General features: G+C 41.5%; 48 protein-coding genes, 2 pseudogenes and 1 riboswitch (1 of these 51 running past the window's edge). Of the genes and pseudogenes, 23 read left to right on the top strand and 27 right to left on the bottom strand.

The genetic code is table 11. The features are described 5' to 3' along the window. The 20 genes from ABHC48_RS16715 to dnaA all read right to left on the bottom strand — a co-directional run. On the bottom strand, window positions 1-659 hold the 5' portion of the coding sequence (locus ABHC48_RS16715) for a tRNA1(Val) (adenine(37)-N6)-methyltransferase (protein ID WP_173716662.1). 82 nt of this gene lie to the left of the window's left edge; 659 of the gene's 741 nt are visible here — the first part of the coding sequence; it begins with the start codon at window positions 657-659; its stop codon lies off the left edge, out of view. Next, on the bottom strand, window positions 652-1,551 hold the full coding sequence (locus ABHC48_RS16710) for a stage 0 sporulation family protein (RefSeq protein WP_118580868.1): 900 nt from the start codon (window positions 1,549-1,551) through the stop codon (window positions 652-654). The genes ABHC48_RS16715 and ABHC48_RS16710 overlap by 8 nt, the downstream gene beginning before the upstream one ends. Before the next feature lies 1 nt (window position 1,552). Continuing rightward, window positions 1,553-2,542, bottom strand: coding sequence for a DNA polymerase III subunit delta' (gene holB / locus ABHC48_RS16705; protein ID WP_118580865.1), 990 nt, complete (start codon window positions 2,540-2,542; stop codon window positions 1,553-1,555). Between the two features lie 217 nt (window positions 2,543-2,759). After that, entirely contained in the window at window positions 2,760-3,323 is a 564-nt protein-coding gene (locus tag ABHC48_RS16700) for a hypothetical protein (RefSeq protein WP_330386369.1), read from the bottom strand. Window positions 3,324-3,361: 38 nt separating this feature from the next. Continuing rightward, window positions 3,362-4,960, bottom strand: a complete 1,599-nt coding sequence (locus tag ABHC48_RS16695) for an aminotransferase class I/II-fold pyridoxal phosphate-dependent enzyme (protein ID WP_243284570.1) — start codon at window positions 4,958-4,960, stop codon at window positions 3,362-3,364. A gap of 27 nt (window positions 4,961-4,987) precedes the next feature. Beyond that, window positions 4,988-5,677, bottom strand: a complete 690-nt coding sequence (locus tag ABHC48_RS16690) for a response regulator transcription factor (protein ID WP_118580859.1) — start codon at window positions 5,675-5,677, stop codon at window positions 4,988-4,990. Beyond that, a complete protein-coding gene (locus tag ABHC48_RS16685) occupies window positions 5,674-6,822 on the bottom strand; it encodes a HAMP domain-containing sensor histidine kinase (RefSeq protein WP_187565413.1) in 1,149 nt (382 codons plus the stop codon). The genes ABHC48_RS16690 and ABHC48_RS16685 overlap by 4 nt, the downstream gene beginning before the upstream one ends. A gap of 272 nt (window positions 6,823-7,094) precedes the next feature. Next, complete coding sequence (gene metK / locus ABHC48_RS16680; RefSeq protein WP_173718499.1) at window positions 7,095-8,294, bottom strand: methionine adenosyltransferase; 1,200 nt, start codon at window positions 8,292-8,294, stop codon at window positions 7,095-7,097. Between the two features lie 141 nt (window positions 8,295-8,435). Next, window positions 8,436-8,537, bottom strand: a riboswitch (SAM riboswitch). Between the two features lie 152 nt (window positions 8,538-8,689). Continuing rightward, window positions 8,690-9,982 carry a UDP-N-acetylglucosamine 1-carboxyvinyltransferase gene (locus ABHC48_RS16675; protein WP_118580853.1) on the bottom strand — a complete coding sequence of 431 codons (1,293 nt, stop codon included), beginning with the start codon at window positions 9,980-9,982 and terminating at the stop codon, window positions 8,690-8,692. Window positions 9,983-10,125: 143 nt separating this feature from the next. Beyond that, window positions 10,126-10,641 carry a shikimate kinase gene (locus tag ABHC48_RS16670; RefSeq protein ID WP_330659856.1) on the bottom strand — a complete coding sequence of 172 codons (516 nt, stop codon included), beginning with the start codon at window positions 10,639-10,641 and terminating at the stop codon, window positions 10,126-10,128. Window positions 10,642-10,701: 60 nt separating this feature from the next. Then, window positions 10,702-11,316 carry a flavin reductase family protein gene (locus ABHC48_RS16665; protein WP_173718498.1) on the bottom strand — a complete coding sequence of 205 codons (615 nt, stop codon included), beginning with the start codon at window positions 11,314-11,316 and terminating at the stop codon, window positions 10,702-10,704. 112 nt (window positions 11,317-11,428) lie between these two features. Next, window positions 11,429-13,096: a putative manganese-dependent inorganic diphosphatase gene (locus ABHC48_RS16660; protein WP_148463040.1), complete on the bottom strand. Its 1,668-nt coding sequence runs from the start codon at window positions 13,094-13,096 to the stop codon at window positions 11,429-11,431. 149 nt (window positions 13,097-13,245) lie between these two features. After that, the gene (locus ABHC48_RS16655; RefSeq protein WP_173771296.1) at window positions 13,246-14,151 is read right to left on the bottom strand and encodes a S1 RNA-binding domain-containing protein; all 906 of its coding nucleotides are present in this window, start codon (window positions 14,149-14,151) and stop codon (window positions 13,246-13,248) included. Between the two features lie 527 nt (window positions 14,152-14,678). Beyond that, on the bottom strand, window positions 14,679-15,128 hold the full coding sequence (locus ABHC48_RS16650) for a DUF1002 domain-containing protein (protein ID WP_118580844.1): 450 nt from the start codon (window positions 15,126-15,128) through the stop codon (window positions 14,679-14,681). A 686-nt stretch (window positions 15,129-15,814) separates the two neighbouring features. Beyond that, window positions 15,815-16,690 carry a 16S rRNA (adenine(1518)-N(6)/adenine(1519)-N(6))-dimethyltransferase RsmA gene (gene rsmA, locus ABHC48_RS16645; protein ID WP_173718496.1) on the bottom strand — a complete coding sequence of 292 codons (876 nt, stop codon included), beginning with the start codon at window positions 16,688-16,690 and terminating at the stop codon, window positions 15,815-15,817. A gap of 84 nt (window positions 16,691-16,774) precedes the next feature. Continuing rightward, window positions 16,775-19,435: a hypothetical protein gene (locus ABHC48_RS16640; RefSeq protein ID WP_272067046.1), complete on the bottom strand. Its 2,661-nt coding sequence runs from the start codon at window positions 19,433-19,435 to the stop codon at window positions 16,775-16,777. Between the two features lie 52 nt (window positions 19,436-19,487). Continuing rightward, window positions 19,488-20,594 (bottom strand): DNA replication/repair protein RecF, encoded by a 1,107-nt coding sequence (recF, locus tag ABHC48_RS16635; RefSeq protein WP_118580835.1) that lies wholly within the window; start codon window positions 20,592-20,594, stop codon window positions 19,488-19,490. Between the two features lies 1 nt (window position 20,595). Further along, complete coding sequence (locus tag ABHC48_RS16630) at window positions 20,596-20,811, bottom strand: RNA-binding S4 domain-containing protein (RefSeq protein ID WP_021924414.1); 216 nt, start codon at window positions 20,809-20,811, stop codon at window positions 20,596-20,598. A 133-nt stretch (window positions 20,812-20,944) separates the two neighbouring features. Further along, window positions 20,945-22,060 (bottom strand): DNA polymerase III subunit beta, encoded by a 1,116-nt coding sequence (gene dnaN, locus ABHC48_RS16625; protein WP_173771302.1) that lies wholly within the window; start codon window positions 22,058-22,060, stop codon window positions 20,945-20,947. A gap of 278 nt (window positions 22,061-22,338) precedes the next feature. Continuing rightward, window positions 22,339-23,703 carry a chromosomal replication initiator protein DnaA gene (gene dnaA / locus ABHC48_RS16620; RefSeq protein WP_173716653.1) on the bottom strand — a complete coding sequence of 455 codons (1,365 nt, stop codon included), beginning with the start codon at window positions 23,701-23,703 and terminating at the stop codon, window positions 22,339-22,341. A gap of 878 nt (window positions 23,704-24,581) precedes the next feature. Between dnaA and rpmH the strand changes: the two genes are divergently transcribed. From rpmH to mnmG, 7 genes are all read left to right on the top strand, one after another. After that, on the top strand, window positions 24,582-24,716 hold the full coding sequence (rpmH, locus tag ABHC48_RS16615; RefSeq protein ID WP_005423866.1) for a 50S ribosomal protein L34: 135 nt from the start codon (window positions 24,582-24,584) through the stop codon (window positions 24,714-24,716). A 79-nt stretch (window positions 24,717-24,795) separates the two neighbouring features. Then, the gene (rnpA, locus tag ABHC48_RS16610; protein WP_148463049.1) at window positions 24,796-25,161 is read left to right on the top strand and encodes a ribonuclease P protein component; all 366 of its coding nucleotides are present in this window, start codon (window positions 24,796-24,798) and stop codon (window positions 25,159-25,161) included. Window positions 25,162-25,234: 73 nt separating this feature from the next. After that, on the top strand, window positions 25,235-25,459 hold the full coding sequence (gene yidD, locus ABHC48_RS16605; protein WP_118580820.1) for a membrane protein insertion efficiency factor YidD: 225 nt from the start codon (window positions 25,235-25,237) through the stop codon (window positions 25,457-25,459). A gap of 121 nt (window positions 25,460-25,580) precedes the next feature. Then, complete coding sequence (gene yidC, locus ABHC48_RS16600) at window positions 25,581-26,867, top strand: membrane protein insertase YidC (RefSeq protein WP_195700067.1); 1,287 nt, start codon at window positions 25,581-25,583, stop codon at window positions 26,865-26,867. 28 nt (window positions 26,868-26,895) lie between these two features. After that, a complete protein-coding gene (gene jag, locus ABHC48_RS16595; protein ID WP_118580817.1) occupies window positions 26,896-27,873 on the top strand; it encodes an RNA-binding cell elongation regulator Jag/EloR in 978 nt (325 codons plus the stop codon). Window positions 27,874-28,081: 208 nt separating this feature from the next. After that, window positions 28,082-29,455, top strand: a complete 1,374-nt coding sequence (gene mnmE, locus ABHC48_RS16590) for a tRNA uridine-5-carboxymethylaminomethyl(34) synthesis GTPase MnmE (RefSeq protein ID WP_195700061.1) — start codon at window positions 28,082-28,084, stop codon at window positions 29,453-29,455. 52 nt (window positions 29,456-29,507) lie between these two features. Next, window positions 29,508-31,394 carry a tRNA uridine-5-carboxymethylaminomethyl(34) synthesis enzyme MnmG gene (gene mnmG, locus ABHC48_RS16585; protein ID WP_195700060.1) on the top strand — a complete coding sequence of 629 codons (1,887 nt, stop codon included), beginning with the start codon at window positions 29,508-29,510 and terminating at the stop codon, window positions 31,392-31,394. On the opposite strand, the pseudogene ABHC48_RS16580 reads toward mnmG, so the two are convergent. Continuing rightward, a pseudogene (locus ABHC48_RS16580) lies at window positions 31,332-31,535 on the bottom strand (DUF6783 domain-containing protein); the annotation flags it as partial. The gene mnmG and the pseudogene ABHC48_RS16580 sit on opposite strands and share 63 nt — an antisense overlap. Between ABHC48_RS16580 and ABHC48_RS16575 the strand changes: the two are divergent. Then, window positions 31,473-31,616: a DUF6783 domain-containing protein gene (locus tag ABHC48_RS16575; RefSeq protein ID WP_306797078.1), complete on the top strand. Its 144-nt coding sequence runs from the start codon at window positions 31,473-31,475 to the stop codon at window positions 31,614-31,616. The pseudogene ABHC48_RS16580 and the gene ABHC48_RS16575 sit on opposite strands and share 63 nt — an antisense overlap. Window positions 31,617-31,798: 182 nt before the next feature. Further along, window positions 31,799-32,533, top strand: coding sequence for a 16S rRNA (guanine(527)-N(7))-methyltransferase RsmG (gene rsmG / locus ABHC48_RS16570; protein WP_195700059.1), 735 nt, complete (start codon window positions 31,799-31,801; stop codon window positions 32,531-32,533). Between the two features lie 25 nt (window positions 32,534-32,558). Here the strand turns inward: rsmG and ABHC48_RS16565 are convergent, their stop codons facing one another. Beyond that, the gene (locus tag ABHC48_RS16565) at window positions 32,559-32,792 is read right to left on the bottom strand and encodes a hypothetical protein (protein WP_195700058.1); all 234 of its coding nucleotides are present in this window, start codon (window positions 32,790-32,792) and stop codon (window positions 32,559-32,561) included. 264 nt (window positions 32,793-33,056) lie between these two features. Between ABHC48_RS16565 and ABHC48_RS16560 the strand changes: the two genes are divergently transcribed. The 4 genes from ABHC48_RS16560 to ABHC48_RS16545 are packed head-to-tail and all read left to right on the top strand — an operon-like array spanning window position 33,057 to window position 38,765. Next, on the top strand, window positions 33,057-34,223 hold the full coding sequence (locus tag ABHC48_RS16560; protein ID WP_195700057.1) for an ABC transporter ATP-binding protein: 1,167 nt from the start codon (window positions 33,057-33,059) through the stop codon (window positions 34,221-34,223). Between the two features lie 3 nt (window positions 34,224-34,226). Continuing rightward, window positions 34,227-35,090: an ABC transporter permease gene (locus ABHC48_RS16555; RefSeq protein WP_195700056.1), complete on the top strand. Its 864-nt coding sequence runs from the start codon at window positions 34,227-34,229 to the stop codon at window positions 35,088-35,090. A gap of 13 nt (window positions 35,091-35,103) precedes the next feature. Further along, on the top strand, window positions 35,104-36,642 hold the full coding sequence (locus ABHC48_RS16550) for a GldG family protein (protein ID WP_195700055.1): 1,539 nt from the start codon (window positions 35,104-35,106) through the stop codon (window positions 36,640-36,642). Beyond that, window positions 36,642-38,765, top strand: coding sequence for a DUF4340 domain-containing protein (locus ABHC48_RS16545; protein WP_195700054.1), 2,124 nt, complete (start codon window positions 36,642-36,644; stop codon window positions 38,763-38,765). The genes ABHC48_RS16550 and ABHC48_RS16545 overlap by 1 nt, the downstream gene beginning before the upstream one ends. 312 nt (window positions 38,766-39,077) lie before the next feature. Here the strand turns inward: ABHC48_RS16545 and ABHC48_RS16540 are convergent. Continuing rightward, window positions 39,078-39,194 (bottom strand): annotated as a pseudogene (locus ABHC48_RS16540) (DUF6783 domain-containing protein); the annotation flags it as partial. On the opposite strand from ABHC48_RS16540, the gene ABHC48_RS16535 reads away from it, so the two are divergent. Beyond that, a complete protein-coding gene (locus ABHC48_RS16535) occupies window positions 39,153-39,290 on the top strand; it encodes a DUF6783 domain-containing protein (RefSeq protein WP_334285711.1) in 138 nt (45 codons plus the stop codon). The pseudogene ABHC48_RS16540 and the gene ABHC48_RS16535 sit on opposite strands and share 42 nt — an antisense overlap. A 919-nt stretch (window positions 39,291-40,209) precedes the next feature. Here ABHC48_RS16535 and ABHC48_RS16530 read toward each other — a convergent pair. After that, complete coding sequence (locus ABHC48_RS16530) at window positions 40,210-41,163, bottom strand: alpha/beta fold hydrolase (RefSeq protein WP_195700053.1); 954 nt, start codon at window positions 41,161-41,163, stop codon at window positions 40,210-40,212. Window positions 41,164-42,685: 1,522 nt separating this feature from the next. On the opposite strand from ABHC48_RS16530, the gene ABHC48_RS16525 reads away from it, so the two are divergent. The 9 genes from ABHC48_RS16525 to ABHC48_RS16485 all read left to right on the top strand — a co-directional run bounded on the left by ABHC48_RS16525 (window position 42,686) and on the right by ABHC48_RS16485 (window position 53,503). Then, on the top strand, window positions 42,686-43,453 hold the full coding sequence (locus ABHC48_RS16525) for an AAA family ATPase (RefSeq protein WP_148463060.1): 768 nt from the start codon (window positions 42,686-42,688) through the stop codon (window positions 43,451-43,453). Next, window positions 43,453-44,454 (top strand): ParB/RepB/Spo0J family partition protein, encoded by a 1,002-nt coding sequence (locus ABHC48_RS16520; RefSeq protein ID WP_187565402.1) that lies wholly within the window; start codon window positions 43,453-43,455, stop codon window positions 44,452-44,454. The genes ABHC48_RS16525 and ABHC48_RS16520 overlap by 1 nt, the downstream gene beginning before the upstream one ends. 9 nt (window positions 44,455-44,463) lie before the next feature. Beyond that, window positions 44,464-44,988 carry a DUF4446 family protein gene (locus ABHC48_RS16515; protein ID WP_118580781.1) on the top strand — a complete coding sequence of 175 codons (525 nt, stop codon included), beginning with the start codon at window positions 44,464-44,466 and terminating at the stop codon, window positions 44,986-44,988. Between the two features lie 243 nt (window positions 44,989-45,231). Beyond that, window positions 45,232-46,524 carry a serine--tRNA ligase gene (gene serS / locus ABHC48_RS16510; protein WP_148463062.1) on the top strand — a complete coding sequence of 431 codons (1,293 nt, stop codon included), beginning with the start codon at window positions 45,232-45,234 and terminating at the stop codon, window positions 46,522-46,524. 160 nt (window positions 46,525-46,684) lie between these two features. Beyond that, window positions 46,685-47,557, top strand: coding sequence for a DUF3881 family protein (locus ABHC48_RS16505; RefSeq protein WP_195478199.1), 873 nt, complete (start codon window positions 46,685-46,687; stop codon window positions 47,555-47,557). A 281-nt stretch (window positions 47,558-47,838) separates the two neighbouring features. Then, window positions 47,839-49,026, top strand: a complete 1,188-nt coding sequence (locus ABHC48_RS16500; RefSeq protein WP_195700052.1) for a YgeY family selenium metabolism-linked hydrolase — start codon at window positions 47,839-47,841, stop codon at window positions 49,024-49,026. A 184-nt stretch (window positions 49,027-49,210) separates the two neighbouring features. Continuing rightward, window positions 49,211-50,827, top strand: coding sequence for an FMN-binding protein (locus ABHC48_RS16495; RefSeq protein WP_195700051.1), 1,617 nt, complete (start codon window positions 49,211-49,213; stop codon window positions 50,825-50,827). A gap of 190 nt (window positions 50,828-51,017) precedes the next feature. Continuing rightward, window positions 51,018-52,052 carry an ABC transporter substrate-binding protein gene (locus ABHC48_RS16490; RefSeq protein ID WP_195700050.1) on the top strand — a complete coding sequence of 345 codons (1,035 nt, stop codon included), beginning with the start codon at window positions 51,018-51,020 and terminating at the stop codon, window positions 52,050-52,052. Beyond that, on the top strand, window positions 52,049-53,503 hold the full coding sequence (locus ABHC48_RS16485) for a GGDEF domain-containing protein (protein ID WP_195700049.1): 1,455 nt from the start codon (window positions 52,049-52,051) through the stop codon (window positions 53,501-53,503). The genes ABHC48_RS16490 and ABHC48_RS16485 overlap by 4 nt, the downstream gene beginning before the upstream one ends. 89 nt (window positions 53,504-53,592) lie before the next feature. On the opposite strand, the gene ABHC48_RS16480 is transcribed toward ABHC48_RS16485, so the two are convergent. The 3 genes from ABHC48_RS16480 to ABHC48_RS16470 all read right to left on the bottom strand — a co-directional run bounded on the left by ABHC48_RS16480 (window position 53,593) and on the right by ABHC48_RS16470 (window position 56,819). Beyond that, window positions 53,593-53,916 (bottom strand): DUF1254 domain-containing protein, encoded by a 324-nt coding sequence (locus tag ABHC48_RS16480; protein WP_243284569.1) that lies wholly within the window; start codon window positions 53,914-53,916, stop codon window positions 53,593-53,595. Then, window positions 53,864-55,822 (bottom strand): alkyl sulfatase dimerization domain-containing protein, encoded by a 1,959-nt coding sequence (locus tag ABHC48_RS16475; RefSeq protein WP_243284568.1) that lies wholly within the window; start codon window positions 55,820-55,822, stop codon window positions 53,864-53,866. Before ABHC48_RS16475 ends, ABHC48_RS16480 begins: the two co-directional genes overlap by 53 nt. Window positions 55,823-56,027: 205 nt before the next feature. After that, window positions 56,028-56,819 carry a LytTR family DNA-binding domain-containing protein gene (locus ABHC48_RS16470; RefSeq protein ID WP_195700048.1) on the bottom strand — a complete coding sequence of 264 codons (792 nt, stop codon included), beginning with the start codon at window positions 56,817-56,819 and terminating at the stop codon, window positions 56,028-56,030. Window positions 56,820-57,671: the final 852 nt, after the last annotated feature.

Genomic DNA, 57,671 nt, shown 5'->3' with positions numbered 1-57,671 from the left:
ATCCGGGAATTGCCGCCTTTCAGGGCTTCTATGAGCACCATATTAGGCTCCCTGTCAATGTATGGATAAACAAGCTGCATACGCTTAGGCTCCAGCTTATATTTCGTCAAAACCTGCATAATTTCTGTCAGTCTGAACGGTCTGTGTACCATGTAAAAACGTCCTCTGTCTCCAAGAAGCTTCGAAGCCTGGCTTACCACATCCTCAAGAGTACAAAGGATCTCATGTCGGGCGATTGCCTTTGGCATATGCGGATTGGTCAGTCCATGCTGCCCGATCATATAGGGCGGATTGCAGGTGACAACATGAAAAGAAGCTGCCCCGAAAATACTGACAGCCTCCTTAATATCACCTTGTCTGATACTGACCCTGTCCTCCAGGTTATTGTATTTCACACTTCTTGCTGCCATTTCAGCACACTCTTCCTGGATTTCCAGACCTGTGAAATGCTCTCCCACAGTCTTGGAAGCAAGGAGTACCGGAATAATACCAGTTCCCGTTCCCATATCGAGAACCTTCTCTCCCTTCTTCACTCTGGCAAACCCAGATAAAAGAACAGCGTCCATACCGAAGCAGAATTTCCGGGGATCCTGAATGATATAATAGCCATTCTGCAGATCATCTACCCGCTCATTCTCCTTCACAAGATCATTAATCATCTAATTTGGAATCTCCCTTTTTATCTTCAAGATCCTTCAGTTCCTTTAATTCCTGTTCAGAGACTTTTACTTTCTTTTTTCTGGAACGGAATTTCAGTTCGCCTACAGGGAATTCCTGAATTTCTTTCTCATCACCAATTTCTACTACTACCTTTACAAGCTGGCGGAGTACATTTACACTCTGTACATTGCCCTGGATTCCGTCTGGAGTAGTTACCGTATCTCCGATTCCCGGAAGTCTGCGATTCAGCTCCTCATAGGTCTCCTGCTCATTCTTCAGACAGCACATCAGTCTTCCGCATACACCTGAAATCTTCGTCTGGTTCAGAGAGAGATTCTGTTCCTTGGCCATTCGGATGGATACAGGTGCAAACTCGGAAAGATAAGTATGACAGCAGAGACATCTGCCGCAGATACCGATTCCTCCAAGAATTTTTGTTTCATCTCTTACACCAATCTGGCGAAGTTCAATTCTTGTCTTAAAAATAGATGCAAGATCCTTTACCAGCTGGCGAAAATCAATTCTGCCGTCTGCTGTAAAGTAAAACAACACTTTATTGTTATCAAAAGTATACTCTGCGTCAATCAGCTTCATCTCAAGTCCATGCTCGCGAATCTTCTTCTGGCAGATCTTGAAAGCGTCCCTCTCACGCTCCCTGTTATACTTCTCTCTTTCATCATCGTCTTTGGTAGCCACACGAAGCACTTCCTTCAAAGGATGTACCACCTGGTCATCCACCACATCCTTAGGTGCAAGCACCACCTTTCCATACTCAACACCGCGGGCAGTCTCCACAATTACATGATCGCCCGGTTTCACTTTATAGTTCTTCGGATTGAAGTAATAGATCTTACCTACATTCCGAAATCTTACGCCTACTACTTTTGCCATTCTATTTCTCCCTGATTGTAAGGAACAGAAGCTCAAGAGCAAGTTCTGTATTTACATTGGCACGAAGACGTACTTTTGTTTTCTCCAGTGCATCCAGAATCTTCTCCAGGTTCTCATAGGAACGCTGGCTTGCCTGTTCCCTTATATAATTTATTTCCTGCTTAAATACAAGATTATCAACTTCCCGTGTAGCCTTAAACATCAGTACATCACGGAACCAGAACTGGAAAAGATCCAGATAGTCACTGATGTTCTGCTTGTCATTGGAAAGCTCCTTGATTGCTTCTGTAAGCTCATATACTTCCATTCCGTCTGCATTCTTCAGGATGCGGAGTGCATTCTGGGTCATATCTGCAAACTCCTGGGAAGTAGCTACCTGTTTCGCTCTGCCAATACTGCCATGAGCATAGGAAGCATCGATCTCAGCCTGATAATCCGGTATATGGAGATGCTCCATCAGGTACTTCTTTACCAGACCGTCATCTACAACCTTCAGATCCAGACGTACACATCTGGAACGAATGGTCGGCAGCAGAGCATCAATATTGCTTGTGAGAAGCATGATAACTGCATATTCCGGCGGCTCTTCAATGGTCTTCAGAAGAGCATTCTGTGCCTGGGGATTCATCAGCTCTGCATTTGCCACAATATAAATCTTGTATGGGCTGCAGTATGGCTTAATATCCACATCATTGATAATCTGTTCCCTGATTTCGTCAATTGTAATCACATTTGGCTTCTCATGGGTCACCATAATGATATCCGGGTGATTCTTACCGATTGCCTTCTTGCAGGAATCACAATGTCCGCAAGGCTCCGTACCGCCCTCTTCACACTGCAATGTCATCGCATAGGTTCCTGCCAGCAATTTCTTTCCAGAACCAGGGTCACCTGTAAAAATATACGAATGGGACACTTTCTCTGTCTGTATGGCATTCTTCAAATGTCTGATTATCTCTTCATGTCCTATAATGTCGTTAAACCCTAACATCGGAATCACCTCACCCTATCATTTTCGCTATTGTCAAAGGCTGCGGTCAGCACCCCTGCATAGCTTATTTTGTACAAATACACTCTAAATGTATTTACCCTTTAATTCTATCATGTACGACAAAATCATGCTATAGTTTTTTGTGAATTTATTCACTTATCAACAAAAAATGTGTTACTGTTCACTCCGTGACCAGTAACGCGCTTCGCGATGCACATTATGCCTGTCTAATATATTCAGCAATTTCTTCTACACATTCCTCCAGATCAACATTCTGGAATTTTCTCGTAATCCCGGCAGCAGCAATTTTTTCTTCGGAAAAATCCTCCTGATCTGCAAGAAATCTTCTGCACATTTCCTCATAGCGGGGTATCTCCTGACCACGCTCTCTTTTCAATGCTCTTGCAAGACGCTCTCCGTCCTCCACTTCGATATAAACAGGACAAACATTCTCTTTTCCATAGTATTCTCTCATTTTCACATAAGATTCAAGTGTACCGATTCCCAGATAGTCAGCATTTTCCAAATCCACCTGACCGTCATCTGCTGTAAAATAGTTCCAGATTCCATGTACTGTATGATAAGCTCTGGCCTCGATCAGATTTCCGCTGCTTCGAAATTCTTCCAGCTTTTTATCATCCACGAAATAGTACTGTTTACCATTCTCTTCCTCTGCACGGATTGGGCGGGTCGTATAAAGAACCAGCTTCTTAAGTCCCAATCCCTCATGTGCTGCCAGCCTGGCATATATATGATCCTTACCAGATGCGCTTTTTCCCATAATGTAAAATATTTTTCCCATAATGTATCAGGCAGGGGTTACACCTCTGCCTGCTCCTTTACTACGCTTATTGTTTCGTTATTTTCTCCGCAAAGACCGTGAAGATTCAGTCCCTGTTCCATATATCTTCTCACATTCCTTGTAAAAAGTCCAGTAATCTGTTCGCCTGGAACAATAATGGGAATCCCCGGCGGATAAAGATATACAAATTCTGCGGCAATTTTCCCTGCACTTTCTTCCAGAAGACAAAGCTGGGATGGGGCATCCATTGCCCTGGAAATGGACATAAGCTGCTTCATAGGACCACACTTGCAGGCATATTTTTCATTTCGCAAGCCATCGCTGCGGGTATCCTTTTTTTCACATCTTTCACAATCTTCAGAATTACATTTAACACACTTCTGCCTTTCCACTTCCGGTACATAATCTGAATTTCCAACAGCTATTTTCTCTGTTATATTCCTGCTCTTCTCTGCCAGTTCAGCTTCCTGTCTGTCGATTTCTTCTATAGCTTTGCAAAGTCTCCGGAATCCTTCCCTGGTGTCTCCAACTGCTGCCAGCGCAAGCACATAATTCTCTGTAGTCATCTCAACTTCCAAATGATATTTTCTTCGAAGGATTCCCGCAAGTTCCGGACCATTTAAACTGCTGTGCAATGTGGACAGAATCAGCTTAGAGCGGTCATAATCAAATATTTCTGTTGTGCCCTGTTCGTCCTTTTCTTCCCCAGTCTCTTCCGGTGTCTGTAACAGACGTATATACCTGCGCTGACCAAGCTGTCTGCGGGCGGCTTCCAGATTTTCCGTAAATTCATCAAATAATCGTCCGCTGTCTTTTTCCAGCTTCGCTACACAGGCATCCAGACTGGACATAAGTATATAAGACGGACTGCTGGTCTCATAAATTCCAAGAAATCTGCGGATCAGCTTCTCACTTACACGTTCACTGCACAGATGAAGCACTGCAGTCTGGGTCATGGCCGGCAATGTTTTGTGAAAGCTCTGGACCACCACATCTGCTCCCAGATCTGCTGCTGAAACAGGAAAATAGTCAGAGAATCTGAAATGAGCGCCGTGGGCTTCATCCACGATCAGCGGAATTCCATGTTTGTGGGCAGTTTCCGCAATCTTGCGCACATCTGAAACCACACCATCATAAGTAGGCGATGTAATAAGGACTGCTTCAATTTTCGGATTTTCCTCAAGATATCTTTCCACACGGGATACGGAAATTGAACCATTTATCCCCAAATCGTTGTCAGATTGTGGATAAATATATGTGGGAACCAGTTCCCGAAGGTAAATTGCGTGGTAAACAGCCTTGTGACAGTTTCTGGCCACCAGAATCTGTCCACCCTTTTTCACAGATGCGGAAATGGCAGTAAGAATTCCTGCCGTACTTCCGTTGACACTGAAAAAACTTTTCCTGGTGCCGTACATTCTGGATAAGGCATTCTGCGCTTCAAGTAAAATTCCCTCAGAATGATGCAGATCGTCGAATCCGTCTATTTCCGTAATATCACGTTCAATAGGAAAATCCCCCTCTATGCACGCCTTATTCCGCTTGTGACCTGGCATGTGGAAAGGATAGAAGTCGGATTTGCCGTAGTTCTCCAATTCTTTATATAGTCTTCTCATTTTACCTCTCAATTTTCTCAGAAATTATCACACTTTAAATCTGTATCCCACGCCCCAGATGGTCTCGATATACTGCGGCTTGGCATTATTATACTCAATTTTCTCACGGATTTTCTTGATATGAACTGTAACTGTGGCAATATCGCCTACCGATTCCATATCCCAGATTTCCCTGAAAAGCTCTTCCTTTGTAAAAACTCTGTTTGGATTCTGGGCCAGGAATGTGAGCAGATCAAATTCCTTGGTGGTAAAAGTTTTCTCCTCGCCATTTACCCAGACGCGGCGGGCAGTCTTGTCGATCTTGATTCCACGAATCTCAATAATATCGTTCTTTTGCGTGGTGGAGCCGATCAGACGATTATAGCGATCCATATGTGCCTTTACTCTGGCAACAAGCTCGCTTGGGCTAAATGGCTTGGTCATGTAATCGTCAGCCCCAAGTCCAAGACCGCGGATCTTGTCAATATCATCTTTCTTCGCGGAAACCATAATGATCGGAGTATTCTTAGCTTCTCTTACCTGGCGGCAGATTTCAAACCCGTCTATCTCCGGCAGCATCAGATCCAGAATAATCAGGTCAAAATCTTCTTTCAGTGCCATATTAAGCCCCAGATCGCCTCTGTTGCAGATTATAACTTCAAATCCTGAGAGCTCCAGATAGTCTTTCTCAAGCTCTGCAATTGCTTCTTCATCTTCAATGATCAGAATTCTGCTCATTTCATTGGTACCTCCTGGTATTTTCTAAGTACAAAATACATGATCGTGCCGATTCCAAGACGGCTTGTGGCCCATACCTTTCCCCCATGGTCCTCCAGAATTTTCTTTACAATGGAAAGACCGATTCCGCTTCCGCCTTTGGAAGAATTTCGTGAAACATCTGTACGGTAAAAACGGTCGAAAATATAAGGCAGATCCTTCGGGCCAATACCTTTTCCATTGTCCTCAATCTCAATCTGGATAAAATCACCCACATCCTTGATTCGGATCTGAATGATTCCTTTAGGCTTGTCCATATATTTGATAGCGTTGCTGATAATGTTATGGATAACACGGCGGATCTGCTCCCCATCGGCAATTACCATAACATCTTTTTCCACATAGTTGGCATAAACCAGCTCAATTCCCCTGGTCTCAAGTTCCAGACCAACTTCTTCTGAACAATCTTCAAAATAATCTTCCACATTTAGTTTGCTGAAGGTGTAAGGAATGCGGTTGGTATCGATTTTGGAATAAAAAGTCAGCTCGTTGATCAGATGATCCATCTCATTTGTCTTGTTGTAGATGGTGCGGACATAGCGATCCATTTTCTCAGGGGTATCTGCCACTCCATCCATGATTCCCTCTACATATCCTTTCACTGCTGTGATCGGAGTTTTCAGATCATGGGAAATGTTGCTGATCAGCTCTCTGTTCTCTTTTTCTATAAGGCTTTTTTCTTCTGTAGATTCTTTCAGACGGCGGCGCATTTCCTCGAAATCCTGACAGAGCTCAGAAAATTCGTCTTTTCCTTCTACATCCAGAACGAAATCCAGGTTGCCCTCTTTTATATTCTGCGTCGCTTTTTTTAATTTAACCAATGGAACGGCAATGCTGCGATATACCCAAAGACCAACTACCAAAGCAACGGAGATCAGGATTACAAACGCACTGATAAACAAATCCTTGGCCATTACATGTACCCTGCCCTGACTGTCGGCTGAGTCTGTTATGGAAATATCATATACTGTTCCATCGCTCTCAGTCACTGCCTGTGCTTTCTGCGCCTGTGACTGGCTGAATCCATACAAAGTGGCGGCAAACAGAAGCAGAGGCATAAGAATGATCATGGTGAATCCCAGAATGATTCTTGTTTTTAGCTTCATAACAGTTCTATCCTTTTTCTTCTTTTTACGGAAATTTTCAACAGCTTCCCTGTCGTATGAAGCTGCTTCACCGGATTTATATAGATTATAGCATAAAGCTCTGATTTCATCTCTTAATTTTCTATAAAAAATAGCTCTATAATATTCAGTTTTTCAACATAAAAAACCTGGAAAAGACTTCTTCTGCTATATACCAGTCTCTTCCAGGCTCTAACTTTAATATGGAATTTTCAAGCAGGCTTCAATACAAGCCATTTTCTTTTACCCAAATTTTACGCAAGATATTTCTTCAGATCATCAACCTTGTCCAGATGCTCCCACGGAAGATCTACATCTGTACGGCCGAAATGTCCGTATGCAGAAGTCTGTTTGTAGATCGGGCGGCGGAGATCAAGCATTTTGATGATTCCAGCCGGGCGAAGGTCAAAGTTCTCACGGATAATCTCTACCAGTTTCGCATCAGATACTTTACCTGTGCCAAATGTTTCTACATGAATAGAAGTCGGATGTGCAACACCAATTGCATAGGAAAGCTGGATCTCGCACTTGTCAGCAAGACCTGCTGCAACAATGTTCTTTGCAACATAACGTGCTGCATAAGCTGCAGAACGGTCAACCTTTGTGCAGTCTTTTCCGGAGAAGGCACCGCCGCCGTGACGTCCTGTTCCGCCATAAGTATCAACAATGATCTTACGTCCTGTAAGACCGCTGTCGCCGTTTGGTCCACCGATAACGAAACGTCCGGTCGGGTTGATAAAGTATTTCGTATCCTCATCTACCATGTCTGCCGGGATGATCTCATCAAATACATATTTCTTGATGTCCGCATGGATCTGCTCCTGTGTAACATCCGGGTCATGCTGAGTGGAGCAAACTACTGCATCAATACGGCTTGGTTTTCCATTCTTATCATACTCAACTGTTACCTGAGTTTTTCCATCTGGTCTTAAATATTTCAGAGTGCCATCTTTACGGACTTTTGTCAGCTGACGGGAAAGTTTGTGTGCCATGTTGATTGCGTATGGCATGTATTCTTCTGTCTCGTTGGAAGCATAACCAAACTGGATTCCCTGGTCACCAGCTCCAATAGAGTCAAGCTCGTCCTCATCCATCTGATTCTCTTTCTGCTCAAGTGCTTTATCAACACCCATTGCAATATCAGCAGACTGTTTATCAAGTGCTGTGATTACCGCACATGTATCAGCATCGAATCCGAATTTTCCACGAGTATAACCAATCTCGCGGATTGTCTCTCTTACGATTGACTGGATATCAATATTTGCCTTGGAAGTGATCTCACCCATAACCAGAACAAGACCTGTTGTAGTTGCAGTCTCGCAGGCTACACGGCTCATCGGATCCTGTGCGATCAGAGCATCCAGGATGGCATCAGAAATGGCATCACAGATTTTATCCGGATGACCTTCAGTTACAGATTCGGAAGTAAATAAGATTTTTTCTTTGTTTTCCATTCTTTTGTTTTTCCCTTTCTTCGATGGAGCGAAAATTTCCAAAACAGCTAATATCTATCGCTGCATTGTATGTTTTCCGCGAAAAAAAGAACAGCCCGGACAAGCGGACTGTCTTATAAATGACTTTTTATATAAACAATCCTCTTATTGTTCGATCACTCGCTCAGGTTGGCACCTTCCTCTCTTTCGAGGGGTTGCCGTGGCTTCATAGATCCTATGTATCTCCACCACTCTGAATAAAAGGCTATTCTTCAGTTTTCCTGTTGCAAGCAATACAATATACTGATTGCTTATAATTGTCAATAGACATTTAACGTCTTATGACTATTTTTCACCAGATTAAATCTGATACTCAACAGATCAAGGCTGTCAGGCTGCGATCTGAAATTAACAATTCACCCTACACGCAGGCGGAATTTCTGGATATCCTTCTCACTGGAAACTCTCTCGATCTCTGCGCCAAGGCTGCGAAGCTTCTCTTCGAAGTTCTCATAGCCACGCTGGATGTAAACAATATCATCCACAATGGTGATTCCCTCTGCTGCCAGTCCTGCAATAACAAGAGCTGCCCCAGCACGAAGATCCGGTGCACTTACTCTTGCACCAGTAAGCTTATTCACGCCATCAATAATTGCGGAATTGCCTTCAACCTTAATACAGGCTCCCATTCTGGAAAGCTCATCGGCATATTTGAAGCGATTCTCAAAAATACTCTCAGTTACGATGCTGGTTCCTTCTGCAAGTGCAAGGGTAACCGCAATCTGCGGCTGCATATCAGTCGGATATCCCGGATATGGAAGGGTCTTCACATGAGTGCGATGAAGTCTGCCCACTGCACGTACACGTACGGCATCATCAAACTCCTGAACTTCACATCCGATTTCCTCAAGCTTAGCTGTAGTAGCTTCGAGATGCTTTGGAATTACATTCTTAACTGTGACATCCCCACCGGTAGCTGCTGCAGCGAACATAAAGGTTCCTGCCTCGATCTGGTCCGGAATGATGGAATACTCTGTGCGGTGAAGCTTCTCAACACCCTTGATACGGATCACATCTGTACCAGCACCTTTGATATTGGCTCCCATGCTGTTCAGGAAGTTGGCAACATCTACTACATGTGGCTCTCTGGCAGCATTCTCAATAATCGTACGTCCTGGTGCAAGAGATGCTGCCATCATAATATTGATGGTTGCTCCTACAGAAACTACATCCAGGAAAATATGGCTTCCATGAAGATTAGATGCCTCGGCAACAATGGCTCCATGAAGAATATCAACTTTCGCACCAAGGGCTCTGAAACCTTTCAGATGCTGGTCAATCGGACGGCTTCCGATATTGCAGCCACCTGGAAGAGGAACTTCTGCTCTTTTATATTTGCCAAGTAATGCGCCAAGAAGATAGTAAGATGCACGGATCTTCTTAATATACTCATAATCTACACTTACATCACCAATGGTAGAACCATTGATCTTAACAGTTGATTTATTGATTCTGTCAACCTGTGCTCCGATGCCAGCTATTGCCTCCAGTAAAACGTTGATGTCTCTGACGTCAGGCAGATTCTCGATGAGAATTGTCTCATCCGTCATAATGGCTGCGGACAAAATAGCCAACGCTGCATTTTTTGCACCTGCTATTTCTACTTCACCAACAAGCGGATTTCCACCTTTAATCACATACTGTTCCATAATACACCTCTATTATTCTTACTCCGCGAGCCAAAAAGGCTATTGTCAATTTCTCTACAATAACCTGACAGCCCTCCTCTGATTTACAGTTACTTTTCACTTCGTTCATCGTAACGCATTCCGCGAATAGTAACGATCTACAGTTACTTAATAACCCCTGTCTGTAGTGTTTCCAAAAGTGCCTGCAGACTTGCTTCCAAATCTTTCCCTTCTTCATCTACCACAATGTCTGCATATTTCTCGTATAAGGGAACTCGCTCCTCATATAAACTCTTCAAGGTCTGTCCTTCTTTCAGAAGAACTCCCCGCTTCTTAAGATTTCCAAGCCGTTTCTCAAGAGACTCCAGAGAAAGGCTGAGGTAAACTACCTTCCCAATTGATTTCAAGTGTTCCATGGCTTCACTGCAATATACCACACTTCCCCCAGTAGCAATTACAGTATTCTCTGTATCAATCGACGCATTTACGCGATTCTCAATGGCCTTGAAACCTTCTTCTCCTTCTTCATCAATGATCTGATAAAGACGTCTTTTTTCTTCTTTTTGTATTAAAAGGTCTGAATCTAAAAATTCGTATCCAAGTATTTTCGCAAGAACAACGCCCAGTGTGCTTTTACCTGCACCGGGCATTCCAATTAATGTTATATTATTCATTTTCATTCGATACTCCTTTAAATAATAACACATAAGAGCCATTATTGCAATCATATTAAAAAATTGTTACTGGGTTCGGTTTTTTAATGGATGATTTTTAAGTTTCTGATTATGCTTTTTTCCTTTTTTTACGCTATATCCAAAGGTGCCCAGTTTCTTTCCAAGTCCCAGATATTCTCCATGGGAATACACCATCAGTTTTGACTGATTCAGCTGAAATTTATTATTTTTATCCATATAGGCTTCGTCCGCATGCACTGCAACTACTTCCGCAAGGAACATGTGATGAGAACCAAGCTTCTCAATTTTCTTAACTTTACATTCAATATTTACAGGAGCTTCACCGATCATTGGTGCCTTCACATGATCCGCCTTTTCTTTGGTAAGATGAAGCTCCTGAAATTTATCAACCTCTCTGCCGGACCGCACGCCACAATAATCGGTGGCGTATGCAAGCTCTTCTGTGGTAAGGTTCAGAACAAATTCCTTTGTCTTGCAGATCATATCGTAAGAAAATCTGGTGGGACGAACGGAGATGCTTACCATTGGCGGGTTGGTACACACGGTGCCAGCCCACGCTACTGTTATTATATTATCATTACCCTCGCCATCTGTAACGCTGACCATCACAGCAGGAAGCGGGTAAAGCATATTGCCTGGTTTCCAGGTCTGTTTTGCCATATTTTTGCTCCTCTTTTATGTGAAAATTTCCCGTGCAAAGAACCTTCTGCGTTACTTTTCACTTTGTGAGCAGTAGCTTTTAACAGCCTCTTTGCCGGGAAAATCTTTATTATCAGTTAAAGTCATTTGCCATGATCTGTGCGGCTTCCATCATAGCCGGGATCATCTGTTTCTTACGGGAAACCACGCCTTTCAGGTGGAAGCACTTATCCTCCGGTTCCTGCTGAAATGCGATTTTTCCCATTTCCTCGCTGCCCTCGCCGTAATAAATTACATCTGAGGACTCGTCCATAATATTGGTTAACATAAAGTAAACACGGGTAATTCCATGGCGTCCGCACTCGCTTACCATAAATGGTTTCAGGCGAACTTTGATCTCCTGAAGTTCTTCCTCGTCCATGGAACTGATCTGTCCAACACCAAAAGCCACATTTCCTTCTGCAATAAATTTCTTGTAATCCTGATAGAAAATTTCTTCAGGTGCTTTATCCTTCAGATTGCTTCCAGCCTTGAACATTTCTCTTGCGAAATCTTCAATCTTAATGTCCGCGATCAGTGCAAGCGCACTTGCTGCGATCTTGTCCTGCTGGGTGCAGGTTGGGGAACGGAACATTAAGGTATCGGAAATAATGGCTGCACAGAGAAGTCCTGCAATCTTAGGCGGAATCTCCAGTCGCTGCTCGTCATAAATCCGGTAAAGGATTGTCGCAGTACATCCAACTGGCTCATTTCTGAAATTAATCGGCTTCATAGTTTCCAGAGAACCAAGCTTATGATGGTCAATGATCTCCAGAATCTCTGCTTTCTCAATGTTATCAACAGCCTGGTCTTTCTCATTATGATCTACCAGAATTACCTGTTTCTTGTGCATGTCAAGGAAATTTCGTCTGGAAATGGTTCCCACACATTTTCCCCGCTTATTGATAACAGGGAATGCACGATGGCGGTGCTTGATCATAACATCCTGAATATCATCTGTGAAATCTTCAGTATTAAAAGTTACCAGATTATCTTTTTTCATCACATAATTTACCGGAATACTCTGGTTGATCATGCGGGCAATTGTGTAGGTATCATATGGAGAAGAGATAATGATGATCTGTCTCTCCTGAGCTTTCTTTATTACCTTCTCACTTACCTGAATACTCATTCCTACAATAATGCAGCTTACATTCAACTCTATTGCCTTTAACTGATCTTCCTCACGGTTTCCAAGAATAACCATATCATTTTCTTCGATATAGTTCTTCATTACCTCCGGATCAGCAGTTCCAATAAGGATTTTCCCTTTGGTAAAATAGCCGTGACCGTTTCCTTCTACGATTTCACCGTCAAGAGTATCCCTGATCTTGTTATACTGAGTTCTGGCATTTGAAAGAAGATAGCTGTCCTTGGTATCCATGTAAACATCAGCAATATCGCCGATTGTTACAATTCCCTCCAGCTCATCCTCGCTGTTACAGATGGGAAGGGTCACAATGCCTTTATTCTGCATCATATCCCAGGCATTTTTCAGGGACATGGTACGGTCTGCATCCGGTTTTGGACGGATATCCATATCTTTTACCTGCGTTCCGATATTTCCCAGATAAGCCGGTGGCTGTACGCCAAAACGATTCAGTACATACTGGGTCTCTTCATTGATCTGACCGGCACGTCTTGGAATATAACGCTTGGTCTGGGTGGTTCTGTTTTTGATATCTGCGTAAGCAATTGCCGAACAAATAGAATCCGTATCCGGATTCTTATGTCCCATTACAAATACTTTCTGATTCTTCATTCACATTCTTCCTTCCAAAATTCAGCTGACCTCTGCACACTTTTCATCTGTAAATAGAGTTTTTTATTTCGGGTCTACTTTTCAAACACGCTCTACAGAAGATTTTCATTTTGGGCGATTGTCTTAATCGTCCAAATCTGCACTTTATATTAATTCAGTTTAATATTTGCAAATAAAGCTCCCAGAGATGTGGTTGCCTCTTCTCCGGACTGTGGGATTTCAATTTTCTCTTCTTCCACTTCTTTTGCCATCATATCAGTTGCTTCTTTGATACTCAGGCTCAGTTTTCCATCTTTCACTGCAGTTACTTTTACTTTCACCTTATCTCCAACTGCAAGAACTTCTGATGGTTTACGGATTCTCTTTTCGCAAATCTGGGAAATATGTACCAGTCCGGATACGCCGTTTCCAAGATCTACAAATGCGCCGTATGGCTGAAGGCTCTCTACAGTTCCTTCTGTTACAAAGCCTGGCTGGATATTGGAAATTTTATTCTTTCTTTCCTCTTCTGCTTTTTCCCTTAAAATTTCTTTCGCAGAAAGAATCAGTTTTTTGTCCTCTTTATTGACATCGATTACCTGAACCTGGATGTGTCTGTTCAGATATTCGTTGGTGTCTTCTACGTAATTCAAGGCCAGCTTGGAGGCCGGGATAAAGCCGCGCACACCTTCTACATAAGCAACTGCACCGCCGTTTACTACACCTTTTACCACTACATCAAGAACCTCTCCGGAGGCTTTCAGCTCTTTTAATTTGTCCCAAGCCAGGACGTCAGTAGCCTCAACTTTGGATAAAAGGATGTTACCATTTCCATCGTCTTTTCTTACGACTGTGGCGGAAACTTCATCTCCAGGGTGTACTTCTTCTTTAACGTTAAAGCCCGGCTCTCTGCTGTAATCTTCTACCGGGATAATACCTTCTGCATAATATTTTAAATCTACAATAATTTCTTTATCATCTACACTCACAACTGTTCCTGTGAGAATGTCGCCTTCTTCAATTTTCTTAAAAGAAGCTTCAAGTTCTGCTTCGTAATCCTTCATTGTCTCTGCCATGACCTAGACTCCTTTGCCCCTGTTTTTGCTTCATTATAGCACACCGCTTATTCGTTGCAAATAAATTTTGGAATGTACATTCGAAAAAACACCGCTCTTTAAGCGTCAGAGTGTAATATCTGGCGTTTAAAGAGCGGCATATTCAGACAAATTTTCCCAAAAATTGTGACGCACATCTTGCAAAAAACCTTTTTCAAACACGCTCCAGAGCGTGCAGATTGCAGGAATACTTTTTCAAATACGCTCTAAAACGAGGAGTGCCCCGGCAGTAGCTGCCGGGGCGATTATTATGAAAAAATTTTATGTGTAATGGTGTCATTACAACGTCTTCTGTGTATGTTCTTTCGAACTGATTATATAGTATCAGATACTTATGAACAAAATACATGCAAATTGTTAACGAATAATGAACATTTGTTTTATTTGCACAATTTCTTCTTTCATTTTCCTCTTTTTTTATAAATTTACCACATTTGCATCTTTACTTTAATTTGGTAAAGTTATACATTTTGCACATTTTACGTTTCTCATTCGAATAATCCTTTTACAAATTCGATTAACTTCGACACAAGACCTTTGGCATCATCCTTTGTAACACCCATATCCTGCAGCTTACTGTATACAGAATTTACATCGCTTCTAAGAGCATCTTCGTCAATTTTTGCATCCAGAACCTTGCGTACTACAGAAACAAGGGAATCTACCTCTGAATCAGAAAGAGATACCCCAAAATGGTCTGCTGCCTGAGTTACAGCACTTCGTACCTGGTCATCTGTGATGTTCTGCTGGTCTACAAGATCCTTGGCATACATAATAATGTCTACTGCTTTTCCAGGGTCAGAAGCAAGAAAATCAATTCCACTGTCCAGAAGACTTTCTACTACTTCTGTATCACTGGATGCCATAACCGGCATCGGCATGGAACATGCAAGAACTCCTGCAAGGATAAGTGCTGCTGATTTTTTCATTTTTATCATGATAATTACCTCCTGATTGAATGTTGCTGTTCAAGACTTGCCCAGTAACGATTAAATGTCATCTGTTCAAATCTCTCCAGTAACAATTAAATAGCTGCTGTTCATGGTCTGACCAGCAATAGTTAATATTCTGTTCACAAACTGCTGGAATCTGGTCATATTTATGATCTGATTTCCTCATATCAAGTAATTTTCTTCTGAAATTTAATCAATACCGGAAATAAATCTTCCTCCAGATTCCAGCCCATTATACTACACCTTTTCCTTTTATTTGTAAAATGTATCTAAAAACTTTATAATCTTTTTATAACTAATCTCCAAAAATAGCCCATTTTTCCAGGAAGTTACAAATCTTTTCAAATTCGTTCACTAATTTTTCATAAGATAAACACGATTCTTTCAAACTTTCCCGATATACTAACATCATAAAAATAATAACAGCCAACATTATTTTTATAAAATTTCTTTTTCATATGTCAGTCACCCAAAAGTGATTGACTCTCCTTCCTTTTAAAAAATATATTTGAGACAAAATAAAAATCACCCGTCTAGCCACCGGGTGATTTTTATTTGTATAAGATTTATGCAGTAAATCATTTCCGAACATGTGAAGGATCACGGGAGCCGCAACGCTGCGAAGCAATCCGAAGATATCAAGAACGGGGCGTAAGCCCCGTTCTTGATATCTATCTCAATTTATTAAATGCGTTTGCAAGATCAGCAAATTCTGCTAAAGTAAGCGCTTCGCCTCTCACATTTACCGGAATTCCGGTCTCTGCCATAGCTTTCTCAATTTCCTCTTTTGAAAAATCAAGCTCCTGGGAGTTCTTCAGTCCATTTACCAATGTTTTTCTTCTCTGATTAAAAGATGCCCGGATCAGCCTGAACATCAGCTTCTCATTGTCCACCTGCACTGGCGGCTCTTCATATCTCACAAGCTGGATAACAGCACTTCCCACCTTCGGTCTTGGCATAAAACAGTTTGGCGGAACATTCGCAATGATCTGCGGTCTGGCATAATACTGAACAGCCAGGGACAAAGCACCGTAATCCTTTGTTCCAGGACCAACCTGCATTCTGTCTGCCACTTCCTTCTGTACCATAATGGTGATGGAAGAAATGGGAACATGGTTTTCAAAAAGTCCCATGATGATTGGTGTGGTAATATAATAAGGCAGATTGGCAACCACCTTGATAGGCTTGCCCCCATTTTTCTCCTGTGCCAGCGCCGCAATATCAACTTTCAGGATATCCTCGTTGATCACAGTCACATTATCCCAGTCTTTCAAAGTATCATTTTCCAGAATCGGGATCAATGTCTTATCAATCTCTACAGCCACCACTTCTCTGGCTGCCTCAGCCAGATACTGGGTCATGGTTCCAATACCCGGTCCGATTTCCAGAACAAAATCATCCTTGGTGATCTTGGAAGCCTCGATTATTTTTTCCAGAACATGGGTATCGATAAGAAAATTCTGACCAAACCTTTTCTGGAAAGCAAAATTATACTTTTGAAGAACTTCAATGGTATATTTCGGATTTCCTAAATAAGGTCTGGTCATATTAATTTCCTCTTTCTTTTAAATTATTTAATCATTATCTACAAATCACACAATCTGGGCAGCTGTCTGCAATTCCCCTATTACTTATTTTGCAAAATCTTTCTCATAAAGAACCGTAAATCCATCACGGTCTACTCTCTTTTTCTTATTAAACTTCAGAAGTCCGCCCTGGGATTTCGCCATTGCTGCGTCAAGCATTTCCTTAACTGCGCCAATGTTCATAGGCTGGTCTTCTTTCTGGTTCACACCGATCAGATTATACAATGCAAGCATTCCCATCTGGTCGATCTTGTAACCATTTTCCTTGGTGTAAACTCTTGCAAAGTTTACAAGTTCATCATTGGTAAATACCGGAATGTTGATCATGGATGTAAACTTCTTGGCGAATTTCGGGAATCTTGCAATCAGCTTACGCATTCCGATCTTCTCATCCTCAATGATCACAGTAAGTCCGTCTGTGCGGAACTCCATAGCCTTATCCAGAATATCTACTGTTTCCTGTGTCAGCTGGTTAGCATTCTCAATGACAAGGAAACCACCGCTAAGCTTGCCAATCACTTTCGTAATATCCATCTCGTTCAGCTGGTCGGCAAATACATAAGCCACCTTGGAAGCCGGCAGATTCAGCTCTTTACAGATTGCCGGAATCAAGCTTGCGATCAGTCTTGTCTTACCAGTTTCTTTCCCACCCATGACGATCACGTTTCCAGTCTTGGAGGTCTTATCAGCAGCCGCCATCTGCACATCGCAAAGTGCACTGATCAGCTGTTCCCGCATTCCCGGAACCTTTACAAAATATGTAAACAGCTTCTTCTCATCATCGGTGAGTGATTTCTCTCTTGGCACAATGTCAGATGGATTTCTCTTATCCTTTGGCTGAATAGAATCAATAAACTGTTCCAGTTCTTCTTCCTCGGAAAGAGATTCAGAAGACTCTTCTTCCTCTTCATCCTCGTCAAAATCAAAGTTTTCGTCCTCAGAATCTTCCGGTTCTTCCTCTGCATCTTCAGTTTCAACCACATCATCAGCAGCTGGAGGCATATCCTCATCCTCTTCTTCTCCAATGCTCTCTCTGAGAAGCTTGGCAATAAATTCATCCTCAGACATGGAATCATCAGAAGGCTCTTCTTTCTCCTTATGTCCTGCCGGACCATTCATAAACTCATCCTCAGCAGCCTGAAGATCCTCTTCGGAAAGGAATTCCTCTTCCTCAAGTTCTACAACCGGCTTTTTCTGTTCTGGTTCTGGCTCGATTTCTTCCTCGTCCTCAGTGATAACTTCCTCTTCTTCCGGAATCTTCTCTACTTTTTCTTCTTTTACAGCATTCTGAGGTTTCGTAGATATTTCTTGGGCAGCTTCTACAATTTCTTTATTTTCTTCCTGAACTTTCTCTTCATCTACCTTCTCATCCGGAATTTCAATTCCCTGTGCAGAAGCAGCAGCAAGAATCGTATCCTCCAGATTGAAATTTGAAAAATCAAATGCAGGTTTCTCGTCTTTCATTTTCTCCGCAGCATCAGCCTCATCACTGAAAAGGTTATTCTGTACAGGTGCCTTGGGAACCTCAATCTCTTCCGGTACCATATTCTTCATAGAATCCGGAATATTCAGTGTAGGCATTTTCAGGTTCTCAACAGGTGTTTCTGTTTCTGTGGAAAATGCGTTCTTCTCTTCTGCAGACTCTGAACGATCTGCATTCTCTAAACCTTCTGTATTCTCTTCGGAAACTGCTTCTGCTGATTCCTCCGCAGTCTCATCTGCTGTACTCACAGATTCTTCAGCAACATTCTCCTTGGTATTCTCCACTTTCACCTTGCCAGTTTCAGGCTCCAGCTCCGGTACACTTTCATATTCTTTCTCAGAAGCCGGATCACGAAGCATTTCTTCCTGAACCTCTTTCGTCTGCTCAGTGGAAACAATGCTGTCTTCCATTTCATCCATCTTACGGCTTCCAAAGATGTCACGAAGTCCTTTGGAAATTTTATCCTGAAGACTCTCTACGCCATCCAGATCCTCGCTCTTGATCTGAATACTTTCAATAGATTCGCTTCCCTGGTTCTCAGCTTTCGGTGCTTTCTCTTCTTCCTTGATGGTATCTGCTTCCTCAGGTTTCAGAAGCTTCGGTACAAACTGCTGTTCATACCGCTCTTTCTCCTCGCCGGTAAGAGCACCCATACGCTGTTTCAGGTCCATAGCCTTCATCACGTAGTTACCCTCGTTGAACCAGAGAATGATCTCGTTGCAAAGCTCCAGACATTTCTCTTTGTCACCATCCTGATAGTACAGTTTGGCAAGCTCGTAAGACCATTTTTCGGTAAATTCTTTCTCCTTATAATCCTCCAGAACCTTGATCTGCTCTGCAAGAGGAGCCTTTTTTTCTTTCAGGATCTTGTATTTCAGGATGTACTGCGTATTATCATTTGGCGCAACTTCCCTGTACTCCTGATAAAATTCCACTGCCTCGGAAACCTGTCCCAGCTTCAGGGAAACTTCTACAAGACGATAAAGAATGTTCTTACCAATGGAGGCTCTGTGATAAGCCAGCAGGAAAATTTCCTTGCTGTCCTCATAGCGTTTATTGGCAGCATAGATTTCACCAACCACACAAAGGGTACGAACATTTTTCACACGGCGCCAGTCAATGCTGTCTACAACATTCATGGCTCCCTTATAGTCTTTCTGTTCTACTAAATGGTTAATCTCTTCAAGTTTAACCCGAAATTCCTCTTTGTCCAAATTTTTCACCAACTTTCCATAGTTAATGCCAGTTTAGCATATCGCATACTACTTCGCAAGCTTATTTATCTGCAGGACCCCCTATCGGCTGATACACATGCCCTGCCACAACGTGAAACACTTTATTGATCGTAAACTGATGACTGACAAAATCATCCAGACCAGTACAGGTGATCATGGTCTGAATATCATGAATACTCTCAAGAAGATAATTCTGACGGCTGCTGTCCAGCTCCGAAAGGACATCGTCCAGAAGCAGAACTGGTTTATCATGAATGATCTTCTCCACCAGATAAATCTCCGAAAGTTTCAGGGAAAGGGCTGCTGTTCTCTGCTGCCCCTGCGAACCATATTTGCGGATATCAATTCCGTTCACAGCCACCATTAGGTCATCCCTGTGAGGTCCGGACGAAGTCATTTTCATCCGAAGATCCCGGTCTCTGTTGCGGAAAAGGCTCTCTTCCAAAGCCTCACTCTCCACGCTTGGTTCATATATCACTTCTATATTCTCAATACCACCGGTAAGATTTCTGTGAATTTCCTTAATGATCTCATTAAGGGACTCCACAAATTCTCTTCTTTTGCCAATGATCTTACGGCCATAATTTACCAGCTGCATATCCCATACATCCAGAGTCGCTCCAAGATCCGGTCGCTTATACATATCCTTCAGCAGCTTATTTCTCTGATTCAGAACATGATTGTATCCTGCAAGATCTGTGAGGTATAGTTTATCCAGCTGACAAAGCTCCGCGTCCATGAATCTTCGTCGCTCTCCCGGACCGTTTTTGATAATATTCAGATCCTCCGGGGAAAAGAAAACCAGATTCACCACACCGAGAAGCTCTCTCGCCTTCTTTATGGGAAGCCCGTTGATTGCCACGCCCTTGGCCTTATTTTTCCGAAGATGCATGTCGATCTTGTAAGACATGGAATCTTTTCCAACCATCATACGGATATGGGCTTCATCCTGTTCAAAGCGGATAATCTCTCGGTCTTTGCTTCCTTTATGGGATTTGCTGGTTCCGCACAGATACACAGACTCCAGGATATTGGTTTTTCCCTGTGCATTATCCCCATAAAAAATATTAGTTCCTTTGTCAAAAGAAAGTTCCAGCGATTCGTAATTTCTGAAATTGCTTAATTTTATGGATTCAATATAAGCCATTTTACTCGTTTCCGGACAGAACCTTCACATCCTGGCCATTATAGGAAATAACGTCACCGCCATAAACCTTGCGGCCTCTTCTGGTATCTACTTCGCCATTTACTTTTACAAGTCCGTCGTTGATCACATATTTTGCCTCAACGCCGTCTGATACAAGGTCAGCAAGTTTCAGTGCCTGGCCAAGTTTGATAAATTCATCTCTGATTCTGATTTCCAATTTTCTGCCTCCACTCTTCTGGCATCACGACTGCAATTTGTTTTTGGACTGTCTCCAGCCATTATTTGCAGCCCGTGTTCACTTCCATTCCTCTTCCAATTGTCTGTTACGTTTCTCTCTGTAACAAGTGTCATTATCTTGCCTGGTTCTGATTTATGTTAACCGGAAGAATCAGATACGTGTAAGTTTCTTCCTCATCTCTGATAAAGCAAGGTGCTTTCGGATTCACTAGGTAAATGTCGATGGTCTCATCATCAATAACCTTCAGTGCATCAATCAGAAACTTGGGATTAAATCCGATCAGAATATCTTTACCCTCTTTCTCAATATCAATATCCTCGTTCATGGAACCCATTGCAGAATCAATCTTCAGCTCCATGCTGCCATCTGTAATGTGGATAATGATCGGTTTCTTATCTCCTTCTCTTACAAGAAGTGTGGCACGGTCGATACAATCCAGGAATTCTTTTTTGTTAATGGAAAGTTTGGTCTCATAATCGCTGGAAAGCATCTGGTCAATACGGAAATATTCCCCCTCGATCAGACGTGAAACTACCATAGTCTGGTCAAATTCAAATAAAATATGATTGTTTGTGAAGAAAATGCTGACTACATCATCCATTTCTCCGGATAAGATCTTACTGATCTCATTCAGAGTCTTGCCTGGAACTACAACCTTGCGGTCTGAATAGTCTTTCTTCAGAGGCATTTTGCGGATCGCAATACGGTGTCCATCCAGAGAGACAATTTTCAGACAATTATCCTTAATTTCAAACAGCTCACCAGTCATTAATTTGTTGTTATCGTTGACTGCAATTGAGAATATTGTCTGATAAATCATATTCTTTAATGTATATTGAGAGATAGTTAATGGTTCATCTCTTTCAATCATAGGAAGATATGCGAAATCTTCTCCTGATTTTCCAGGAATATTAAATTTTGCTTTCTCACAGGTGATAGTTGCAGCGAATTTTTCATCAGTTTTAATGGTAACATCGTTGTCTGGAAGTCTTCTGATGATCTCGTAAAAGATTTTCGCATTCAGGGCAACCATTCCTTTTTCTTCTATAGTACCTTCGACAATGGTTTCGATTCCAAGTTCCATGTCATTAGTAGTAAATTTGATCTGATTTGTTGTTGCATCAATCAGAATACATTCCAGAATTGGCATAGTTGTTTTGGATGGTACAGCTTTTAAGGAAATGCTGACGCTCTTCAACAAGTTACTTTTGGAGCAAATGATTTTCATAATGTGTATAACTTCCTTTCTGGAGAAAATGGGTTTTTCATTAAATATATTTAAGAAGATATCCGCCGTATCCGCCGTAGGGGGTGTGAATATGTGAAAAACTCACTTCCGCCCAGTGAATAAAAGGGTTTCGGGTATGGATAACTTCGTGTAAAAGCATTGGTTTAGAGTGTGAATAACCTGTGTAAAACCACATAAGCGATTTTGTCGCCAAAAGTTATTCACATTAATACACATAATGTCAACATCTTATACATATGAAATGTGGAAAAAATGTGTTAAGTTTGTGGATTAATTTTTTTCTTTAATGTATCAATGGTGTTCTGGAGCTGTTCGTTGTTCTGGAGCTCCTTTTCGATCTTTTCTACTCCGTGCATAACGGTAGTGTGGTCGCGATTTCCAAGATACTGTCCTACATTTTTCAGCGGGATCGCCAGAATTTCACGGCAAAGATACATTGCCACCTGTCTTGGCATCACGATCTTGGAACTTCTTTTATTTCCACAAAGATCGGCAGTACTTACATTAAAATGCTCTGCTACCATAGAAATAATGTAGTCTGCAGTAATCTGTTTATTTTCATTCGGTGCGACGATATCCTTCAGAGCCTGCTCGGCAAGTTCAAGGGTAACCTCTTTTTTCTCCAGTTTTGCATAAGCAACTACCTTATTGAAGGCACCTTCCAGCTCACGGATGTTGGATTTGATATTATTTGCAATATATTTGATAACATCTTCGCTTACATTGTAGCCGTCCATGTCTTCTTTTTTATGAAGAATGGCCATCCTGGTCTCGTAATCCGGCAGAGTAATATCCACGATCAGTCCCCATTCGAATCTGGAACGGAAACGCTCATCCAGAATTTCCATATCCTTCGGCGGTTTATCGGAAGATATGATAATCTGTTTGTTTGCACTGTAAAGGCTGTTGAAGGTGTGGAAAAATTCCTCCTGCGTGGATTCCTTTCCTATAATAAACTGAATATCATCAATGAGAAGGACATCAATGTTACGGTATTTCTCGCGGAATTTACTCATGGCGGTGTTATTTCCATTACGGATGGTCTCGATCAGCTCATTGGTAAATTCTTCACTTGTAACATAGAGAACCTTACTGTTATCATCATTTTCAATAATAAAGTGGGCGATGGAATGCATAAGATGGGTCTTGCCAAGTCCTGCACCACCATAGATAAACAGCGGATTGTACGTATTTCCCGGAGATTCCGCTACTGCCAGGGCTGCAGCCTGAGCCAGTTTGTTGTTGCTGCCCACGATAAAAGTATTGAATGTATATTTGGGGTTCAGATTTGCTTCTTCACATCTGGCCTTAAAACGGTTGTCCTGATCAGGTGCAGCGTCGGAAATGGATTTCTTCGCCGGGACGTCTTCTGGAAGGATAAATTTCACTTCGCAGTCGGTCATTCCGGTAACTTCGCTTATGGTAACCTGCAGAGGCAGTTTGTAATTCTTATTAATGTAGCTTAATCGCACCTGGTCGGAAGCGACGATGGTAACTACATTTCCACTGACATCATAAACCTTCAGGGGTTTCAGCCATGTGTCGAATCGAACATCGGAAAGATCGTGCTCCTTTTTCACAATTCCCAGGATTTCATCCCATTTTTCTATTACTGTGCTCATTTTTTCCTCCCGTACACATCTGATTGTTTCTTATATTAAATGATGCCGTCCGTCGGCGACATGTCCGTTTATCAAAATACCAGCTGGAAACAGGAAATTAGGGTGTGGCAGGCTAAATATACCGGAATTTTACTGGTATTTTGATAAACGGACATAAATATCCTTATATATATTATAATAAATCCTGTCTTTTCGCAACGACAAAATCTTATTTATATAGGAAATTTATGTGGAAAAGTATGCACATCCTGAGAAAAAATCAGAACTGCTGTGGATTGTCGTAAAAGGATGGGGATGTGGGTGGGAAAATGTTGTACTGGACGTGAAAATAGGAAAAACAACTGGGGAAAAGTGCAGAATTGTCCACAAAACATCCACAATTTGAAAAAATTGCAGTGGATAATAAAAAAATTCCAGGAAAAAAATGGGGGATATCTTGTGAATAAACTGGAAAGTTATCAACATTTTGTGTGTGGATAAATGTGGATAAATAGGTTGATAACCATTCTGGTTACCATAACATGGTTTTATGGGTTTCAATAATGAAAAATTATGTGTATAACTCTATCCACTGTCGAATCCCCTCGAAATATACCGTTTTTTGTGACATATGCGTTAAAATCAACAGTCAAAAGTGGATATTTTTGCCGATAATCCCCAGGTTATCCACAAGTTATCCACAAAATGTGGATAATGTTACGTAAACCTTTTCAAAATGACAGGTTATGCACAGTGTGGAAAACTTTGTGGATATAAAAAATTCTAGGAAAGCAAGAATTTTTACTTGACGAGAATGCCATTTATGAATATAATTGAAATGATGTTCTGATTAGGTTAATAATTTTAAATTCCATATAGATAAAGGAGGTGCTTTACCTATGAAAATGACATTTCAGCCGAAAAAAAGATCTAGAGCGAAAGTCCATGGCTTCAGAGCTCGTATGAGCACAAAAGGCGGACGTAAAGTATTAGCTGCCAGAAGATTAAAAGGAAGAAAGCAGTTATCTGCTTAAGACCGTTAAGACCGCAGTTACTGTGGTCTTTTCTTCTATACAGAAATAATTATTTCAATATCATATAAAGGAGAATCAGATGGAATACTCAGACTCCTTAAAGAAAAATAACGAATTCCAAAGGGTATACCGAAAAGGAACATCACAGGCAAATCGGTATCTGGTGATGTATGTGCTTGAGAACCATGACAGGCACATGGAGAATCGTCTGGGAATATCTGTAAGTAAAAAAGTTGGGAATAGTGTGGTACGCCACAGAGTCACCAGACTGATACGAGAGAGCTACCGCCTGAATGAAAGATCCTTCCGTCAGGGACTGGACATTGTAGTGGTCGCAAGACCAAATGCAAAGGACAAGTCCTATCAGGAGATTGAGAGTGCGCTTATGCATCTTGCAGGCAGAATGAAGATCCGCCGTGAGGCTGAGCTTCATGTGGAAGATTAAACGGTATTTGGGCAGTATTGTTGGTTCGGTAAAGGAGCGGCAATATTGAAACAGATTTGCAGGAGAAATTATCATGAGCAGATTTAGTCCAAGGAATATCATGATTCATATGATTCGTCTCTATCAGAAATATATATCGCCGATGAAGAGAACAAAATGTCCTTATATTCCCACATGTTCTCAATATGGTTTAGAAGCAATTCAAAAATATGGTGCGTTAAAGGGCGGGCTTCTTGCAGTGTGGAGAATTTTGCGCTGCAATCCTTTTTCACATGGAGGATACGATCCTGTGCCATAAACTGTACTGAAACAGATGGTGTACAATAAATGACACTTTAAACTGATTTTCAGCACAAAAACTCAAACTTTGACAATTGAATAGTTACACCGAAAAAGCCTAGGAGGAAACAAACTTGGATATGATTTTATTAACGAAGAGCAGTGTCCCGATTATTGGACAGGTTGCTTCTATTATGGGCTGGATCATGGACGGGATTTACAGAGTTCTTGATCTGGTGGGTATTCAGAACCTGGGTCTTTGTATCATTATCTTCAGTATTATTATTTATGCACTGATGACACCATTGCAGGTTAAACAGCAGAAGTTTTCTAAATTAAGCTCTGTTATGCAGCCTGAGCTTCAGAAGATACAGAAGAAATACAAAGATAAAAAAGACCAGGCGTCCGTGCAGAAAATGCAGGAAGAAACTCAGCTTGTATATCAGAAATACGGTGTTTCACCTACCGGCAGCTGTGTGCAGCTGTTGATCCAGTTTCCTGTCCTGATGGCATTATGGCAGGTTATTTACAAAATTCCTGGTTATGTTGGCAGTGTAAAGAATGTTTTCACAGGCCTTGTTGATCAGATCACAAGCGTAAGTGGCTACACAGACCTGATCCAGAGCTTTATCACAGACAATAAGATGACTCGTGTACAGCTGGCGCTGGATAACGGAAAAGCGACCAGTAATTCTGTCATCGATTTCCTTTATGCATTATCTCCATCTCAGTGGAAAGATCTTGCATCAATGGATCAGTTTAAGGGATTTGCAGATACCATTAACACCACGTCTGCAGAAATTTCCAAAATGCAGAATTTCTGTGGATTAAACATTGCAGATCAGCCTCTGAACTACATTAAGGCTGCTTTTGAGGGAGCATCTATTGCACTGGCAATCGCTGCACTTCTGATTCCTATTCTTGCATGGGCGACTCAGGTACTGAACTATAAGCTTATGCCACAGGCTACTTCATCTGCTGAAGGAGCTGTTGATACAATGCAGGCTTCCATGAAGACTATGAATACGGTTATGCCGCTTATGTCAGCAGTATTCTGTTTCACATTCCCGGTAGGTCTTGGTATTTACTGGATCGCAAGTGCGGTTGTAAGAAGTGCTCAGCAGTGGTTTATCAATCGTCATCTTGATAAGATGGATATCAATGATCTGGTAAACGAGAACATGAAGAAGATGGAGAAACAGCGTACGAAAGAAGGACTTCCGCCGCAGAAGATCACCAATCAGGCAAACCAGTCTACTAAGAATATTAATACCAAGATTGATAAAGGTTCCAGTAACACAAACGCAGAAGAGAGAGCCAGAAAAGTAGAGGAATCCTACCAGAATGCAAGAAATGCAAAACCTGGAAGTATTACAGCAAAAGCAAATATGGTCAGGGATTTTGACGAGAGAAACAAGAAGAAGTAATTGTTGTCGGGAACGGAGGGTTTCATAGATGGAGGAGTTTATCCAGTTTTCAGCAAAAACGAAAAATGAAGCAATCACCAAGGCGTGCATCGAATTAGGTGTTTCCAGTGATCAGCTGGAAATTGAAGTGGTTTCTGAAGGTAGTTCCGGATTTTTTGGCATCGGAAGCAAACCGGCAATCATTAAAGCACGCAAGATCAATACAGTTTCTGAAGAGGATGAGATACAGGAAATCGTTGATACTGTTAAAGTGGATGCGATTAAGGAAGAGCAGAATAGAAAGCCTGCCAAACCTTTTGTAAAAGCTGAGAAACCGGCACCAAAGAGTGAGCCGGTGAAAGAAAAAGCACCTGTAAAAGAGGCGAAAGAGCCAAAGCCTTTTAAAGAGCCAAAAGAAAAACAGCCGCGCCAGCCGAAGGAGAAACCTTTTAAGGAGCGTCCTGTAAAAGAAAAACCGGCAAAAGAAAAAATGCCGAAAGAGCCAAGAGAAGAGAAGCCGAAACAGTCCAAACCTGTTGAGATCATCACAGATCCGGCAGAGATCAAAGAAGTGGAAGAGAGAGCAATTGTTTTCCTTCGCGACGTATTTGCATCTATGAATCTTGGTGAAGTGGAGATCACTTCCAAATACAACACAAATGACGGTTGTCTGGAAGTTGCTTTTGAAGGAGAGGATATGGGAATTCTCATCGGTAAGAGAGGACAGACCCTTGACTCCCTTCAGTATCTTACAAGCCTTGTTGTAAATAAGGGCAAAGCAAACTATATTAGAGTAAAGCTCGATACAGAAGATTACCGCAGACGTCGTAAAGAGACTCTGGAGAATCTTGCAAGAGGAATTGCCTACAAGGTTAAGAAGACCAGAAAGCCAGTTGTACTTGAGCCGATGAACCCATATGAGAGAAGAATCATTCACTCAGCACTTCAGGGTAATAAGTATGTAGAGACTGTCAGCGAGGGCGAAGAGCCGTATCGTCATGTGGTTGTAAAATTAAAAAGATGGTAAATCTTGCATAAAACATCTGAATGTGTTATAAAAGATTTGCAGAATGAATAAGAGGTTATTCCAGGTGAAAGATGGAAGAACTGAAGCGTTATGCTTTTGTTTTAATATCTTTCCCTGGGGTAACTTTTTTTGTATAATAAAATGATATGAGTGTCAAAAGATGTGTTAAGTTTATAATTTGGATTGTAATTTACATGGAGGAAATCACATGAATACAACGATTGCAGCGATATCTACTGCTGTGAGTGCTTCGGGAATCGGAATCATTCGAATCAGCGGCCCGGAAGCCATGGACGTTATATCCCGCATTTACCGTTCCAAGGGCGGGAAAAAGAAAATTAAAGAAGTGCCCACCCACACCATTCATTATGGTTATATCTATGACGGGGAAGAAATTGTGGATGAAGTTCTGGTCATGGTCATGCGCGCACCCAAAACATTCACAGGAGAAGATACCGTGGAGATTGATTGTCACGGTGGTGTCTATGCTATGAACCGGGTTCTGGAAACGGTTTTGAAAAACGGCGCCAAGATTGCTGGCCCCGGAGAGTTTACCAAGAGAGCCTTCTTAAATGGCAGGCTGGATCTTTCCCAGGCAGAGGCAGTTATGGATGTGATCCAGGCGAAAAATGAATATGCGTTGAAAAGCTCCATGAGTCAGCTGAAAGGTTCTGTACAGAAGACCATCAAGGAGATTCGAAGCGACCTGATCTACGAGATTGCTTTTATCGAGTCTGCTCTGGATGATCCGGAGCACATCAGTCTGGAGGGATATCCACAGAAATTACATGGAATTGTGGAAAAAGAGCAGAAATCCATTGAAGAGTTGTTGAAAACCTCCACAGATGGCAAGATCATCCGGGAAGGAATTGAGACGGTTATCGTGGGTAAGCCAAATGCAGGTAAGTCCTCCCTGTTAAACCTTCTTGTAGGGGAAAATAAGGCCATTGTAACGGATATTGAGGGTACTACAAGAGATATTCTGGAGGAGTATATTACTCTTCATGGAATTACGCTGAAAATTGTGGATACGGCAGGCATCCGCGAGACAGAGGATGTGGTGGAGAAAATCGGTGTTTCCAGAGCCCGGGAGGTTGCAAAAGGTGCAGATCTGGTGTTATACGTAGTAGACAGCTCTACACCGCTTGATGAAAATGATGAAGAAATCATTGAAATGCTGAAAGACAGAAAAGCAATTGTACTGTACAATAAAACAGATCTTGCTTCGGCTGTGAGCATGGAGGCATTAAAGGAGAAAATCAACCATCCTCTCATTCCGATTTCTGCGAAAGAGGAGACTGGAATTGCCCAGCTGGCGGATACCATTAAGAGTATGTTTTTCAGCGGGAAAATCTCCTTTAACGATGAGGTTTATATTACAAATGCCCGTCACAAAGAGGCATTGGAAGAGGCAGCAGACAGCCTTGCAATGGTAAAAAAGAGTATTGAGGATGGCATGCCGGAAGACTTCTTTTCCATTGATCTGATGGCTGCTTATGGAAGCCTTGGAAAGATCACAGGAGAGGAAGTTGGGGAAGATCTGGTGAATGAGATATTTAGTAAGTTTTGTATGGGTAAGTAGTGGCAGAGGGACGCGATAATATATGAATGAGTGTGTTATAGAGGAGATAAAAATGAAAAATTTAGAGGAGAATTATGACATAGTAGTGGTCGGTGCCGGACACGCTGGCTGTGAGGCTGCGCTGGCTGGGGCGAGACTGGGATTGAATACGATCATGTTTACGGTAAGCGCAGAGAGTATTGCGCTGATGCCTTGTAACCCAAATGTAGGCGGTAGTTCAAAGGGACATCTGGTCCGTGAGTTGGATGCTCTTGGTGGAGAGATGGGAAAAAATATTGACAAGACTTTTATTCAGTCTAAGATGCTGAACTGTTCCAAGGGTCCGGCAGTGCATTCCCTTCGTGCTCAGGCTGATAAGCAGGCTTACAGTAATGAAATGAGAAAGACGTTGGAGAATCAGGAGAACCTGACCATCCGCCAGGGAGAGGTTACCAAGCTTCTGGTAGAGGATGGCAAGATCACAGGTGTGAAGACGTATTCCGGCGCTGTCTACCATTGTAAGGCGGTAGTTTTGTGTACTGGAACTTATCTGAAAGCACGCTGTATTTACGGTGATGTAAGCAATTATACAGGTCCAAATGGACTGCAGGCAGCCAATTATCTGACTGATTCTCTGAAAGAACTGGGAATTGAAATGTTCCGTTTCAAGACTGGAACACCTGCCCGAATTGCAGGAAATACCATCGACTACAGCAAGATGGAAGAGCAGTTTGGGGATGAGAGAGTAGTGCCATTTTCTTTTTCCACAGATCCGGAGGATGTGCAGATCGAGCAGAAATCCTGCTGGCTGACTTATACCAATGAGGCTACCCATGATATCATCCGTGCAAACCTGGATCGTTCCCCACTGTACTCTGGTATGATCGAAGGAACTGGTCCGCGTTATTGCCCTTCTATTGAGGATAAAGTAGTTCGTTTTGCAGATAAAAAAAGACATCAGGTGTTTATTGAGCCAGAGGGAATGTACACAAATGAGATGTACATTGGCGGTATGTCCAGCTCTTTGCCGGAAGATGTGCAGGAGGAAATGTACCACAGCGTACCAGGCCTTGAGCATGCAAAAATTGTGAAGAATGCTTATGCTATTGAGTACGATTGTATTAACCCAAGACAGCTTTATCCAACGCTGGAGTTTAAGAAAATTAAAGGTCTTTTCAGTGGCGGACAGTTTAATGGAAGTTCAGGTTACGAGGAGGCAGCAGCCCAGGGACTGATCGCTGGTATCAATGCAGCCATGGAAGTGCTGGGAAAAGAGCAGCTGATCCTGGATCGTTCTGAGGCTTATATCGGTGTTCTCATTGATGATCTGGTTACAAAAGAGAACCATGAGCCATACCGTATGATGACCAGCCGTGCCGAGTACCGTCTACTTCTCCGTCAGGATAATGCGGATCTGAGACTTCGTAAAAAGGGCTGGGAGGTAGGTCTTGTAGATGACGAAACCTATGCAAAAGTAGTGGAAAAAGAACGCTTGATAGCGGAAGAAATCCAGCGTGTGGAGAATACAAATGTGGGTATGACAGAGGCAGTTCAGAGCCTTCTGGAAAGCAAAGGAAGCACACCACTTAAGTCAGGAATCAGTCTTGCAGAGCTGATCCGCAGACCGGAGCTTTCCTATGCAGAGGTGGCTCCTATTGATAAGAACCGCCCTGAACTTGCCTGGGATGTGCAGGAGCAGGTAAACATTAATATTAAATACGACGGTTATATCCGCCGCCAGATGAAGCAGGTAGAGCAGTTTAAGAAGCTGGAAGCCAAGAAGATTCCAGAGGATCTGGACTATGAGAAAGTAAAGAGCCTGCGCATTGAGGCACGGCAGAAACTGGAACTTTACAGACCTGTTTCCATTGGACAGGCATCCCGAATTTCCGGTGTTTCACCGGCGGATATTTCGGTGCTGCTGGTTTATATGGAGCAGTATGGGAAGGAGCGTCACTAAACGGACGCGTTTCTGCAAGTAATATTCCACGCAGGTCGGTTGGGCACTAGAGCGTGTTTGAAAAAGGCTTTCTGCAAGATGTGTGTCACAATTTGTGGGAGATTTTGTTCGGATAAGGGCGCCGTAGCGGGCTACGGCAACCGAATTCGGGCAAAATCTCCCGCAAAGTGGGGCGTGCAGATTGCGGAAATGATTTTTCAAACACGCTCTACGGTGAAATAACTGGTAACTACGACTAAGACGCTTGGGAGAGACCTCTTGTCTAAGTCGACCTGACCAGTGGATTTCACCTTCGTTAAAAACGCACCTGAAATGACCTGCTAAAGAATATTACTTGCAAAAACGCTGTGTATTAGCAACTGGAAAGTAAAAAAATAAGTAGTTTGAGGTATAAGGAGAAGTTTATGGAATATGATTTAACCCTCTTTGAGAAAGGACTTGAAGAGCTTGGAATTGCTCTGTCCCAGGAGCAGAAGAAGCAGTTTATCACTTATTATGAGTACCTTGTAGAGAAAAATAAGGTAATGAATTTAACTGCAATTACCGAGTACAACGAGGTGATTTTAAAGCATTTTCTTGACAGTTTATCTATCGTAAAAGTAGGCAGTTTTGACCAGAAAAAGCTGGCGGGAAAGTCCGTGATCGATATCGGAACCGGCGCTGGTTTCCCTGGAATCCCGCTGAAAATTGCTTTTCCGGAGCTTAAAATCACCCTTCTGGATTCTTTGAATAAAAGGGTGAATTTCCTTAATGAAGTAATCGAAATGCTTGGTTTAAAAGACGTAACAGCGCTTCACGGAAGAGCCGAAGACTACGCGAAACAGAAGGAACACAGAGAAAAATATGACTTCTGTGTCTCCCGCGCAGTAGCCAATTTAAGCACCCTTTCCGAGTATTGTATCCCCTTTGTAAAAGAAGGTGGCAGCTTTATTTCTTATAAATCCGGCAAGATTGATGAAGAGCTTGCGCAGGCAGAAAATGCTGTGAAAATCCTTGGTGGAAAAGTTCAGGATGTAGTGAAATTTCCACTTATGGACACGGATATGGATCGTTCTTTTGTGGTGATCAAGAAGATGAAACCGACCGCGAAAAAGTACCCCAGGAAGGCTGGCTTGCCGGCGAAGGAGCCGCTGGCGTAGAATATATGTTAATATTAAGATAACTTTAGGCCTGAAAGAGGAAGAAATCCGTACTATATTTCTCTCCGATAATATCGGCGATTTTTTTCTGAGATAACATAGGTTCTGTCTCAATCACTTTCAAAATACGAGTTGCTATGGAATTGTCTTCATTGGGAATAGTTTGGTTAGTAGCTTGGTTAGTGTGATTAACCAAGCTACTAACCAAGCTCTTAAACATAACCATAATATCCTCACACTTAATCGTATATTCTGGCATAGGATTTCCAGCTTCCTCGCAACTGTCTTTGATTTTTTTTCTATTCCACATCCCCGTGCCTTAGAGCGTGTTTGAAAAATCATTCCCGCAATCTGCATGCCCCACTTTGCGGAATGTATTTTATTTTGGGACACATTTCCAACACAAAATAATCACATATTTCTCACATAATTATCTAAATTTCCTCACAGGTTGCACATAAAATAATCATAAACAGATGCATGGGATAAGCCATGCATCTGCAACTTGAAGGAGGTAAGAAACTTGATTGAAGTAAAAAATCTGGTAAAACGCTACGGCGATCACACCGCTGTAGACCACCTTTCTTTTGAAATAGAGAAAGGCAAGATTTATGGTTTCCTGGGCCCCAACGGTGCTGGAAAATCCACGACCATGAATATGATAACCGGCTATATTGCATCCACCGAGGGAACAGTAGTCATAGACGGTCATGATATTCTGGAAGAACCTGAGGAGGCAAAAAAATGCATCGGATATCTACCCGAAATGCCACCTCTTTATTTTGATATGACCGTTCTGGAATATCTGAAATTCGTAGCAGATCTGAAGAAAATTCCTAAAGATAAAAAAGCATCCATGATCGAAGAAATCATGGATATGGTAAAGATCACCGACATGAAAAACCGCCTGATCAAGAATCTTTCCAAAGGTTACAGACAGCGTGTAGGAATCGCCCAGGCAGTGCTTGGCTACCCGGAAGTCATCATTCTGGATGAGCCGACTGTCGGTCTTGACCCAAAACAGATCAACGAAATCCGCGATCTGATCAAAGGCCTGAAACAGAAACACACCGTTATCCTTAGCTCCCATATTTTGTCCGAAGTCAGCGCCGTTTGCGACTACGTGCTGATCATTTCCCATGGAAAACTGGTAGCCAGCGATACCCCTGAGAATCTGGGAAAACTGGCAGCAGGCTCAAACAACCTGAATCTGCTTGTAAAAGGTCAGAAAGACACTATCAGAGCCGCTCTGGAGGCCGTAGAAGGGGTAAAAGAGGTTACGGTAAAGAAAAGCCCGGAGGAAGGCGTATATGCCATTACAGTGGGAACAGAAGAGAATATGGATGTGCGTGAAAAAGTGTTCTACAGTATGGTAAATGCCAGCTGTCCGATCCTTGAAATGCAGTCTAAGAAAGTTTCTCTGGAGGAGATCTTCCTTGAACTTACAGAGAGCGAGAAAAAAGATAAAGATGCGTCAGGAAAAAAATCCGGAAAATCTTTCTTTAAGACGGCAGCAGATGCTGAGAAGTATTTGAATGAGAAAAACGAAGATACTGTCCCTGATAATGGACTTGAAGAAAAAGAGTTTGATGAATCGGGCGAAGTATCCAATGATGTGTCAGATAATGGACTGTCTGGTGATAAACAGGATAGTTTTGCCGCATCTGAGGAAGAAAAGGGGGAAGAGTAAACCATGCTTGCTATTTATAAAAGAGAGCTGAAAAGCTACCTGACCTCCATGGTCGGCTACCTGTTTATGTTTTTTGTGTTGCTGATCGCAGGTATTTACTTTTCAGCGTACCAGCTTTCAGCTGCTTATCCGAAATTTGAATATACTTTAAATGCCATGACCTTTGTGTTTCTGATTGCAGTGCCGATCCTGACCATGCGTGTACTTGCTGAGGAAAGAAAGCAGAAAACAGACCAGCTTCTGCTTACTTCTCCAGTATCTGTATCCGGCATCGTAATGGGAAAATATCTTGCACTTGTGACTATTTATGCAATCCCTATTGCAGTTCTTGCAACTTATCCGCTGATTATGGCGAAGTTCGGAACCGTTGCATTTGGTTCCGCGTACACAGCACTCCTTGGATTTTTCCTTTTGGGAAGTGCAAACATTGCAATCGGCGTATTTTTCTCAGCAATCACTGAGAGCCAGGTAATTGCAGCAGTTCTTACCTTTGTATTTTTATTTGCTTTTTATATGATGAATGGAATTTCTTCCTTTTTCTCAGAAACAGCAATGTCTACATGTGTGACATTTGGCATTCTGATCATAGCGCTTAGCCTTATGATCTACAGTATGATTAAAAATGCAGTGATTTCAGGTGCTGTCTGCGTGATTGGAGAAGTGGCACTGGTGATTATTTATGTTGTAAAATCCAGCGTATTTGAAGGAGGAATCCAGAAGGTTCTTGAAGTGTTTAACTTAAGTTCACACTTTGAAAACTTTACAAACAGTATTTTTGATGTGACTGGAGTTCTTTATTTCCTGTCTGTCATTGCCATTTGTATATTCCTTACCATGCAGACAATTTTGAAGAGACGTTGGAATTAAGGAGGTGGGGAAAATGTTTTTTAAGAAGAAAAATGATAACAATATTGACAATAACGATAAAAATGCAATTGATATTGAAAGTGCTGAAAGTAATAACAATAATAACAAAAAAGAAAAACGAAAATTTAAAGACAGTATTAATAAAAAGTACTTGAAAAATGGAAGCTATAGTTCTGTTATGATTGTTGTTTTCGTTGCTATCATTATTGTTATAAATATGATTGTAGGAAATCTTCCTTCAAAGTATACGCAGCTGGATATCAGCTCCGAGAAACTTTACACCATCGGTGATGAGACAAAAGCGATGCTGAAAGATCTGGACAAGGATGTAACCATATATCAGATCGCCCAGAGCGGAAGTGAGGATGAGACTATCAGTAATCTGCTTCAAAGATATGCAGATGAATCTGATCATATTAAGGTGGAACAGAAAGATCCAGTGGTCAATCCTAAATTTGTCAGTGAATACACCAGTGATAACCTTTCCTCTAATAGCTTAATTGTTGTATGCGGAGACAGAAATAAGGTTGTAAATTATAACAATATTTACGAATCTACAATGGATTACAACACATACAGTTATCAGACAACAGGCTTCGACGGCGAAGGACAGATCACAAGTGCCATCGCATATGTAACCAGTGAAAACCTGCCGGTATTGTACACATTAGAGGGACATGGAGAGCAGAAGCTTGATTCTACGATCAAGGAAGATATTGAGAAAGCAAACATGGAAATCAAATCCCTGAATCTGCTTACAGAGGGAAGCGTTCCAGAGGATGCCAGCTGTCTGCTGATTGATTCTCCTACAACAGATATCTCAGAGGATGAGAAGACTGCATTGATCGATTATCTGGAAAATGGTGGAAAAGCAATGATTTTCTCCGATTACACAGGAGAAAAAATGGAAAACTTTGATGCAGTGCTGGAAAACTACGGCGTAAGTAGAGTAGATGGCCTGGTATTTGAAGGAAATGCACAGCATTATGCCGCTCAGATGCCGTACTACCTGGTTCCAACTGTAAACAGCACAGATATTACATCTGATGTGGCTTCTTCCGGATATTACATTCTGATGCCGTATGCGCAGGGAATCCAGAAATCTGATGATGTGAGAGACACTGTGAATATTGAAAGCCTTCTTACAACTTCCGACAGCGCATATTCAAAGACGGATTTGAACAGCGGTTCTCTTGAAAAGGAAGACGGTGATGTGGATGGCCCATTTGACCTGGGTGTCAGCATTACAGAGACTGTAGATGATGATAAAGAGACTCATATTATTTATTATTCCACATCAAACCTGCTGCAGAGCCAGATCAATCAGATGGTTTCCGGTGGAAATGAGAAACTTGTGATGGCTTCTTTAAGTTCTCTGGTAGACACAGAAGACAGTACAACAGTTTCTATCCCATCAAAGAGTCTGGAAGTATCTTATCTGACTTTGACAGCATATGATGCAAGCTTCTGGAAAATCTGTACCATTGGTCTGATTCCTGGAGCATTCCTGTTGATTGGATTTATGATTTGGTTAAAGAGGAGAAAAGCCTGATGAAGAAAAAATCAGTAAATCTTATTACAGCAGTGGGCGTTTTGGTTGTCCTCAGCGGCGCATACGTAGGCGTAAAAGCCTACGTAGCCAAGCAGGAGGCCGCGGATACTGAAAGTGCGGAGGAAGAAAATCCGGAAATTATTTCCATAGCGTCTGCTGATGTGAAATCAATAAAATTTGTAATTGATAAAAAAGAAGTTACCTTTGAAAAAGATGGAGATTTCTGGGTGAAAAGTGATGAAACTGGTTTCCCGGTAGATCAGGATAAATTTGATACACTGGTCAGCTCCCTGAATTCTATAAAAGCGGAAAGAACACTGGAAAATGTGGAGGATGCATCAGAGTATGAATTGGATCAGCCGGAGAACACGATCACGGTTACCACAGAAGATGGGGAAACGACAGTAATTCAGCTTGGAATGGAGAATGATTCCACAAGTCAGGAATACATTGACTTGAACAAGGATTCTTCTACAGTTTATGTAGTAAGCAATTCCACGTTTTCTTCTTTTGAGGGAACTTTGTACGACTTTGCAAAAAGCGGCGTTTTCCCAACTGTGGATTCCTCTACGGTCAGCAAAATTTCTGTAGATGGAAAGGATTCTTCCTATGTTGTAGAGAAAGATGAAAATAATTTCTGGAATATTACTGGCAATGGAGAGACTGAGAAAGCAGATTCCGCGAAGGCAACTTCCTTAGCCAGTACATTATCCAGTGTGGCTTATGCAAGTTATGTAAATTATAACTGCGCAGAAGATGAGCTCTCTCAGTACGGATTAGATAAGCCGTATGCAGAGATTACAGTGGATTATCAGGAAGAAGTTGAGAAAGAGTCCACTGATGATGAAAACGAGGCTGAAAATGGCGATGAGGAGGTCTCAGAGGCATCTGGGGATGAGAACCAGGCGGATGAAAATGCGGATTCTGAAACAGATGGAAGCGAAAGCTTGGATGAAAATGCGGATTCTGAAACAGATGGAAGCGAAAGCTTGGATGAAGATGCGGATTCTGAGACAGATGGAAACGAAAGCTCAGATGAAGATGCGGATTCTGAGACAGATGGAAACGAAAGCTTAGATGAAGATGTGGATGTGGCAGACACAGAAGATTCAGAAGCTGTAGAAAATGAGAATACAGATGAAACAGCAGATGACAACGTCGAAGCAGAAGATACAGATGTAACTGAATCAGATGACGAGGCTGGGGTGGAAACAGCAGATACTGAATCCGCAGAAAGTTCTGAAGATGCAGAAGAAGATTCAGAACCGGAAACTGAAATGGTTGACAGAGAACTTGTAATTCAGGTTGGAGATCAATCTTCAGATGGTGGAAGATATGTTCGGGTGAATGACAGCAACGAAATTTATACAATATCCGAGGATTCTCTTGATACTTTCCTTGGAAAAACAAATGCTGATTTCTGGGATTTGACAGTAAGCTATTTGTCTGCAAATAATCTGGATACTCTGGATGTGAACTACGGAGGAGAAGATTATATCGTAAATGTTTCACGTGAAACATCTGAGGATGAAAACGTAGAAACATCGGATAATGAGACGGAAGATGAAGATACAACAGATAGTACCAGCAGTGATGTTGCCGACGGCAACGAAGTAGAGGGAAATGCTGCTGATGATAACACTTCATCAGGTGATTTGACCGGCGAAGATACTGAAAATACAGATGACAGTTCTTCTACTGCAAGCACCACAAGTTCAACTAGTGTAACCTTATCTTATACACTAAATGGAAAAGATCTGGACAGCACAACATTTACAACGTTCTACAATAAGCTGATCAACATGACAGCGCAGAAACGTCTGACTGATGAATTTAAGTCCAATACAGATCCGGAAATGACTGTGAAATTTACAGATATAGATGGAAATGAAATGGAAGTGGAGTATTATTCCTATGATACAAATTACTATGCCGCTGTTATAAACAAAAAAGTATATCTGGTAAATAAAATGACAGTAAAAGAACTGTTTCAGGCATTTGAATCTGTAACTGGTGAGAAAGAGGAAAACGAAAACGCTGAGACAACAGATCCTGAAACAAATGCTTCTACAGATAATGCTGAAACAGAAACGACAGAGGCTTCAGAGGATGCTGAAGAGTAGTAGCTGAAAAAATGATTAAAAAAGATCCTTGCCTGTGAAAAAAACAGGACAAGGATCTTTTTTGCTGTTTGGAAAAACTGTTGAATTGCCTGTTGCATAAGAATTCTACTGGATATGAATATGCGCGTACATCGTTTTGCAAATAACGATATCAATCAAGCTGGATGCGTGAAGTTGAAGGTGCGGATGGAAAAAATGTGTGGCGGGCTACGCCCGAGCGTGTCTGAAAAATCATTCCTGCAATCTGCACGCCTTGCTTTGTTATATATCTTATTCGGATTCGGTCGCTGTGGTTCACTACAGCAACTGAATTTAAGTTAAAGCTCCTGTGAATTGTGGCATGCATTTAAAAATCATTCCTGCAATCTGCGTGCCAAATTTTGTGGTATATTTTGTCCGAATTCGGTTGTCGCAGCTCGTTACGACGCCCTCATCCGGGCAAAATCTCCTACAAATTATGACGCACATCTTGCAGAAAGCCTTTTCCAAACACGCTCTGGTCCGCTGATATTTCAAATGGTATGAAATATGTAATTAACGTTGGCTATTTTGTCTGTTTGAATTTCTATATGCATTGTTTTTGAAAATAAAATTTTAAAAATCTTTGAATTTTACTCATATGGTTTTACATTAGCCGACTATATAAAAAGTCCGAAAACAGAAACTTTGCTTTTGCTTTCTGAAATATTACGGTAAATATAAAATGTAATAATAACTTTTATAAAATAAAAACCTACTAAAACATACAATAAAGTCCAATAAATAACACTTAACGACACGATGATACAACAAAGGCCTATTTAATGTACTTTGAACAACAAAACAGGCAAATGAATCGTAAAAATCCTCTGAAAAATATATTGTTATGTAAAAATATACTTTTAAACAATTCTAATTAAAACAAAAAGATTGTATAAAGATAAAATGGAACAGCGCATAATTGAAAAAATAACAAAATAACAACAAAACAATACGAAAAGAGCTCTGAGATGTATTTGAAAATCATTTCTCAATCCACCCCCCCACTTTGCAGTATATTTTACCCGTAGTTGGGTGTGTCGTAGCACGTTGCAGCACCTTCATTCTGGCCAAATCTCCCGCAAATTGTGGCGCGCACCTTGCAGAAAGCCTTTTTCAAACACTCTCTGGGATGTATCAAAAAACATTTTCGCAATCCGCACACCTTACTTTGTGGTATATATTCCTGAATTTGGCTGCCATATTCGCTACGGCAACCTCATCCTCATCCTGGTCAAAGTCCCACAAATTGTGACGTACATCTTGTAGAAAGCTTTTTTAATATGCTCTGGAAATATAGAAAGAACAGGAAAAGCATAAAGCATAATAAATTATTATTACAAAAACAAAAAAACTTCGGGATTATATTATACAATCTCGAAGCTTTTTATTCTGCTTTGAAGGCATATCTATATCTTTATTTTAATTAAAAGAATGCACCAACTTGCTCAAGAAATGCTTCTACATTCTCAATATGTGGAAAATGCTTGGAACATGGAATGGTTGCTGACTCAATTGCTGGATTTACTTTCTGATAAGCTTCTACAATTGCAGCACCATTTGGCTCATCTTCACCTTCTACGATATAAATGCTGTTATCAATTGATTCTACAGCATGGCGAATGTTGATATTCATATATTTAGCACTTTGGCTGGAGTATAGGCATTTTGCATAATAACCACCTTTGTGCGCAGCTTCATAATATGCATCCAGGACATCTTTGTCTACATGGAATGGATTATAATAAAGCTTATCAAGGAAGAAATCATTAATTGTTTCACGCGAAACAATTATATGGTAGATAAAGGTTCCAAATATAGGCAGTTCGATAAAGAATTTGAATAATTTATCCTTTTTTGTGGTAGTTTGGGCAAGAGAAATCATGCTTACCGGATTAATAAACATGATTTTATTAATGCTTTCTTTATCGTAAGCAGCGGCAGTAGTAACAAATGAACATGAGAAACCACTTGCAATGATGTCGGTTTTCTCTTTAATTACATTTTTTATAAAATCGCAGATGATTTGTACGAAAAGAAAATTTGTATATGTAATTCCAGCTTTTTCCGAACGTCCGCAACCTAATAGATCAAGGGTATATACGGTGTGCTCTTGAGCAAGTTGATCCTCAACACGAGACCATTCGTATCCACTGGCTCCAGGCATTGTATCATGAATAAGAAGAAGAGGAGAGCCTTTTCCCTTCTTGGTATAATAAATTTTTCCGAAACGCCAATTATAATAGTTGTGATTGGAAAAATCAAGCATTTCTTTTAACTGGGAAGAGGCAACAATCACTCTATTGGTGAGATGGATGACACCAGCGGCAATCGTAGTCAACGCGGCCAGAGTCGGAATTTTATGTTTAGTGTCTTTCATTTTATAGAGGACCTCCTTTGAGTTTGTATGTATATTATACGCCAAAGAGGCTGATTTTACAATGTTTTTTGGCATATAAATGGGAATTGACAGAATACTGGGCTGCTGTTCACTCCGTTCACAGTAACACGCTTTGCGATGCACAGGAAGACGAATCTTCTTGTGACAAGCACAAGAAGTAGCGTTTGCTGCGCAAACTTAATTCTCGGGGGTTCTGTGAATTTTTTTCACAAAAAACACCTCGCGGAGCATCACTGGTGAACAGCAACAATACTGATTGCTACTCATTTCGTGACCAGTAACATGCTTCACGAAAAAAGACATATTATTTGCTTTTGATAACCTGTTTAGATATGGTTGATATTTCGCGGTTTTATTGGCTTTACCAAATCTATAACTTATTTAATGTGTTGGTCGTTATCCCGGACGCGATTTCACAATGTATATTCACCGCCGCGCGTCGCAACGTTCCGGCAAGCTAATGACTAACTGCGACTAAGACGCTCAGGAGAGCCTTCGCGCCTAAGTCTCCGTAAGTCATGGATCTCACCTCCACTAAAACCGCTCCTGAAATGCGCGGCTTGCGAATATACATTGCAAAATTGCTTGATGCTGGAAAGGGAAGAAAGAAACAGTAACGATAACAACGGGAGTGGGGGAAGTAATTGGTATCCCGCAACTTTATTGTTTTTTGCAAATCTATCGTTGCCAAGAAAGTGTAGGGAAAACAATCACTCCCCCTCCCCTCTTCATTAAAAGTTCTTATCAACCAGCAAGTCTCAGCCAGTACACAGCATTTGGGCAATGTGTATTACTCCAGCGAGCCATTTCAGGCGCGCTCTTAGCGTAAGCGAAATTCAGCGCTTACGTAGACTTATGCGTGAGGGTTCTCCCGAACGCATTAGTCGCAGTTAGCGATTAGTTTGCTGGAGCGTTGCGCCGGCGAGTGAGTAATACACATTGTCCAAATGCGTCCGCATTGAAGAACTTTTAATCAACTAAATAGCAATAGAAAATAATAATAATTTTTTATATGTTGACTTCCAACAAATACATTCCAAAAAATGTTTAAAATCCCACAGTTAGGGTTATAATTAATAAGAAGATAAAAATAGACAATATTTTTATGAAAAGAAATGCCATTTTCTATGTTTCACGTGAAACATTATGTGGCGAGATAAATTTAAAAGTGTTATAATAGCAATAGTTATATGATAAGATTGCAGAACCTGTAGGATGGTGGTGTAATCTATAAACTTTGGTTATTGTGTGCAATTAAAATTTGCAAAATGTTTCACGTGAAACATTTTTATGTAATAAGAAATTCTGTTAAAATTTTCTATTGCATAAAAAGCCCTACCAGGTAGGATTACACTGTGGCAGAAAGTTAGATGGCGCTCGAGGTGCCCCGCCGTAGGTGGAGAATCCTGCAAGCAGGCTTCTTTTTACAATTAAACATGTTGCTTTTTATAAAAATGTTGTGTGAACAGTAACCTAAATAATATGAAAGGGAGGGTTGATATTGGGCAGAACGATTGCGGTTGCTAATCAGAAAGGCGGCGTTGGCAAATCTACCACAGCCATTAATCTTTCTGCATGCCTGGCAGAACAGGGAAAAAAGGTTCTGACAATTGACATGGATCCTCAGGGAAACACTACCAGTGGATTAGGTGTTGATAAAAATGAAGTAGAAGATACCTTGTATGAACTTCTGGTAGGACAGTCCGATGTTGAGAAGACGATTGTCAAAGATGTAGTAGAAAATGTAGATTTGATACCATCAAATGTAAATCTGTCTGGCGCAGAGATTGAGCTTGTTGGTATTGATAATAAAGAATACATATTGAAAGAGATTACTGACAAAATAAAGAATAATTATGATTATATCATTATTGATTGTCCACCATCTCTGAATATGCTTACTATTAATGCACTTACTGCTGCGACATCTGTTTTGGTTCCGATTCAGTGTGAGTACTATGCATTGGAAGGACTATCACAGCTGATACATACTATTGATCTGGTAAAGGATAGGCTGAATAATGATCTTGAGATTGAGGGCGTTGTGTTTACTATGTATGATGCCCGTACAAATTTATCGCTACAGGTAGTAGAGAATGTTAAGGAAAATCTTCAGCAGAATATTTACAAGACTATTATTCCGAGAAATGTCAGACTGGCAGAAGCTCCAAGTTACGGACAGCCGATTACTCTTTATGATCCGAGATCCACAGGAGCAGAAGCTTATCGCCTTCTTGCGGAAGAAGTGATAAACAGGGAGGTTGAGTAATGGCAGTTAAAAAGAAAGGTCTTGGAAGAGGTCTGGATGCTCTTTTCCCGGAGAAGTCAGTGAAGCCAGCTGAAAAAAAACAGGAGCAAAAGCCAGTTGCCACAAATGAAAGCTTACATCAGCAGGAAGAAGGTTCTTTGAATGCTTCAGCAGTGAAGAGTGCTGCAGAAACAAAAGATACAGCACAAGCTGCAGTAGTTGAAGAACCGAAGAAATCTGAAATGCTTGTGAAGATTTCAAAGGTAGAGCCAAACAGAACTCAGCCACGCAAGCAGTTTGATGAGGATGCTTTATTGGAATTATCTGAATCAATTAAGCAGTTTGGCATCTTGCAGCCACTTCTGGTTTCGAATAAAGGCGATTACTATGAAATTATTGCGGGCGAGAGAAGATGGAGGGCAGCTAAACTTGCCGGGGTGAAAGAAGTTCCGGTAATCATTAAGGAATTTAATGATCAGCAGGTAGTTGAGATTTCCCTGATTGAAAATATTCAGCGGGAAGACTTAAATCCAATAGAGGAAGCGATGGCCTATAAGCGTCTGATCGACGAATTTAAGCTGAAACAGGATAATATTGCAGAACGCGTTTCTAAGAGCAGAACTGCAGTGACTAATTCCCTTCGCCTTTTGAAATTGGATGAAAGAGTTCAGCAGATGCTGATTGATGAGATGATTTCAGCTGGGCATGCTCGTGCAATTCTTGCGATTACAGACAAAGATAAGCAGGCAAGTGTGGCAATGAAGATTTTTGATGAGAAATTAAGTGTTCGAGAGACTGAAAAACTGGTAAAACATATTGTGGAGCCACCGAAGAAAACTCAGAAGACGGTAAATACAGCTGAAGATGCGATTTACGAGAGTCTCGAGGAGAAAATGAAGGGCATTATGGGAACCCGGGTTTTTATCCACAGAAAGAAAAATAATAAAGGTAAAATTGAAATTGAATATTATTCCAGAGATGAACTGGAAAGAATCATTGAGTTGTTTGAATCAATAAGATAAGGAGAGTGCATGAGCAGTATTTTTGACAGCCTGGGAATTGACCCGGGTATCATTATTATTTTACTGCTGATTCTGACCATCGTTCTGGCGGTGAATGTATTCAGCAGCAAAATGAGGCTTAGCCGTTTGGAACGTAAATACAAAATGTTCATGAAAGGCAGTGACGCACAATCTCTTGAGAAAGTTTTTGTACGAAAATTCGCTCAGATTGACCGCCTTTATGAAGCCAAAGAGGATCATGAGCACGACATCAGCTTTATCAAACATCATTTGGAATCTATGTTCAGCAAATATGGCGTTGAAAAGTATGATGCGTTCGATGATGTAGGCGGAAAACTTAGTTTTGCACTGGCTTTGTTGGATCAGGATAATTCCGGAGTAATTTTGAATGCAGTACACAGCAGAGACAATTGCTTCCTTTATCTGAAAGAAATTGTAAAGGGAGAGTCCTATGTAATGTTGAGCCAGGAAGAACTTGAAGCCCTTAGAAAAGCTGTAAATTTTGGCTTGGAAAATATTGAAAAAGATGAGTAAATTGGTTGCTGCGAACAGTTGGTAAAAAATGAGTATAAGTCATAAAAAAACAGCGAAAAATGACAAAATTGTTATTAAAAATAAATAGTAATGACAATATTGTTATAAAACGAAAAACAAAACAGATACTTGCCATAAAAAGAGATATGAAAAAATAAAACAGATACTTGCTGCAAAAAGAGATATGGAAAAATAAAACAGATATTTGCTATGAAAAATAAAGTATCAGTACAGGAGGAAGACATGTTAGACATCAAATTTGTGAGAGAGAACCCGGAAATCGTAAAGCAGAACATCCGCAATAAATTCCAGGACAGCAAACTGGAGCTGGTTGACAAGGTTCTGGAGTTGGATAAGGAAAACCGCGAGATCAAACAGGAAGTAGAAGCTCTTCGTGCAGAGAGAAATAAAATTTCCAAACAGATTGGTGCTCTTATGGGCCAGGGAAAGAAGGATGAAGCAGAGGAAGTTAAGAAACAGGTTGCAGCTTCCGGTGAGCGTATTGAGGAACTTTCCAAGAGAGAGAAAGAAGTTGAGGAAGAGCTTCTGAAGGATATGATGGTAATCCCGAATATCATTGACCCATCTGTACCGATTGGTAAAGATGACAGCGAGAACGTTGAGATTGAGAAATTTGGTGAGCCTGTTGTTCCGGATTTCGAAGTTCCGTATCATACAGAAATCATGGAAGCTTTTGACGGAATCGACCTTGATAGCGCAAGACGTGTTGCTGGTAATGGTTTCTATTATCTGATGGGGGATATCGCAAGACTTCATTCTGCAGTTATTGCATATGCACGTGATTTCATGATTAACAGAGGATTCACATACTGTGTACCGCCGTTCATGATCAGAAGTAACGTTGTTACAGGTGTTATGAGCTTCGCTGAGATGGATGCCATGATGTACAAGATCGAAGGTGAGGATCTGTACCTGATCGGAACCAGTGAGCATTCTATGATTGGTAAATTTATTGACCAGATCATTCCGGAAGAAGAGCTTCCAAAAACTCTTACAAGTTATTCTCCATGCTTCCGTAAAGAGAAAGGTGCTCATGGACTTGAAGAGAGAGGCGTTTACCGTATCCACCAGTTTGAGAAGCAGGAGATGATCGTAGTTTGCAATCCAGAGGACAGCAAGATGTGGTTTGACAAACTGTGGCAGAACACTGTTGATCTGTTTCGTTCCCTGGATATTCCGGTTCGTACACTGGAATGCTGCTCTGGTGACCTGGCAGACCTGAAAGTGAAATCCCTGGATGTTGAAGCATGGTCTCCAAGACAGAAGAAATACTTTGAGGTAGGAAGCTGCTCCAACCTTGGTGATGCACAGGCACGTCGTCTGAAAATCCGTGTAAACGGAAAAGATGGCAAGAAATATCTTGCTCATACTCTTAATAACACAGTTGTTGCTCCGCCAAGAATGCTGATCGCGTTCCTTGAGAACAACCTGAATGCAGATGGAAGCGTAAATATTCCAGTTGCCCTTCAGCCATACATGGGTGGAATGACAAAAATCGAGAAAAAGTCCAAATAATTGGACTTAAAAATGAAATAGCATAAAAATACCAAAAATTGGACTTTGAGCTGAAAATAGTAATAGATCAAAAGTAAAATATCAGATGGTCCGGAGAATATCAGAATATCTGAAAAGTTGTTTGATTTGCAATAAGACTGCTTAACAGGGAGGTGATAATGTGCATAGTTATTTAAGAACTGTTGGCTTTTCAAAGGTAAAGTCACGTAAAGAAATGCAGGAAATCATTCAGGATGTGATAAATACTTACGATGAGAAAATTGCAGTGGAGAATCATCCGGATGGAATTTTTGTACAATATTCCAAGAATTATGGCTGTGACTGTGGAATAACAGTCTGTGGACAGTATGATGAAGACAATGAGTTTCACGTAGAATATTCATTTCCGTTCTTTCGCGGCACAGGAATCACCTCTCAGGAGAGTGTAGTCGTGGAGAGACACGCAGAAAAAGAGTCTTATGCAGGGGCGTGTGATGACATGCGCCTTGGCGTGACTTTGATCTTTTATCTTCAGAATCCTGCAGAATATATGCTGGAGAAGTATAAGGGGAATGTGCGTGAAGGACAGCCACTGACGATTACAGGACTGGCAAGAGAAGGGAAGATCCTTTTTCCGGTTCAGAAAGATAAAGAAGCTGTAAAAGTAGAGCGAGAGCTGACAAAAAACCGCAATAATCTGATCGCGGCTGCCAGAAATGGTGATGAAGAAGCCATGGAAGACCTTACAATGGAAGATATGGATATGTATTCCATGATTTCTGAGCGTATTGTTACAGATGATGTGTTGACAATTGTGGATACCTGTTTTATGCCTCATGGAATTGAATGTGACCAGTATAGTGTGATGGGCGAAATCGTGGATTTTGTGAATTTTAAGAACATTCTCACTGGTGAGAAACTGTGCCAGATGACTATCGAGTGCAATGATATCCAGTTCGATGTGTGTATAAACTGTGCGGATCTGCTAGGAGAACCGGCTGTGGGACGCAGATTTAAGGGGCTGATTTGGCTGCAGGGGCAGCTGCATTTTTAGACGAACCTTTAGATTCGTATTCATAGACTAATTTAATTTAAGTTATAAAACACAATCTCAAAGTTAATAAAAAAGCTCTTGACAACTTCGAAAAAAGCTCCTATAATGCAGAATCATCAAAAAGCAAACGAAACTACAAAGGCGTAGAACACTTCAATGTGTCTGCGCCTTTTTCAGACTTAAAAACAATTTTTTTACGAGGCGGAAATTAACTATGAAAAAATTGAAAACAATTTTAATGGGACTGAGAACTAATCTTGGTGCAACACAGGTATTTGTAGATGATAAGTGAAAAATGGGACGAAAAAGTAATTGAGCTGGCAAAAAGTCTGATAAACTGTCAGAGCTATTCAGGACACGAGGATAAAGCGGCGGAAGCTTTAAAGGCGTATATGAAAGAGACCGGTGTTTTCGATGAGATAGAAACTGACTGCTACGGAAATGTGATCGGTCATATTAAAGGAAAAAATCATGGTTCGAAAGTCCTGTTTGATGGACATATAGACACGGTTCCAGTTGGAAATTTAAAGGATTGGAAACATGATCCATTTCATGCAGTTGTTGAAGATGGAAAGCTTTATGGCAGAGGAGCTGCTGATATGAAAGGTGCGGTAGCCGCATTTACAGTTGCTGCGCATAGATATGCGGTGGAAAATGGGAAAAATTTTGCCGGAGATGTATATGTGGCCGGTGTTGTGCATGAAGAATGCTTCGAAGGTGTTGCTGCGCGAAAAATAAGTGAGAAAGTGAAACCGGATTATGTGGTAATTGGTGAAGCTTCTGAAATGAATTTAAAAGTAGGACAGCGTGGCCGTGCGGAAATTGTGGTTGAGACCTTTGGCGTTCCGGCACATTCAGCAAACCCGGAAAAGGGCGTAAATGCAGTATATAAAATGTGTGAGGCCATTCAGGCTATCCGCGAGATCGAGCCGCCTGTCCAGGATAAACTGGGAAAAGGAATCCTGGAGCTGACAGACGTAAAATCTTCCCCATATCCAGGAGCCTCCGTTGTTCCGGAATACTGCCGTGCAACCTATGACCGCAGACTTCTGGTAGGTGAAACCAAGGAAAGCGTGCTTCAGCCAATCATTGAAAAAATGGAAGAGCTGAAGAAAAAGGATCCGCAGTTTTCCTATAAGGTTTCTTATGCAGTGGGAAAAGAGGAATGCTACACCGGAGAAAAAATCCAGGGAGAACGTTTTTTCCCAGGCTGGCTGTTTGGCGCAGAAGAGGAGTGGGTGGCAAAAATAAAATCCGAACTGGAAAAAGAGGGTTTTTCTCCAGAGGTAACTACCTACAATTTCTGTACAAATGGAAGTCATTATGCAGGAGAAGCTGGCATCCGTACTATTGGAATGGGACCTGCAAGGGAAAATCTGGCGCATACCATTGATGAATATGCGGAGGTGGAAGATCTGACAAATGTGTCGGTGTGCTATGCGGGGATTATGAAGGCGTTGTTGGGATGATGTATAGCTTTCGGTAAAGTGAAGAAATAATGTGAAAATGATAGAAAAGGCATTCTTTTTTGAGTATACTATTACTTGGAAAGGAGTGCTTTTTTATGATTATTGATAGACTTTCGGTGTTTGTGAAATGGAAATTTTGGAAGCAGTTGAAAAAAGATAACCCACAAAAAGAAGCAGCTAAAAAATGAAAAATAGAAAGAACAACTGGATAAAAATAGTTATCCAACTACTGTCGTTTATCTTAATCCCAGAACTGTTCGTAACAGGATTTACAGCTATTGGAGATATCTTTTCCCAGATCTATGCTGGAAGTATTTCCTGGGAGAGTGTCGGGTATTCGGTGTATGTACTAATCGCGACAGTGCCAGGAAGTGTACTGGTGGGGAGATTTTTTTGCGGATTTTTCTGCAGCTTTGGAGCTGTGCAGGATTTCTTGTGGTTTGCAGCGCGGAAGCTGGGAAAAGGCAGCTGGAGGCGGAACAGAAATCCAGAAATATACAAGAAAGCTGACAGAGTTCTGAAACTGGCAAAATATGGAGTACTTGTTTATTTTGTAATATTTATATGGAGTGGTGTTTTGACCTGGAAAAAGCAAGGTCCGTGGGAAATATTTGGCCAGTATATTGTGCCTGGACATTGGCCGGGAGTGAAGCCTTTGTGCTCGGTGGGGGGAATTTTACTCTTGGTGATTTTGACAGGATCAGTGTTGGTAAAGAGATTCTTTTGCAGATATTTCTGTCCAATGGGAGCGGTGTATGCACTGATTTCCAGAGGTGCATTTTTGAAAATCGAAAAGCTCGGACGAGAATGCAGTGCCTGTTCTTTGTGTACTGCGAAATGCAGCATGGGAATTGATTTTACGAAAAAGGAACAAGTTACAGGTGGAGAGTGCATTGCGTGCCAGCAGTGCATTAGCTGGTGCCCGAAAGGAAATGTGCATTTTGGAATTAAATATGGAATGGTGATCGGAGTATTGCTCACGTGTGTGATGATTGGGGCTTCCCAGCTCCTTACGGCGAGAAGCTATACGAAGGATAGAAATATAGCAGGCGGTGTTGTTGAAGGTTTCAGATATAAAGACGGTACTTATACTGGAACAGGTGAGGGCTATCGTGGAGCGATACGTGTCACTGTAAGTGTGGCGGACGGAAAAATAACCAGTCTTACACTGGATAGTTATGAGGATGACAAGTCTTATATGGAAAAAGCGAAAGCTGAAATCTTTTCTGCAATAATCGGACAGCAGAATACGAATGCAGATACCGTATCCGGTGCTACATATAGTAGTAAGGGGCTGATTCAGGCTGTACAGAATGCTTTGAAGGAGGCAGGAACTTCAGAGACTGCGGAGAATGGTTCTGATGATAAAGCTGCGGACAAGGCTGAATTTATTTCTGCAGGCCGCTTCCGGAACCTTGTCGATGGCGTATATACAGGATCTGCCGATGCTTTTCGTGGTGATGTAGAAGTTCAGGTTACTGTGGAAAATCAGCAGGTAACGGATATTTCCATCTTCTCATACTGTGACACAGAAGAATATTTTTTTAAAGCTGCGCCAGTTGTAATTGAAGAGATGAAAGAGGAACAAAGTCTGAACATTGATGCTGTCAGCGGAGCCACATACAGCAGCAACGGAATTATTCATGCTGTGGCAAATGCATTGGAGATTCCCGAAGATCAATATGCCGAACGTCCTGGCCGGAATCTGGCTGCCAAGAAGAAAAGCCATGGACATATTGTAAAACATGTAATAGAAAACCAGGAAGAGTATGAAAAGAAGGTTAAGGAGTATGAAAAATAGATAACAGAAATCAGAAACGGAGGATGCAGACTGGGAATCGTGAAGAATAGACATTGATAGCCCTTATACATCAGGCATATAATATATCAGATATACACAAAAAATATATGCAAAAATGTAAAATATCTGGTAACTATTCAATATCTGCGCTGCAAGCGTTACAATTTGGAGTATAAGTACTGGGGAAAAAATGAGACGAACGAAAGCATATCGGTTGATTTTTGTGGGAGTGGCATCTGTTCTGCTGGGAGGCTGCTCGGGGAGTTCGAAGGCAAACATGGAGGAGGCAGCAGAGCAGCCCGCTGTGGTGGACTATACCTGTATTTCTAATCCGGAAAGCGATAAGCAAATATATGTTATTCTGAAAAATTATCATGGTGCTTACTGGGAGAAGGTAATAGATGGTATAACAGAAGCTGCAAAAAAACTGGATGAAGCGGTTTATCTTGGCGGAATTGATAACGAAACTGACATTTCCGGTCAGATTGACCTGATGAACCAGGCTATGGAGCAAGGCGCTGACGGAATCCTGCTGGCTCCGGCAGATTCCAATTCACTGGCAGACAGCTGTCAGAAGGTACGGGAAAAGGATATTCCGGTAGTACTTATTGATTCTTCTATTAACAGCAGCGAATTTGATGCCTGTTACATGACAGATAATATAGATGCCGGAGAAATGGCAGCGAAAGAAATGCTGGAGCTGCTGTATGATGCAGGGAATTCACCCACAGACCCACTGGAAGTGGGAATCCAGTTGTCATCGGATAGTTCACAGGCAATGGTAAATCGTGTTTCCGGATTCCTGAATTTCTGGGCGGGCAATGCACCGGAGCAGTGGGAAATCGTTCAGGATATAAGAGTTAATGGCGGTGATACGAAAAAGGCACAATCGGATGCTTCTGCATTATTGAGAGAAAATGCAGATATAAAGGGCTTTTTCGGCTGTAATAACACATCTACTGTCGGCATCGTAAATACTCTTTTTGAAGAAGAAAGAACAGATGTAGTGCTGGTGGGTTTTGACCTGGCGGACGAAACGAAACAGATGCTTCAGAATCCGGAGTATCATGGAGTGACTGTGCTGCAGAAACAGGATCAGATGGGATATCTGGGAATGCTTTCCCTGAATTCTCTTATAAAGGGAGAAAAATCAGAGCAGAAGTATTTTGATACCGGAGTCATTATGGTTGATTCTGATTACCTTATGGAGAATGCTGTCTCATGAAAGATCGAAGAAAAAATAAAAGAAAAAGAAAAGTCCTGCTGACTTTGTATCTGGCAGTCTGCCTCGTCATTATCGTGGCGGCATACTTTCACCTGAGCAGAATTGCGCGGAATTTCAATACAGAGCATCTGGAGCTGATCACAGGCCTGTACGCGGAAAAGATGAATGATTCTATGGAATATCTTCAGAACTATGTACAGGAAGATATAAAGATGATCCGGTCTATGGAAAATGCCCAACCGGAGGAAATCCTGGAACAGCTGGAGAAAAATCTTGACAAGACTGTTTTCGGTGATATTGGTTTTATTATGAATGATGGCGAAATTTATGGCAGCAGCAGCTGCGCTGTTTCCGATATCAAAAAGAAGAAGCTGGATGAGGCGGCGCTGGCTTCGGATACGTCTTTTAACTCGGATCCTTACCAGTCCAGCAGAACTGGAAATATGACCATGACCGTTTTTGTGCCAGTAGGGGATACTTCACTGGTTCATACACTTTATGTGTCGATTATGATTGAAAATCTCAGACAGTTGGGTGAGTATGAGCTGCTTCAGGGCAAGATCAGTATTCACCTGTTAAAGGCCGATTCAGAAAATTTTATTACCTGTGTCAGTGACAATTCCGGCCCGTCTGGCAGTTGGAACAATCTTTTACTTCAGCAGAAGTATTTCCAGTATGATGCAGGTTATTCCTACAACCAGTGGATAAAGGACATGCGTTCCGGAAAGAAGGATGGGAGATTTTCCGCTATTATCAGAGGAGAGGAATCTACAATTTCCTATAGGAGTATTTCTGTTATGCCAGGCTGGTATGTGATCGTTGAATTGACAAATAAGAATATTTCTGATATTACTCAGCAGTTTTCCGCCTGGGGCGGAGTATATGGAAGTATTCTGGTAGGCTTCACGATGCTGTACATGCTGACCCTTGTGCTGTTGGAGAAAAAAGATAAGAAAATGTACATGGGATTGTCTACTACAGATCCTCTTACCGGAATTCTGAACCGTAGAGCTTTTCAGATTGCCGTGGAAGAAGAATTGCGTAAAAAAACGCCAGGCATCTTCATCTTTATTGATGTAGATAATTTTAAAATTTATAATGATACTTACGGTCATAACAATGGAGACTTCTGCCTGAAGCATTTTGCGAAAACTATGAAAAGCTGTTTCCCGGAGGATAGCATAATCGGCCGGTATGGCGGTGATGAATTTGTGGTTTACCTGAAGAATCTTACAGGGGAAATGGCGCGGACTTATATGGAAACGTTTCAGAGGATGATTTCCCAGCTTACACTGCCTACAGGAGAGGTTGTAGAGCTTTCAGCCAGCGCAGGCGGAGCTGCATTCCCGGAGCAGGGAGAAGACGTTATGTCTCTTTGTAAAAGCGCAGATATGGCTTTGTATAAGGTGAAACAGAATGGGAAAGCTGATTTTAAAATGAAAGGAATGTAAATGAAAGGATCCCGGCAAGGTCGAGGCTTGTTAGCCTTCTACCTTGCGAGGGATCCTTTTTTACTTGATAAATGTATCCTGTGGAAATATTAATTCACGTTTGCCGGATTAAGAACTGCGGCAGTGTTTGTCCAGGCATCCAGTACCTGAACCTTACAAAAACGATCTGTTTCCGGAAGCTCATAGATCATTGGTTCTTCGCGCAGATCATACCAGACCTGTGAAAAGATCGTATCCACATTAGGAGTTACCACATTCCTGAATTGCGCATCTGCCAGTGCAACACCATGTATAAACTGATTTACAGGTGCTTTTCCAGTAATAGCTTCCTCTGTGTTCGTTGCCGAGGTCTCAGTCGCTTTATGGCTCGATAATATTAAAATATTTATACTCTGAGGTAACCGTAACTGCATCCATCAATCGTGTCAGGCAGGTCTCATCACCCTCCTGCTGGATCAAAGCTGCAATATTTTCCGTGTTTTTCTGAATAATAGACAGCAGTCCGGCACGTTTGGTAGTCCATGTCACATCCGCATCCGCATCCTGTGTATCTTTCTGATAAAGAAGTACACCATTTTTCACGCGGAGTACATAATTACCTTCCGGCAATATAAGATTTGCTGTAAAGGTCAGATCCGGAACCTTCGTTGTATCTACAAGAATTCCCAGATAATCCAAAATCATTTCAGGTGTCATATGTAAAATAACATCACCGTTACCATTGCCTCGCGTTGCATCATCGGTATTTGTACCATTTCGCAGCTCCTGTGCCGCACAAAGGTAAGCACTGCGCCATGGACCGGATTCTGCCTGATACCCCAATTGCTCTAATGCATCTGCACAAAGATAACGTGCATCCATATTTTCCGGATCAGCAAAAACCAGCGTATTGGTGATCTGGGCAACCCACTGATATTCTCCCTTTGCAAAATCTTCTTTTGCTTTTTCAAGAACCGCATCTGTGTCACCGAAATATTCTACCAGCTTTTGTGCATAATCCGATGGTGTAAGTTCGGCAAGATGAACAGGATTACCGTCATACCACCCCATATATTTCTCATATACTGCCTTCGAATTATGAGAAACTGTGCCATAATACTGACGGGTATACCAGACTTTCTCCAACTCCTTGGGAAGCTGAATCATATTAGCAATCTCTGTTTCCGTATAACCTTCATTAATGTAAAGCAATGTCTGGTCGTTAATAAACTTATATACAGCTGCAGTATTGGTCATATATTCTTGAATAATATCATTTCCCCAATGTGGCCAGTTATGAGACTGGAATACTACATCTGCCTGATCACCGTAAAGTACCAGAGATTCCATAATGTACTCTGCCCATGCGTTTCCGTCACGTACCTGGGCTCCGCGGAGTGTATACAGGTTGTGGAGTGTTCCTGTACAGTTTTCAGCCATCCACAAAGCATTTTTCGATCCAATCCAGAAGTTCATCTCCGCCGGTGCTTCGGTACCCGGAGTAAGCTGAAATTCAATTTCCACTCCATCAATAGTATGCTTCTCACCGGTTTCTGTGATTTCAAGTGTAGGAGAAATATAACTTGTACTGCCCCTGGACTGCCCCATGCCAATACCAATGGCAAGAGCTCCTGTTTCACTGGCCTCAAGCATGGTTCCATACTGATAGCTTGCTCTGCGTCCCATGGCAGTACCTGCATAAATATTCTCGCTGACAGCATGCTTCTCAAAGCCCTCCGGTGCAATTACCTGCACATCACCGGATTGTACATCTTCTTCTGAAATAATTCCCCTGACTCCACCGAAATGATCAACATGGGAATGGCTGTAAATCACTGCCTTTACAGGAAAAGTGCCCAGATTCTCTTCTACCAGGGAAAAAGCCGCTGCCGCACATTCCATGCTCATCAGTGGATCTACTACAATCCATCCCGTATCACCTTTTATGAAGGTGATATTTGACATATCATAGCCACGCACCTGATAGATTCCATCGGTTACTTCAAAAAGACCATAAATATGATTCAGCTGTGTATCTCTCCAAAGACTTGGATTCGCTGTATCCGGAGCATCCTGATCCAGAAAAGCATACGCTGTCTGACTCCATACAAGCTTCCCGTTCTCATCATAAATATCCAGAGTATCCGGAGACGCAATCAGACCTTTTGTAGCATTTTCAAACTCCTCAGTATCCTCGAAATCCAACAATGCATAAACTTCCTGATTTGCATCAATGGTATACTGGGTGGCTGGTTTGCTTTCCGCTGTTAATTCTGATGCGGCAATCGCGCTGGAACTACCGCAGACAGTCATAGTAAGTGCTAATGCAGCGGTAGTCAAAGTAACTGCTTTTTTCTTTTCATGATATGTTTCCCCCCTTGTTCTGCAAAAAATTCAGATATTTTCTGCTGTGAATCTTAATTGATTGCAAAAAATAATATCTAATAAAAATATAGCATGAATATATCAGGGGAACAATCGAATTATAGCGAAATAACATTTCTATTGCGGTAAATCAACATGATAAGCGGTAAAACGACATTTGTTATTTGGAGGAATTATTTTTCATGGAAACTTCAACCAATCTGACCAGATGATTTTCTTCACTTATAGATTTCATTTTGTCTGCATTAAACAAAATGCATCCGCAGTGTCCTGGAAATGTAGGAAAACATATAATTTTCAGATTCGTATCTATTTCAGGACTATAGTCCATGATTTCCAGTGTTTCACCATACAAGGTGGCACGTTCATAAACATGAAGCCATTTTGCGTCCATATTGGAAAAAAGACTGGAAAAAGAACTTCCGATCATCTTGTCTAAGGGCTGCTTTTCCAGGGCAGCCAGCGCTTCGTTCCCATAGCGGAAGATCCAGTCCACTGCCTTTTTTTCTTCATTGAATACCATTTCTATATCTGTGAATGCAAAAGGGAGAGCATCACATATTTTATAATATTTACGATACTCTTCTGCTGTCAGCGGCAGCTTTTTTTTACTGATTTTTGCAATTATAAGCTCCTGATTTTTCTGCAGTTCTTCTCTGAGCACCCTTTTTTTGCGTTTTGTATAGCAAATCTTCTCACCATTAGACAGCAAAATCCTGTCTCCAATATCACTGATTGCAGACACAGCTACCATACAGCCGCGTTTTACCTCCATAAATTCTTCATTCAACTGTTTCTTTAATTCTTTCAGTGTCATTCGGCAACAATAAACGTTTTCATCAAACATGTGAATCCTGCAATAATCATCGGACATGATCACATAGAGAATATCTGAACATCGGATCGCAATCTTCGTGCGATTGAAGGTTACTGTAATAAATTCCTGCTGCATGGCTGAGGTCTCCTTCTGGTAATTAAAAATCTATTTGAAAAATATAACTTTTACTATTCTAGCACTGTGCCAAAGCTCTTACAAGTATACAGATGCCAACCGTATAGTGCATCAATTTATGTTTCAAAAGTGGTAACTGCTTCGTGATGCACATCTTGTAAAAAGCTTTTTGCAACATGCCCTGGCGAACAGTAACCATTGTAAGGAAGGCACAGAAGAAAAGTCTTGTAATTTGTGTGTAATTATAGTACAATTGAAGCTACAGATTTGTCCTGTCAGTTTAATGGATAGAACAAGTGCCTCCTAAGAGAAAGCCGAGGCATTCCCCAAAGGGAAAAAATGAAAAACAACTTTCAGTTCGAATCTATTCTGAAAAATGCCAAAGGTGACAACAAAGCATTCCCCAATTTGGGGAACGTTCTAATGTTACCAAAGTAAAAAAACTGTAGATTGACAACTCGAAAAAGAGTTGATAATCTTATATATGGCCGAATTGGAAAATCCCAGAAACCCAGTAAAATCAAGGGTTTGCGGCATGTGTCGTCATAGCTCAGCTGGATAGAGCACTCGCCTCCTAAGAGAAAGCCGAGGCATTCCCCAAAGGGAAAAAATGAAAAACAACTTTCAGTTCGAATCTATTCTGAAAAATGCTAATGGTGACAACAAAGCATTCCCCAAATTGGGGAACGTTCTAATGTTACCAAATCAAAAAAATCTGTAGATTGACAACTCGAAAAAGAGTTGATAATCTTATATATGGCCGAAGGGAAAAATCCTAGAAACCCAGTAAAATCAAGGGTTTGCGGCATGTGTCGTCATAGCTCAGCTGGATAGAGCACTCGCCTCCTAAGA

Origin of the sequence: Ruminococcus sp. 1001136sp1 (assembly GCF_039841815.1) — a bacterium.
GTDB classification, from domain to species: domain Bacteria; phylum Bacillota; class Clostridia; order Lachnospirales; family Lachnospiraceae; genus Blautia_A; species Blautia_A faecis.
The sequence above is the reverse complement of the archived record's forward strand: the minus strand, read 5'-3'. Positions and strand labels throughout refer to the sequence as shown.

Coding starts and splice junctions, on each gene's coding strand:
- ABHC48_RS16710 (WP_118580868.1), bottom strand. CDS start 1,551: ATGGCAAAAGTAGTAGGCGTAAGATTTCGGAATGTAGGTAAGATCTAT.
- holB (WP_118580865.1), bottom strand. CDS start 2,542: ATGTTAGGGTTTAACGACATTATAGGACATGAAGAGATAATCAGACAT.
- ABHC48_RS16700 (WP_330386369.1), bottom strand. CDS start 3,323: ATGGGAAAAAGCGCATCTGGTAAGGATCATATATATGCCAGGCTGGCA.
- ABHC48_RS16695 (WP_243284570.1), bottom strand. CDS start 4,960: ATGAGAAGACTATATAAAGAATTGGAGAACTACGGCAAATCCGACTTC.
- ABHC48_RS16690 (WP_118580859.1), bottom strand. CDS start 5,677: ATGAGCAGAATTCTGATCATTGAAGATGAAGAAGCAATTGCAGAGCTT.
- ABHC48_RS16685 (WP_187565413.1), bottom strand. CDS start 6,822: ATGAAGCTAAAAACAAGAATCATTCTGGGATTCACCATGATCATTCTT.
- metK (WP_173718499.1), bottom strand. CDS start 8,294: ATGGAAAACAAAGAAAAAATCTTATTTACTTCCGAATCTGTAACTGAA.
- ABHC48_RS16675 (WP_118580853.1), bottom strand. CDS start 9,982: ATGGAACAGTATGTGATTAAAGGTGGAAATCCGCTTGTTGGTGAAGTA.
- ABHC48_RS16670 (WP_330659856.1), bottom strand. CDS start 10,641: ATGAAAATGAATAATATAACATTAATTGGAATGCCCGGTGCAGGTAAA.
- ABHC48_RS16665 (WP_173718498.1), bottom strand. CDS start 11,316: ATGGCAAAACAGACCTGGAAACCAGGCAATATGCTTTACCCGCTTCCT.
- ABHC48_RS16660 (WP_148463040.1), bottom strand. CDS start 13,096: ATGAAGAATCAGAAAGTATTTGTAATGGGACATAAGAATCCGGATACG.
- ABHC48_RS16655 (WP_173771296.1), bottom strand. CDS start 14,151: ATGGCAGAGACAATGAAGGATTACGAAGCAGAACTTGAAGCTTCTTTT.
- ABHC48_RS16650 (WP_118580844.1), bottom strand. CDS start 15,128: ATGATAAAAATGAAAAAATCAGCAGCACTTATCCTTGCAGGAGTTCTT.
- rsmA (WP_173718496.1), bottom strand. CDS start 16,690: ATGACCAGACCTTATTTAGGAAATCCGAAATATACCATTGAAGTTCTT.
- recF (WP_118580835.1), bottom strand. CDS start 20,594: ATGGCTTATATTGAATCCATAAAATTAAGCAATTTCAGAAATTACGAA.
- dnaN (WP_173771302.1), bottom strand. CDS start 22,060: ATGAAAATCATTTGCTCCAAAAGTAACTTGTTGAAGAGCGTCAGCATT.
- dnaA (WP_173716653.1), bottom strand. CDS start 23,703: ATGAGCACAGTAATAGAAAAATGGGATGAAATCCTGGGAATTGTGAAA.
- rpmH (WP_005423866.1), top strand. CDS start 24,582: ATGAAAATGACATTTCAGCCGAAAAAAAGATCTAGAGCGAAAGTCCAT.
- rnpA (WP_148463049.1), top strand. CDS start 24,796: ATGGAATACTCAGACTCCTTAAAGAAAAATAACGAATTCCAAAGGGTA.
- yidD (WP_118580820.1), top strand. CDS start 25,235: ATGAGCAGATTTAGTCCAAGGAATATCATGATTCATATGATTCGTCTC.
- yidC (WP_195700067.1), top strand. CDS start 25,581: ATGATTTTATTAACGAAGAGCAGTGTCCCGATTATTGGACAGGTTGCT.
- jag (WP_118580817.1), top strand. CDS start 26,896: ATGGAGGAGTTTATCCAGTTTTCAGCAAAAACGAAAAATGAAGCAATC.
- mnmE (WP_195700061.1), top strand. CDS start 28,082: ATGAATACAACGATTGCAGCGATATCTACTGCTGTGAGTGCTTCGGGA.
- mnmG (WP_195700060.1), top strand. CDS start 29,508: ATGAAAAATTTAGAGGAGAATTATGACATAGTAGTGGTCGGTGCCGGA.
- ABHC48_RS16575 (WP_306797078.1), top strand. CDS start 31,473: ATGTGTGTCACAATTTGTGGGAGATTTTGTTCGGATAAGGGCGCCGTA.
- rsmG (WP_195700059.1), top strand. CDS start 31,799: ATGGAATATGATTTAACCCTCTTTGAGAAAGGACTTGAAGAGCTTGGA.
- ABHC48_RS16565 (WP_195700058.1), bottom strand. CDS start 32,792: ATGCCAGAATATACGATTAAGTGTGAGGATATTATGGTTATGTTTAAG.
- ABHC48_RS16555 (WP_195700056.1), top strand. CDS start 34,227: ATGCTTGCTATTTATAAAAGAGAGCTGAAAAGCTACCTGACCTCCATG.
- ABHC48_RS16550 (WP_195700055.1), top strand. CDS start 35,104: ATGTTTTTTAAGAAGAAAAATGATAACAATATTGACAATAACGATAAA.
- ABHC48_RS16545 (WP_195700054.1), top strand. CDS start 36,642: ATGAAGAAAAAATCAGTAAATCTTATTACAGCAGTGGGCGTTTTGGTT.
- ABHC48_RS16530 (WP_195700053.1), bottom strand. CDS start 41,163: ATGAAAGACACTAAACATAAAATTCCGACTCTGGCCGCGTTGACTACG.
- ABHC48_RS16520 (WP_187565402.1), top strand. CDS start 43,453: ATGGCAGTTAAAAAGAAAGGTCTTGGAAGAGGTCTGGATGCTCTTTTC.
- ABHC48_RS16515 (WP_118580781.1), top strand. CDS start 44,464: ATGAGCAGTATTTTTGACAGCCTGGGAATTGACCCGGGTATCATTATT.
- serS (WP_148463062.1), top strand. CDS start 45,232: ATGTTAGACATCAAATTTGTGAGAGAGAACCCGGAAATCGTAAAGCAG.
- ABHC48_RS16500 (WP_195700052.1), top strand. CDS start 47,839: ATGATAAGTGAAAAATGGGACGAAAAAGTAATTGAGCTGGCAAAAAGT.
- ABHC48_RS16495 (WP_195700051.1), top strand. CDS start 49,211: ATGAAAAATAGAAAGAACAACTGGATAAAAATAGTTATCCAACTACTG.
- ABHC48_RS16490 (WP_195700050.1), top strand. CDS start 51,018: ATGAGACGAACGAAAGCATATCGGTTGATTTTTGTGGGAGTGGCATCT.
- ABHC48_RS16485 (WP_195700049.1), top strand. CDS start 52,049: ATGAAAGATCGAAGAAAAAATAAAAGAAAAAGAAAAGTCCTGCTGACT.
- ABHC48_RS16480 (WP_243284569.1), bottom strand. CDS start 53,916: ATGCAGTTACGGTTACCTCAGAGTATAAATATTTTAATATTATCGAGC.
- ABHC48_RS16470 (WP_195700048.1), bottom strand. CDS start 56,819: ATGCAGCAGGAATTTATTACAGTAACCTTCAATCGCACGAAGATTGCG.